52 protein-coding genes, 1 tRNA gene and 4 pseudogenes (2 of these 57 only partly in view) are annotated in these 57671 nt (G+C 62.7%); 39 read left to right on the forward strand and 18 right to left on the reverse strand.

What is annotated here, in order from left to right; translation table 11 throughout:
• On the forward strand, window positions 1-298 hold the end of the coding sequence (locus tag G8O24_RS19805) for a TIGR01777 family oxidoreductase (RefSeq protein WP_188102186.1). It extends 1139 nt beyond the left edge of the window; the window shows 298 of its 1437 coding nt (coding positions 1140-1437); its start codon lies beyond the left edge, outside the window; its stop codon occupies window positions 296-298.
• A 415-nt stretch (window positions 299-713) separates the two neighbouring features.
• On the opposite strand, the gene G8O24_RS19810 is transcribed toward G8O24_RS19805, so the two are convergent.
• Window positions 714-1571 carry a LysR family transcriptional regulator gene (locus tag G8O24_RS19810; RefSeq protein ID WP_188102188.1) on the reverse strand — a complete coding sequence of 286 codons (858 nt, stop codon included), beginning with the start codon at window positions 1569-1571 and terminating at the stop codon, window positions 714-716.
• Window positions 1572-1680: 109 nt separating this feature from the next.
• Between G8O24_RS19810 and G8O24_RS19815 the strand changes: the two genes are divergently transcribed.
• The gene (locus G8O24_RS19815; RefSeq protein WP_188102190.1) at window positions 1681-2103 is read left to right on the forward strand and encodes a tautomerase family protein; all 423 of its coding nucleotides are present in this window, start codon (window positions 1681-1683) and stop codon (window positions 2101-2103) included.
• Between the two features lie 43 nt (window positions 2104-2146).
• On the opposite strand, the gene G8O24_RS19820 is transcribed toward G8O24_RS19815, so the two are convergent.
• Both G8O24_RS19820 and lipB read right to left on the reverse strand, forming a co-directional pair.
• Window positions 2147-2860 carry a DNA helicase gene (locus G8O24_RS19820; RefSeq protein ID WP_188102192.1) on the reverse strand — a complete coding sequence of 238 codons (714 nt, stop codon included), beginning with the start codon at window positions 2858-2860 and terminating at the stop codon, window positions 2147-2149.
• A gap of 198 nt (window positions 2861-3058) precedes the next feature.
• On the reverse strand, window positions 3059-3796 hold the full coding sequence (lipB, locus tag G8O24_RS19825; RefSeq protein ID WP_188102193.1) for a lipoyl(octanoyl) transferase LipB: 738 nt from the start codon (window positions 3794-3796) through the stop codon (window positions 3059-3061).
• Window positions 3797-3880: 84 nt separating this feature from the next.
• On the opposite strand from lipB, the gene G8O24_RS19830 reads away from it, so the two are divergent.
• The 4 genes and pseudogenes from G8O24_RS19830 to G8O24_RS46355 form a co-directional block, all read left to right on the forward strand.
• The gene (locus G8O24_RS19830; protein ID WP_011088012.1) at window positions 3881-4123 is read left to right on the forward strand and encodes a FliM/FliN family flagellar motor switch protein; all 243 of its coding nucleotides are present in this window, start codon (window positions 3881-3883) and stop codon (window positions 4121-4123) included.
• A gap of 181 nt (window positions 4124-4304) precedes the next feature.
• Window positions 4305-4389: transfer RNA gene (locus G8O24_RS19835), tRNA-Leu, on the forward strand.
• Between the two features lie 366 nt (window positions 4390-4755).
• Window positions 4756-5832: pseudogene (locus tag G8O24_RS19840) on the forward strand (esterase-like activity of phytase family protein); the annotation flags it as partial.
• A 108-nt stretch (window positions 5833-5940) separates the two neighbouring features.
• A pseudogene (locus G8O24_RS46355) lies at window positions 5941-6042 on the forward strand (PEPxxWA-CTERM sorting domain-containing protein); the annotation flags it as partial.
• Between the two features lie 114 nt (window positions 6043-6156).
• Here the strand turns inward: G8O24_RS46355 and G8O24_RS19845 are convergent.
• The 7 genes and pseudogenes from G8O24_RS19845 to G8O24_RS19875 all read right to left on the reverse strand — a co-directional run bounded on the left by G8O24_RS19845 (window position 6157) and on the right by G8O24_RS19875 (window position 11859).
• A complete protein-coding gene (locus tag G8O24_RS19845; RefSeq protein ID WP_188102197.1) occupies window positions 6157-7029 on the reverse strand; it encodes a DUF2182 domain-containing protein in 873 nt (290 codons plus the stop codon).
• Window positions 7029-7658, reverse strand: a complete 630-nt coding sequence (locus G8O24_RS19850; RefSeq protein ID WP_188102199.1) for a DUF1326 domain-containing protein — start codon at window positions 7656-7658, stop codon at window positions 7029-7031. Before G8O24_RS19850 ends, G8O24_RS19845 begins: the two co-directional genes overlap by 1 nt.
• Before the next feature lie 367 nt (window positions 7659-8025).
• A pseudogene (locus tag G8O24_RS46360) lies at window positions 8026-8130 on the reverse strand (PEPxxWA-CTERM sorting domain-containing protein); the annotation flags it as partial.
• Between the two features lie 609 nt (window positions 8131-8739).
• Window positions 8740-9381: a HupE/UreJ family protein gene (locus G8O24_RS19860; RefSeq protein WP_188102203.1), complete on the reverse strand. Its 642-nt coding sequence runs from the start codon at window positions 9379-9381 to the stop codon at window positions 8740-8742.
• Entirely contained in the window at window positions 9381-10004 is a 624-nt protein-coding gene (locus tag G8O24_RS19865; protein ID WP_188102205.1) for a HupE/UreJ family protein, read from the reverse strand. Before G8O24_RS19865 ends, G8O24_RS19860 begins: the two co-directional genes overlap by 1 nt.
• A 3-nt stretch (window positions 10005-10007) precedes the next feature.
• Complete coding sequence (locus tag G8O24_RS19870) at window positions 10008-10994, reverse strand: HupE/UreJ family protein (RefSeq protein WP_188102207.1); 987 nt, start codon at window positions 10992-10994, stop codon at window positions 10008-10010.
• Between the two features lies 1 nt (window position 10995).
• Window positions 10996-11859, reverse strand: coding sequence for a peptidyl-prolyl cis-trans isomerase (locus G8O24_RS19875; RefSeq protein WP_244645910.1), 864 nt, complete (start codon window positions 11857-11859; stop codon window positions 10996-10998).
• A gap of 273 nt (window positions 11860-12132) precedes the next feature.
• On the opposite strand from G8O24_RS19875, the gene G8O24_RS19880 reads away from it, so the two are divergent.
• The 3 genes from G8O24_RS19880 (at window position 12133) to G8O24_RS19890 (ending at window position 15314) form a co-directional block, all read left to right on the forward strand.
• Window positions 12133-14097 (forward strand): hypothetical protein, encoded by a 1965-nt coding sequence (locus G8O24_RS19880; protein ID WP_188102210.1) that lies wholly within the window; start codon window positions 12133-12135, stop codon window positions 14095-14097.
• Between the two features lie 77 nt (window positions 14098-14174).
• Window positions 14175-14561: a hypothetical protein gene (locus G8O24_RS19885; RefSeq protein ID WP_188102212.1), complete on the forward strand. Its 387-nt coding sequence runs from the start codon at window positions 14175-14177 to the stop codon at window positions 14559-14561.
• Between the two features lie 102 nt (window positions 14562-14663).
• Window positions 14664-15314: a 2OG-Fe(II) oxygenase family protein gene (locus tag G8O24_RS19890; protein ID WP_188102213.1), complete on the forward strand. Its 651-nt coding sequence runs from the start codon at window positions 14664-14666 to the stop codon at window positions 15312-15314.
• A 12-nt stretch (window positions 15315-15326) separates the two neighbouring features.
• Here G8O24_RS19890 and G8O24_RS19895 read toward each other — a convergent pair whose 3' ends face one another.
• Window positions 15327-17996: a spermine/spermidine synthase domain-containing protein gene (locus G8O24_RS19895; protein ID WP_244645911.1), complete on the reverse strand. Its 2670-nt coding sequence runs from the start codon at window positions 17994-17996 to the stop codon at window positions 15327-15329.
• Between the two features lie 221 nt (window positions 17997-18217).
• On the opposite strand from G8O24_RS19895, the gene exbB reads away from it, so the two are divergent.
• The 7 genes from exbB (at window position 18218) to G8O24_RS19930 (ending at window position 24973) form a co-directional block, all read left to right on the forward strand.
• On the forward strand, window positions 18218-19180 hold the full coding sequence (gene exbB, locus G8O24_RS19900; protein ID WP_188102215.1) for a tonB-system energizer ExbB: 963 nt from the start codon (window positions 18218-18220) through the stop codon (window positions 19178-19180).
• A 5-nt stretch (window positions 19181-19185) separates the two neighbouring features.
• Window positions 19186-19611, forward strand: a complete 426-nt coding sequence (locus G8O24_RS19905; RefSeq protein ID WP_188102216.1) for a biopolymer transporter ExbD — start codon at window positions 19186-19188, stop codon at window positions 19609-19611.
• On the forward strand, window positions 19608-20393 hold the full coding sequence (locus tag G8O24_RS19910; protein WP_188102218.1) for an energy transducer TonB: 786 nt from the start codon (window positions 19608-19610) through the stop codon (window positions 20391-20393). Before G8O24_RS19905 ends, G8O24_RS19910 begins: the two co-directional genes overlap by 4 nt.
• 74 nt (window positions 20394-20467) lie before the next feature.
• Window positions 20468-22777, forward strand: a complete 2310-nt coding sequence (locus tag G8O24_RS19915; RefSeq protein ID WP_188102220.1) for a TonB-dependent receptor — start codon at window positions 20468-20470, stop codon at window positions 22775-22777.
• 143 nt (window positions 22778-22920) lie between these two features.
• Window positions 22921-23337, forward strand: a complete 417-nt coding sequence (locus G8O24_RS19920) for a type II secretion system protein (RefSeq protein ID WP_188102222.1) — start codon at window positions 22921-22923, stop codon at window positions 23335-23337.
• On the forward strand, window positions 23334-24056 hold the full coding sequence (locus G8O24_RS19925; protein ID WP_188102224.1) for a PulJ/GspJ family protein: 723 nt from the start codon (window positions 23334-23336) through the stop codon (window positions 24054-24056). Before G8O24_RS19920 ends, G8O24_RS19925 begins: the two co-directional genes overlap by 4 nt.
• A gap of 209 nt (window positions 24057-24265) precedes the next feature.
• Complete coding sequence (locus tag G8O24_RS19930; protein ID WP_244645912.1) at window positions 24266-24973, forward strand: type II secretion system minor pseudopilin; 708 nt, start codon at window positions 24266-24268, stop codon at window positions 24971-24973.
• 80 nt (window positions 24974-25053) lie between these two features.
• On the opposite strand, the gene G8O24_RS19935 is transcribed toward G8O24_RS19930, so the two are convergent.
• From G8O24_RS19935 to gspD, 5 genes are all read right to left on the reverse strand, one after another.
• On the reverse strand, window positions 25054-25602 hold the full coding sequence (locus tag G8O24_RS19935; protein WP_188102228.1) for a hypothetical protein: 549 nt from the start codon (window positions 25600-25602) through the stop codon (window positions 25054-25056).
• 286 nt (window positions 25603-25888) lie between these two features.
• A complete protein-coding gene (locus G8O24_RS19940) occupies window positions 25889-26536 on the reverse strand; it encodes a transglutaminase-like cysteine peptidase (RefSeq protein WP_311972302.1) in 648 nt (215 codons plus the stop codon).
• A gap of 234 nt (window positions 26537-26770) precedes the next feature.
• Window positions 26771-27517: a Hint domain-containing protein gene (locus G8O24_RS19945; RefSeq protein WP_188102230.1), complete on the reverse strand. Its 747-nt coding sequence runs from the start codon at window positions 27515-27517 to the stop codon at window positions 26771-26773.
• Window positions 27518-27725: 208 nt separating this feature from the next.
• Window positions 27726-28223: a tetratricopeptide repeat protein gene (locus tag G8O24_RS19950; protein WP_188102232.1), complete on the reverse strand. Its 498-nt coding sequence runs from the start codon at window positions 28221-28223 to the stop codon at window positions 27726-27728.
• A 28-nt stretch (window positions 28224-28251) separates the two neighbouring features.
• The gene (gspD, locus tag G8O24_RS19955) at window positions 28252-30570 is read right to left on the reverse strand and encodes a type II secretion system secretin GspD (protein ID WP_188102234.1); all 2319 of its coding nucleotides are present in this window, start codon (window positions 30568-30570) and stop codon (window positions 28252-28254) included.
• Between the two features lie 115 nt (window positions 30571-30685).
• On the opposite strand from gspD, the pseudogene G8O24_RS45615 reads away from it, so the two are divergent.
• From G8O24_RS45615 to G8O24_RS20025, 15 genes and pseudogenes are all read left to right on the forward strand, one after another.
• Window positions 30686-30766: pseudogene (locus G8O24_RS45615) on the forward strand (H-X9-DG-CTERM domain-containing protein); the annotation flags it as partial.
• Window positions 30767-30905: 139 nt separating this feature from the next.
• Window positions 30906-32582: a GspE/PulE family protein gene (locus tag G8O24_RS19960; RefSeq protein WP_188102235.1), complete on the forward strand. Its 1677-nt coding sequence runs from the start codon at window positions 30906-30908 to the stop codon at window positions 32580-32582.
• Between the two features lie 4 nt (window positions 32583-32586).
• Window positions 32587-33798: a type II secretion system F family protein gene (locus tag G8O24_RS19965; protein ID WP_188102237.1), complete on the forward strand. Its 1212-nt coding sequence runs from the start codon at window positions 32587-32589 to the stop codon at window positions 33796-33798.
• 13 nt (window positions 33799-33811) lie between these two features.
• On the forward strand, window positions 33812-34276 hold the full coding sequence (gene gspG, locus G8O24_RS19970; RefSeq protein WP_188102238.1) for a type II secretion system major pseudopilin GspG: 465 nt from the start codon (window positions 33812-33814) through the stop codon (window positions 34274-34276).
• Window positions 34197-34739 (forward strand): prepilin-type N-terminal cleavage/methylation domain-containing protein, encoded by a 543-nt coding sequence (locus G8O24_RS19975; RefSeq protein ID WP_188102240.1) that lies wholly within the window; start codon window positions 34197-34199, stop codon window positions 34737-34739. The genes gspG and G8O24_RS19975 overlap by 80 nt, the downstream gene beginning before the upstream one ends.
• On the forward strand, window positions 34717-35106 hold the full coding sequence (locus G8O24_RS19980; protein ID WP_188102242.1) for a PulJ/GspJ family protein: 390 nt from the start codon (window positions 34717-34719) through the stop codon (window positions 35104-35106). Before G8O24_RS19975 ends, G8O24_RS19980 begins: the two co-directional genes overlap by 23 nt.
• Window positions 35103-35798: a general secretion pathway protein GspJ gene (locus G8O24_RS19985; RefSeq protein WP_188102243.1), complete on the forward strand. Its 696-nt coding sequence runs from the start codon at window positions 35103-35105 to the stop codon at window positions 35796-35798. The genes G8O24_RS19980 and G8O24_RS19985 overlap by 4 nt, the downstream gene beginning before the upstream one ends.
• Window positions 35799-35802: 4 nt before the next feature.
• Window positions 35803-36732 carry a type II secretion system minor pseudopilin gene (locus G8O24_RS19990; RefSeq protein ID WP_188102245.1) on the forward strand — a complete coding sequence of 310 codons (930 nt, stop codon included), beginning with the start codon at window positions 35803-35805 and terminating at the stop codon, window positions 36730-36732.
• A complete protein-coding gene (locus G8O24_RS19995) occupies window positions 36729-37805 on the forward strand; it encodes a PilN domain-containing protein (RefSeq protein ID WP_188102247.1) in 1077 nt (358 codons plus the stop codon). Before G8O24_RS19990 ends, G8O24_RS19995 begins: the two co-directional genes overlap by 4 nt.
• Window positions 37802-38359 (forward strand): type II secretion system protein GspM, encoded by a 558-nt coding sequence (gspM, locus tag G8O24_RS20000; protein ID WP_188102248.1) that lies wholly within the window; start codon window positions 37802-37804, stop codon window positions 38357-38359. The genes G8O24_RS19995 and gspM overlap by 4 nt, the downstream gene beginning before the upstream one ends.
• A gap of 92 nt (window positions 38360-38451) precedes the next feature.
• Window positions 38452-39213 carry a hypothetical protein gene (locus G8O24_RS20005; protein WP_188102250.1) on the forward strand — a complete coding sequence of 254 codons (762 nt, stop codon included), beginning with the start codon at window positions 38452-38454 and terminating at the stop codon, window positions 39211-39213.
• Between the two features lie 393 nt (window positions 39214-39606).
• Window positions 39607-39777, forward strand: coding sequence for a hypothetical protein (locus G8O24_RS20010; RefSeq protein ID WP_188102251.1), 171 nt, complete (start codon window positions 39607-39609; stop codon window positions 39775-39777).
• A 210-nt stretch (window positions 39778-39987) separates the two neighbouring features.
• Entirely contained in the window at window positions 39988-41178 is a 1191-nt protein-coding gene (locus G8O24_RS20015; RefSeq protein ID WP_306666309.1) for a polysaccharide biosynthesis/export family protein, read from the forward strand.
• Between the two features lie 271 nt (window positions 41179-41449).
• A complete protein-coding gene (locus tag G8O24_RS20020; protein ID WP_191093268.1) occupies window positions 41450-41728 on the forward strand; it encodes a hypothetical protein in 279 nt (92 codons plus the stop codon).
• Window positions 41728-42582, forward strand: a complete 855-nt coding sequence (locus tag G8O24_RS20025) for a lytic transglycosylase domain-containing protein (protein ID WP_188102253.1) — start codon at window positions 41728-41730, stop codon at window positions 42580-42582. The genes G8O24_RS20020 and G8O24_RS20025 overlap by 1 nt, the downstream gene beginning before the upstream one ends.
• 87 nt (window positions 42583-42669) lie before the next feature.
• On the opposite strand, the gene G8O24_RS45175 is transcribed toward G8O24_RS20025, so the two are convergent.
• Window positions 42670-42993, reverse strand: a complete 324-nt coding sequence (locus tag G8O24_RS45175) for a FecR/PupR family sigma factor regulator (protein WP_188102282.1) — start codon at window positions 42991-42993, stop codon at window positions 42670-42672.
• Window positions 42884-43579, reverse strand: a complete 696-nt coding sequence (locus G8O24_RS20035; protein ID WP_188102254.1) for an RNA polymerase sigma factor — start codon at window positions 43577-43579, stop codon at window positions 42884-42886. Before G8O24_RS20035 ends, G8O24_RS45175 begins: the two co-directional genes overlap by 110 nt.
• Before the next feature lie 289 nt (window positions 43580-43868).
• On the opposite strand from G8O24_RS20035, the gene G8O24_RS20040 reads away from it, so the two are divergent.
• The 8 genes from G8O24_RS20040 to G8O24_RS20075 form a co-directional block, all read left to right on the forward strand.
• Complete coding sequence (locus G8O24_RS20040; protein ID WP_188102256.1) at window positions 43869-45647, forward strand: ShlB/FhaC/HecB family hemolysin secretion/activation protein; 1779 nt, start codon at window positions 43869-43871, stop codon at window positions 45645-45647.
• The gene (locus tag G8O24_RS20045; RefSeq protein ID WP_188102258.1) at window positions 45648-47591 is read left to right on the forward strand and encodes a DUF2341 domain-containing protein; all 1944 of its coding nucleotides are present in this window, start codon (window positions 45648-45650) and stop codon (window positions 47589-47591) included.
• A 4-nt stretch (window positions 47592-47595) separates the two neighbouring features.
• Entirely contained in the window at window positions 47596-48000 is a 405-nt protein-coding gene (locus G8O24_RS20050) for an ExbD/TolR family protein (protein ID WP_188102259.1), read from the forward strand.
• Window positions 48001-48017: 17 nt separating this feature from the next.
• A complete protein-coding gene (locus G8O24_RS20055; protein WP_188102261.1) occupies window positions 48018-48740 on the forward strand; it encodes a TonB C-terminal domain-containing protein in 723 nt (240 codons plus the stop codon).
• 72 nt (window positions 48741-48812) lie between these two features.
• A complete protein-coding gene (locus tag G8O24_RS20060) occupies window positions 48813-50660 on the forward strand; it encodes a putative porin (RefSeq protein ID WP_188102262.1) in 1848 nt (615 codons plus the stop codon).
• Between the two features lie 2 nt (window positions 50661-50662).
• The gene (locus G8O24_RS20065; RefSeq protein WP_188102264.1) at window positions 50663-51253 is read left to right on the forward strand and encodes a hypothetical protein; all 591 of its coding nucleotides are present in this window, start codon (window positions 50663-50665) and stop codon (window positions 51251-51253) included.
• Window positions 51250-52281, forward strand: coding sequence for a peptidylprolyl isomerase (locus G8O24_RS20070; protein WP_188102265.1), 1032 nt, complete (start codon window positions 51250-51252; stop codon window positions 52279-52281). The genes G8O24_RS20065 and G8O24_RS20070 overlap by 4 nt, the downstream gene beginning before the upstream one ends.
• Window positions 52282-52531: 250 nt before the next feature.
• Window positions 52532-57671 carry part of the coding region annotated (locus G8O24_RS20075; RefSeq protein WP_188102268.1) for a filamentous hemagglutinin N-terminal domain-containing protein on the forward strand (this coding region is incomplete at its 3' end). The annotated region continues 2202 nt past the right edge of the window, so 5140 of the 7342 annotated nt are shown.

A 57671-nucleotide genomic window follows, 5' to 3' on the forward strand; every position in this document is an offset into this window, starting at 1 on the left:
GCGCGACGATCTGATCCGGCTGATCGCCTATGTGATGGCGACGCCCGATCTCACCGGGCCGGTCAATGCCACCGCGCCAATCCCCGTCACCAATGCGAAATTTACCGAAGAGCTCGGCCGCCGGCTGCACCGGCCCGCGGTGTTCCGCATCCCCGGCGGCCTGCTGCGCCGGATCGGCGGCGGCTTTGCCGATGAGCTCCTGCTCGGCGGCCAGCGCGTGCTGCCGAACAAGGCGCTGAGCCGCGGCTTTGTGTTCCGGCATGAGACGCTGCGCAGCGCGTTCGAGGCGATCCTATGAGGTGATGTCCTGTCCTGTGCTGCATATCCTCGCGTTGTGAATGGCTGGTTCCGCGGATGCTTGACGACAACCGCGACATTGGGAGCGTTGCCGCTCCTTTCCGCAATACTGTCCCTTCCGCATCGAGGGTTTCTGGAAGGGATGGGCCCGATCGTCGCCCTGGTTTTGCTTTTCTTGCCAATCACTTTGATCTTTACGTGCTTGCTCAGCGGAATGCCGGCCGGGCTGGTGATATGGCTCGGTGAGGCATTTCGAATTCGATCTGTGTTCTTCTATGCGCCAGCGGGTGCTGCGATCGGAGTCCTGATCGGGGGCGGCATCTTCGGGAAGGTCCTTGCGTTGGATGCGCTGTTTGCCTTGGCCGGATGCCTGGCCGGGGTTGCGTATTGGTTTGCGGCGGGAAGGGACGCGGGCGCTAGGTAGCTCTCGCCGTGGTCCGGAACGTCGCGGCGACAGCGCGCAGCGCCGCGAGTTTGGCGGGATCGCTGACCTTCGAATGCAGCATCACCTTCGAGCTGCCGAGCTTCGGCAGCTTGTGCGCAGGTCCGATGTCGATCAGCCCTGCAGGCGCGATCCGCCGCGCCAGCGGTGCAATAGCGAGGCCGGCCAGCGCGGCTGCGACCACCGCGGTCACGCCGCCACCGACGAAGCGCTCGCGCCAGGCGACGCCCGCCTTGTCGAGCGCGCGCACGGCGATGGCGCGGACACCGCAGGGCGGAGCGAGCGTCGCGAACGGCAACGGCTCGCCCTTCGGCAGCATGAAACGTCGTGACGCGAACCAGCCAAACTCATCCTCGGTCAGCTTCTCGCCGCCGCGGCGGCTGCCTTCCTGGCGCACGATCACCGCGTCCAGTTCGCCGGAATCGTAGGCATCCTGCATCTCGCGCGAGAAGCCGATGGTGACGGCGAGCGTGAGGTTCGACGACATCGCGTGTAGACGTTCGAGCAGCGGTACCAGTTCCGGGCCCGCTGCGTGATCAGAGATGCCGAGTGAGAGCGCCTGTGCGGCCGGTGCTTCGCCCGACAGGGCGCGGTCGTGTGCCTCCATCAGTGCGCGGGCGCGTTCGAGGAAACTCGCACCGTCTGCGGTGAGCCGGACTGCGCGCGGCGAGCGCTCGACGAGGCGTCTGCCCAGCAGTGTCTCCAGCCGCTGCAGCTTCAGGCTAACGGCGGCCTGCGTCGTGCCGAGCGCCTCGGCGGTGCGCGTGAAACTCTGGAGGTCTGCGACCAGCAGGAACGCCTTGATCGTGGCGATGTCGAGTGTGGCTGTCATTACTGAATCTTATCACTGGTATTATACGAGATAAGATACCAAAATGATGCTGGGAGGTCTAGCTTCTCGACAACGCCGTTGAAACCAGCGTCAATTGAGGAGAACGACAATGCCCCTGATCACCGTGTCCTACACCACCTCCCGCCAGTCGCCGTCGCTCAAGGCCGACATCGCGAGCGCCGTCTCCGAACTCACTGCTCAGATCCTGCACAAGGATCCCAAGGTCACCGCCATCATCGTAAAGTCGGTCGATGCGTCCGACTGGTTCGCCGGCGGGAAGTCGCTCGCCGAGCAGAAGCTCGCCAGCTACTGGATCGACATCCATGTCAGCGAGGGCACCAACACCAAGGACGAGAAGGCGGCCTATCTCGCCGCGATGTTCAAGCGCATGGCCGAGATCCTAGGCCCGCTGCATCCCGAGACGTATTTGCATGTCGACGAGGTCAAGAGCGATGCCTACGGCTTTGGCGGCCTGACCCAGGAACGGCGCTACATCGCCGGCAAGCTCGAAGTATCGCTGAAGGCCGCGTGATATTTGCGGCCGCGGGTGAGCGGTCTCACCCGCGGCCTGATCGTCAGCTCGCCGCCCGGAACTGGACTTCGGCGTTGTTGATGAAGCACGTCTTGTCGAACAGCTTCAGGTCCAGCGGGTTCGGCAGCCTGACATCGCTGATGTCAGGGCAGGGCTTGACCATCGGGTCATAGGACCGGTCGATCTGCGAGATGAAGACGACGACCAGCCCCTTGTCGCGCGCGAACGATTTCAGCGCGCGCACCTGAACGGTGAGATCAGGGTTTTCCCGCCGCTGGTCGAGCAGTTGCAGATAGTCGATCACAACGACCGTGCCCTGCGGCGCCGATGCCATCTGCTTGACGACATAATCGGCACTGATGGCATCGGAGCAATCGATCTCGAACAGTTTGTCGAACTGAGCGGGCTCCACGCCGATCGCACGCATGCGGTCCAGCACGTCTTTCTCGGTGTAATCGAGCGAAAAGAACGCAGCGCGATGGCCGCACTTCATGGCCTCCACGGCGAGTTCGAGGCTCATCAACGTCTTGCCCTGGCCGGGACGCGCCCCGACCAGCACGAGGTCGCCCGGTTGGAGTTGCGGAAACAGCCGATTGGCTGGCGTTGATGCTGCGGCCTTCGCCGCGAGCAAGCTCCAGGCGGAAAAGCCTTCCGTCGTGGCGACACGATCAAGCGCGTCGTGCAGCGGGATGCCTTCCTCGTGGGACAGGCGCTTTGCTTTTCGCTTGAGATGATAGATCGGCGCAGACAGCTTCATCGTCAGAACCTCCTGATGCGAGCAGAAAGCGCAATCCCTCCTTATGCCCGATGCTCGAACAGTTGGTTCGATGGCTTAGTCGCCCGGCATGAGATCTGCTTTCCCGGCGGAGGGGGGAGGCGTGGGCGGCGCCTGAGGTTAGCGTAACCGATTCCATGTTGCTGGAGAACGCGCGCGGCGCGCCGCCAACAGAAAGCGTCAGGCGGTGGTTTCGGGCAGCAGGGCGCGCGTCGGCCCGAACAGCTCCTCGAAGGCCTGCCGGAGCGCGATGTCGACATCCTCCATCGTCACGAGCTGGCCGAGATCGGCCAGCGAGGTGACGCCGTAGCGATTGTCGGTGACGCCACACGGCACGATGCCGGCGAAATGCGACAGCTCCGGCTCGACATTGATGGCGATGCCGTGGAACGAGACCCAGCGTTTCAGCCGCACGCCGATCGCCGCGATCTTGTCCTCGTGCTCCACCCCCTTGTCCGGGCGCTTCACCCAGACGCCGACCCGGTCCTCGCGCCGCTCGCCGCGGATGTTGAAGGCGGCCAGCGTCTTCAGGATCAGCTCCTCGAGGCTCGCGACATAAGCCCGCACGTCGGGGCGTCGGCGCTTGAGGTCGAGCATGATGTAGGCCACCCGCTGGCCGGGCCCATGATAAGTCAGCTGCCCGCCGCGCCCCGTCGCGAAGGTCGGGAATCGGGCATCGAGCAGGTCGGTCGCCTTGCCTGATGTCCCGGAGGTGTAGAGCGGGGGGTGCTCGAGCAGCCAGACCAGCTCCGGCGCCTCGCCTGCCGCGATCGCCGCAACGCGTGCCTCCATGGCGGCCACGGCCTCCGGATAGGGCACCGGCTCGTCCGAGATTCGCCACTCGACGGGCTTGCCGCCTTTGGCGGAAAACGATGTTAAATCGAGCTCTTGGCGAGGGTTTTGAAGTGGCTTAACCATTGGCTAACCATAACGTGGTGATGATCACAGGCGCAAATGCCAAAGTCCTTTGGCGTTGAGTCCCAGGTTGCGGCGGTCCTGACAGTGCCCACACTCGATAAAGTCACCGTGGATCTCATGGTCGTCCTCGGGACGACCACCATGCCGATCCATCAAGTATTACGTCTTTCCCGCGGCGCCATCATCGAGCTGGACGCAACCGAGGCTGACGAGGTCAAGGTTTTGGCCAACAATTTGCCGGTGGCCTCCGGCGTCGTGCTGGTCGACCGGAACCGGATTGCGGTCGAGGTCAAGCAGATGCTGCCGCGGACGCCGGGCACACGGTAGCGGCCTGGCCGTGCGGTAGGGCCCGACCCCAACCGATAGGGCCGATTCGGGCGGGGACGAGCGATTTTCCTGCCAAGCTTGTGGAATTCAGGCCCTTTGCAGGCTTGTATCCCCCTGATGGATTTGTTAGATCGGCGGCCGCTGATCCGGCCAGCCAACGACCTCAGGCCGGCATCTTCTTGCGCTCGTGGCGGAACTGGTAGACGCGCTGCCTTGAGGTGGCAGTGGGTAACACCGTGGGGGTTCGAGTCCCTCCGAGCGCACCACAAACCCCTTTCTGGAATTGGATCGCACCTGCTGTCGTGGGCTTTCGCTCGCCACGACCAAGCTTGCCAGATCCAATGTGTCCCAATGTGTCCAAAGGCAAGCGATGCGACACATTCGACATCCAGCTGTAACAAAGCACCGGCATATCACTCTTTCCAAATGGTAAATTTAGGGGTGGGGCTATGCGTCGCGTTGTTTCTTCAGGTGTTTTGCTTGTGTCGATGTTTGCGGTCCCTGCGGCCAAAGCCGAGGTCGCGCTATTGGCCATCGGCTCACTGACCGGGAGCAGTGCCGGCCCAAATGCCGATCTTTCCGGTCTCACCGGGACGCTGGAAAACGGACTCCCTGGGAACATTCTGGGTGGAATGGGCTCTGGCATCGCCTATGCGGGCGGCAACACATTCTACGCCTTGCCGGACCGCGGCCCGAACGCAACGCCTTACAATTCCAAGGTTGACGACACCGTTTCCTATATCAGCCGCTATCAGACGGTGAACATGAATCTGACGGCGACGCCGGGCGGGGCTTTGCCGTTCTCGCTGACGCCGACCCTCACCAAAACGACGCTGCTTTCCAGCTCAACGCCGCTCACCTACGGGACAGGTGCCGGTCTTGGCAACAAGGCGGATGGCACGCCGCTTGGTTCGGGCGCTCCTGCGCAGAACACGAGCAATACTTATTACTTCACCGGCCGTTCGGACAATTACGGCCCGGGCAACTCGGGAAATCCGACCAATGCCCGGCTCGATCCGGAGTCGATCCGCGTGGCACCGGATGGAAAGAGCGTCTACGTCTCGGACGAATACGGTCCCTATGTTCGCCAGTTCGACAACAGCACCGGCAAGTTAATTCAGACGTTTACGCTGCCGAGCAACCTCAACGTGGCAAATCTCTCTCCCGTCGGAGCGACCGAGATCAGCGGCAACACGTCCGGACGCACGGCGAACAAGGGGATGGAAGGCCTCGCGCTCACGCCGGATGGAAAGACCCTTGTCGGCATCATGCAGGCGCCTTTGATCCAGGATGCCGCCAATGCTTCGAAGACCCTTCGTATTGTAACGATCGACGTGGCCACCAAGGCGACGCATGAGTACGCCTACAATCTGACCACCGGAAGCGGGGTCAGCGAGATCGTCGCTCTCAACGATCATCAGTTCTTGGTCGACGAACGGGACGGCAAAGGCCTCGGAGACGGCAGCGCGGCCAAGGTGAAGCAGCTCTTCGTTATCGACATCAAGGGTGCCACCGAGGTCTCGAAACTCAGCGGCGCGGCCTTGGCCGGTGCTGCTGTCAGCAAATCCGGTCCGTTCCTCGACATCGTGACCGCGCTCGGCGCTCACGGCATTTCCAACACGCAGGTCCCTTCCAAGATTGAAGGTCTCGCATTTGGCAAGGACGTCACTGTGGACGGCAAAGTGGAGCACACGCTTTGGGTTGCCAACGACAATGATTTCGTTCCGGGAACCTCCGGGCCGAACAACTTCTATGTCTTCGGTTTCACCGATGCAGATCTCGCCAAATACGGCGCGACATTGGTTCCGGAACAGATCGCAGCGGTGCCCGAACCGTCCACCTGGGCGATGATGATTCTGGGCTTCTGTGGGCTCGGCTTCCTTGCCTCACGGCGCCGCGCCAAAGCGGCTTTGGTCTAAAGATTCATTGGAAGATGCGAAGAGACCGCCTTTGGGCGGTCTCTGCTTTTCTGCAGCGTGACCTGTCGTGCCTGCCCATCTCGACGTTGAGGGGGAGGGTCTGGTGCTTGTTCGTCACGACCGCGAGACCACCAGCAGCCAAGCGCCCGCGGCCACACAGGCAATGCCGGCGGCGCGCGCGATCCATCGTCCCACCGGCGTAACCTTTTCCAAAAGGACGAGCAGCGCCAAAAGCGCAATCCAAAGCACGTTCATCACCCCGCCCACGAACAAAAGCGCCATCAAGACCCAGCAGCAGCCCACACAATAACTTCCGTGGCGAAGCCCCAGCAGCAGGCAGCCTCCGATGTCGTTGCGAAAGCCGCCGTGGCGCATCAGGAATAGAAACGGCGATTGGCATTGGGCGAGACAGACGTGCTTCAGTGGGGTCCATTGGTAGATTCCGGCCGAGATCAGCACGATTGCGCCGAGAGAGTTGCTGGCGATCGCCATCCGGGAATCCAGCAAGCTTGCCCGCTCGACGATCCATTGGAGAAAGGTGGCTGCCAGCGAAAAGCCACTCCAGGCCAGGAGATAACCGGCCGCAAACCAGCCGGTCGCAGCGAACGGCTTGCCTTGCGCCGTCCCCTGTCGACCCACGCGGGCGTACATGAGGATCATGGGCGCTGCCGAGGGGGCCATCATTCCCACCATCATCACCGCCCACATCAGGAACACATAAGCGAACTCGATCACTCGCCATGGCTCGTTGGCCGGCAACATGATTCCGATCCCGGCCGGGATCATGCGGAATCCGGTCATGTCCATGCCGCCCATGTCCATGTCGTTGGCGAGCCAGAGCACATAGCCCCATGCCAACGCGGCAATGATGACGATCGCGCCGCCGGCGATCCAGCGATCTCGCCGCAGCACGGATTCCAGAGTGCTGTCGATCGTTTGCTGACGACGTTGCCGGCCTTGTCGCAAGGCCGTATCGGGAGCCTGCATCAAGCTTGGTTCGACCAGCGGATCGGCGCATAGAGGCCGTTCTTGCCGGAATTGTCCCAGCGCATGCCGTGATCGCTGAACGTATTGCCGGCGGCGCCGACCGCCATGACCATGTTGTCGGGGCTGACCGGATGGCCGATGTTCACCCACATCTCGCCGCTCGGATGCATGGTCGGCAATGGATCAACGGACATGTGCAGAATATCAGGGATTTCCGCGGACCGCGTCTTGCCGTTGATCCCGAAGGTGATCGGGACCTTGCGAACTCCCAGATTCTTGCTGATCAGCGGCGTGAACGCTGCCATCGGACCGCCGGCGGCGCCGGTGAAAATCGCAGCTAGAGCGTCGGTCTGCTCACCGGTGGCACGCTGATCGATATAGGCAGCGATTGACCAATCTCCGTCAGCCATGACCCCGGGGGCGTGGAGGATGACCAGGACATTGAGTCCGTCGAGCGCGGTGTCGCCATAGTGGCCGCTTTCGACGTGGAAGATCAGCGGCACGTTGCAGAAGCCCTCGGTCGGTCGTGCGGTCAACGGGGGAGCCGCCGACACGAGGCAGGGACACACGATGCTGCAGCTGCAATTCTCGAAATAGTCACCGGAAAGGTGCCATGGGACATCCGCCATTGCTCTCTCCCGCCAGGCCGAACCCGATAGATTGCTTTCGAATGAACTACGTGCAGTTGAAAATTACGCCGCGCAGGGGAAGTCCCGCAAGCCGGCTCGACGATCAAATTACGCCGAGGAAGGCCGGTGACGTTGATGCCCAGAACTCTGGAAAGAGTTCCCGAGCGCGCCATGAATCACGTTTTGTCTTGAAATGATTGGCTTTCCCTCTGGGGAGTCCGGGATACCGTCCGGCGCAGCCTTCGCATGCCGTTCGCGCGCGGCACGGCCAACCGCCTTCGCTTCAAAACAAAAAACATCCCCGCGGGCAGCGGGGATGTTGCAGTCCTATGGCCGCGCGCTTGCGCAGCCATGCTTCTTATTGGCCTCAAGCCGCGGCGACGAGGCCGCGACGACGATAGGCGAAGAAGCCGAGCGCGCCGAAGCCGAGGATCATCATCGCCCAGGTCGAGGGCTCCGGAACGGCGGTGACGACGCCGGCGCCGTTGATGTCAGCACCGTGGGAGTCGGTGCTCAGGAGGTCGACCGCCCACTGGCCGGTCGCCAGGTGGCCGCTCGATCCGATGTCAATGGCGGGGGTGCCGAGCTTGTTGAAGAAGCTGATCACGTCGCCCGACGACAGCGTCAGATTGAACATGCCGCCCTGGGCCGCCGAGAAGTACTGGATCGAGCTAGCGCTCAGGCTCGTCAGGCTGCCATTTAGAGAATAATGGAAGTCGACGATCGCGCTCGAGGGGTTGCTGGTCGGATTGTCGATCTCGAACGAGAACGACCAGCTCTTGTTGGCGCCGCTGAAAGCGGTGTTCGACGCAAAGGAATCCCATGTGCCGGAACCGGTGTAGAGAACGCCCGCGCTCGCGTTGCTGATGGCGCCCACGAGCATCGCGGCCGCAACCAAGATCGAAGAGAAGAACTTATTTCGCATTTACTGCCCCTGTAGTGTCAAAGGTTAACCTTTGCTCAACAGCTATTGCATTGCTTCATGATAATGACGTGACGTCTGCAAGTCGCCGTTATGTTAATTTATGATATAAATGATCGAGCTCTGGAAAGTGCCGGCGCCGGATACGATCTCCGTGCCTTAGGTTGCGCCTGGTCCGGCCAGCGTAAAGCCGACCATCATGAGGCCGATTGCGGCGATCCAGCCGCCGAGCGCGCGAAGTGCGATGCCGCGCCATGCCGACGCCGCGCCGGCTTCGGAACGACGAAACGCGACCACGATCGCCATGGTCAGGGTCATCGTCGCGTATCCCGCGCAAGCCAGTCCGGCGCCGAACAGCACAAGGTTGGTCGCAGGCTCGACCGCGGCCGCATTCGCAATGCCGCGCGTGACCGCCAGGGCGAAAGCAACAATGCCGAGCAGCGGGGCGGGAAGGCGCAGGCCCGCGGCCAGGACCAGGCCAAGCAAGGCGATCAGCGTTGCATTGGCGACGTCGCCCGAAAAGTTCGTGCCGTCCGCTATGGCGAGAGCGAAGCCGGCGACGAGACCAATCGGAAAGAGCACGACGAGCCAGCGGCTGCGCGGAGCTCCGAGCGAGCCGGCCAGCAGACCGAGCGCAATCCAAAGCACGACGTCATTGAGGTCTGTCAGGGGATGGAATGCGCCCGCGTAGAAGTCGCCGAAGCGCGTCCCGATCAGATGGGCATGCGCCGAGCCGGCCGGAACGATCAGAGCCGCGAGACTTGCGATCAGGATCCTGATCAGATGTGTCACGGACCTCATCACGCCATTCCTCCAAGGCTACGTGCCAGAAAATAGCAGCCGAGCAGGGCGATGGCCGCGCCCATGCCGCGGATCAGGCGATCTCCGATCGGCCAGCGCAGCAGCAGTCCAATGGAGATGCCGCACAGATGCAGCAGGCCCGTCGCGACGACGAACCCGATTCCATAGGCGAACGGATTGGCCGCGTGGGGTAGCTCGGCGCCATGCGCGTAGCCGTGGAAGATCGCGAACACCGCGACGATGACCGCCGCGATGGCAAACGGCGTTTTGAGGCGGATCGCCACGGCGATCCCGAGAACGAGAGCCGAAAGCGCGATGACCGGCTCCTGGAACGGTAGCGGCAGTTTGAGGATGCCAAGCACGCCGCCCATCGCCATGACGATGGGAAATGTGATCGGAAGCACCCAAATCGCGGGCATGCCGAGCTGTGCGCCCCAGATGCCGACGGCCACCATTGCGATCATGTGGTCGAGGCCGGTCAATGGATGCAGGAAGCCGCTGGCAAAGCCCCCGGCGATTCCGGCCTGCTCATGCGCGAACGCCGGTTGGCTGATCGACACGAGGGCGGCGAGCACCAATCCGGCGCGCGGTGCGGTACGAAGCAGGAAGTCGAATGGTCGCATGGGTCAGCTCAGGGTTGACGTCATGAAGATGCGTGCGGCACGGCCGATGAACCAGAACATGGCGACCGAGCCGATCGCATAGGCGGGGATCGCGTCCCCCCAGCGCGGCAGCTCCGCCTGCAGGCGGCGATGGGCCCAGATCAGCGCAAGCACCAGCAGCACAAAGGCGAGTTGGCCGATCTCGACGCCGACATTGAAGAACAGGAGCGCCGCCGGCAGCAGCCGCACTTCGATGCCGAGGCCGGCCAGCGCACCCGCAAAGCCGATTCCATGGACGAGTCCGAACACGAAGGCGACGGTCCAGGGGCGGCGTGCGGTGAATGTGGATTCGCCACGCTGCAATCGCACGATCTCGACGGCAACGAATACGATGCTGAGTGCGATGGTTGCATTCAGCGGCCTCTCCGGGATGCCGAACAATCCGAAGGCGGCAGCAGCCAGCGACAGGCTGTGGCCGATCGTGAACGCGGTGATGGTCTTGACGAGCTTCCAGCCGCCTTGGACGATCCAGATCAGGCCGAGCACGAAGAGCAGGTGATCGGCTCCAAGCAGAATGTGATCGATGCCGTAATTCACATAGGTGCGGGCAAGCTCGATCCACGTCTCGGTGGTCGGCGCACCGGCACCCAGGACGGTGACGGTGGGATTTCCGGACGACAGGGTGTAGCTGTGATATGCGCCGTCGAGCGAAAACACCTTGACCAGCAAAGCCGACAGGCCGTCGCCCATATTCGCAACGCTGATCGGTCCGACCAGGCCGCGGCTGCCGCAGGAAAGTTCCGGCATTTGCAGAAAGCAATGTTGCGGCATCCGCAGCTGCACCTTCGCAGCACCGATATTCGGCTCACTGGTCCATTTGCCGATGAAGGTCCCGGCGCGCATCTCGCGGAACTCGATCACGCCCATGGTCGCTTCGTGGGCCTGCGACCTGGTCAGGCCGGGCGCCAGGGTCAGCAAGACGAGGACAAGGCGGAACAACAGGTTTCGCATGTTACTGCTCGATCTTCACCGTGTAGCCGGCCTTGAGCTTGGTCACGGCGTCCCAGGCGCGCTTCCTGGTTTCGTCGGTCTTCCAATTCAGCCTGAGCTCGTCGCGAAGCGACTCGAAGCTTGCCGGCTGGGCCGCCTTGCGCGCATCCAGGCGGGCAATGCGCCAGCCGTCGCTGGCCTGGACGATGCGCCATTCGCCGATCGGCAGGCCGAGCAGGGTGGTGCTGAAATTCTCGCCGAACGAAGCGGCAAGGGTGTTGACGGGGCGATTGGGAAACGCGCGGGTTCGGTCCCGGAGATCGGGGTCTTCACGTTCGGCCCTCATGTCGTCGAACTGACGGTGCACCGTGGCTTCGTCGGTCGCAGGCGTCAGCAGGAAGCTGACCTGTTCCGGCTGGTCGTAGCGGCTGCGGTTCTTTTCAAAATAGGCTCGCAGCTGCTCCTCGGATGGTTTTTCCAGCTGGACCTGGTCGAACACCAGCACCTGCAATTTGAAGGCGATGCGATCGCGAATCGTTTCGTCGCCCTTGTCGACGCCAAGTGCCTTGCCCTCGCGATAAAGAATTTCGCTCGCGACCCAGCTGTCGATCATGTTCTTGAGCTGTTCGTCGGTCGGGGCCTGGTCGCCATCTTCCGAGAAGTTTTTGATGAAGGACTCACGCATGGCTTTGGTCACGACGATCGTCTTGTCGTCCTGAACCGGCGGATGCACGACGTGATCGATCGCGAAGATCAGGCCACCCAAGAGGCAGAAGTGAACCAGGGGTTCGCGCCACAACGCAGAAAGAAAAGTGCCGATCGTGCCGTCGCTGCCGCGGCTTGCGCCTTGCGGAGGTGACTGATCGTGAGCTTGCGATGCAGGCATGTATCTTCCCGATGTTCCGACTTGCTCCCGGCGGGAGATGCCGGGCGGCCGGCGTTATGCAACGCGGAAAATCGTCTGTCACGTGACAATCTGACTACAAGTCGTTCTCGCCCCTCTTCGAATGTTATCTTTGGCGATAAGTGTTATATTGCACAAAAGCTTCATGTTAATGTCGCCGACGCCTGATCTGGATGAATTAACGCTTCGGCGTTCCTCGCGCTTTCGCTTGGCACAGTGTTCTCAAACAAAAGCTACTCTAGGGGCCTCATCCTCATGTTTCCAAAATCCAAGATCATCATGCTGACGGCGGCTTCGGCGTCGTTGGCGATGGCAGGTGCGTCGGTCGCGGGCGCCGGCACCGTCAACAATGGCAATCCGTATGTCGCCGGCGACATGCACAATCACAACACCTGCACCGACGGTAGCGTGGCGGCTGGCTATGCTCTTGACCGCGTTCTCGCGACGGGCACCGCGGCGGCCGGTGGTCAGAACTTCAACATCGACTGGTTCACCCTCGGCAACCACGGTGGTTCAGGCACGGGGGACTGCCGATTCTCGACCGCGGGTGCCGGCATTCCCGGTGATAACCCCAAAGTCTGGAACGACACGCTCGGGCAAACCATTGACGGCATCACGATCACCAGTCTGAAGGGTACGCCGAACGGCACCGGCGCCGGCCGGCAGATGTGGCGCTGGCAGAGCATCCAGGAAATCGAGTGGCCCTTGGTGACCCGCCGGTCGCAGCAGTACAACAAGGTCGTGATCGAAGGCCTCGAGTGGATCGTTCCGGGCCACGAGCACACCGACGTCGCCGTCATCACCGGCCAGACCCCGCTCAACGCCGCCGCGCCCGGCGTCGCCGATAACATGGCGCAGTTCGAATATCTGTTCGACCGCGCGGACAACGACCTCATCGGTCCGGTCGATGGGAGCAACAACCAGATCTGGCCCGGCAAGATCTCCAATGCTGGTCTGGTCGGCAATGCCGCTCACCAGAAGTCGGTGACCGGAACCGCATGGTTGCAGTCCAAGTTCCCGCTGACCTCCTATGTCGTTCCGACGCATACGGAGCGCGCAGGTCCGTTCAACACCAGCGACAACAAAGGCTACAACATCGAGCACTTCCGCGACCTGAACAACGCGGGTCCGACGGTCGCGTTCGGCATCGAATCTCCCGGCCATATGGCCCAGGGCACCGATGCCGGCGGTTCCGGATCGTACACCACCAGCGCCGTCGGTGGCGGCACCTATGGCATGCAGGGCATCTACACCGCCAAGGTCGGCGGTCTCTGGGACGGCATGCTCGGTGAGGGGCGCAACTTCTTCATTTATGTGAGCTCGGACTGGCACACCCGCGGCTCGTTCGGTGCGCGTGACGCGGCCTCGACCAGCGACTTCTGGCCGGGTGAGTACACCAAGCTCTACGTCCCCAACACGTCGAACTTCACCTCGCAGAACGTGATCGACGGCATGCGTTCGGGCAATTCCTACTCGACCAATGCCGACATCATCGGCCCCGACCTGGTGTTCCGCGCGCATGGTGCCGACGGCGTCTGGAAGACCATGGGCGAGACGATCGTGGCGAACCCGGGTGAGACCATCACCCTGGAAATGGCCATGACCGTGCCGACCACCAACCATAGCCCGTACAGCTTCAACAATCCGCTGCTGACGCCGATCAACAAGCTGCAGCCACTCAACAAGCCGTCGGTTGACCACGTCGACTTGATCACCGGCGATATCACGGGCGTGATCGCGCCGGGCGCGCCGGGCTATGCCGTGCCGAACGCGGGCGGTGTTGCGGGTGCCAACATCGTCTACAATCCCTCGGCGAAGATCGCAAAGCAGATCGCCGCTTCGTCGATGACGACGACGACGAACCCGGACGGTTCGACCCGTCTGTCCTTCACGACGACGTTCACGGCGGGTTCGACCCCGTTCTACATCCGTAGCCGCGGTACCAACATCCCGCCGGCGACGCCGAACGTCACCGACAACGATGGCAATCCGCTGCTCGACAGCAACAATGCCAAGGTCCAGTGCCTCGATGCGGCCTGCCCGAGCCATCTGGTGAAGGTGAACGGCAAGCCCGTCGTGACCTATGACGTTCAGGCCTGGTCCAACACCTGGTTCTACGCCAACCCGATCTTCGTCCGCCCGGCGAGCTATCCGCAGCTCCTCGTCGAGACGAATGCCGCTCTGGCGAAGACCCTCGCAGCACGCGCCTCGCGTCGCTGACGGCACCAGAGCGTCACTCCACGCGAACCAGCGAGGCGGCCTCAGGGCCGCCTCGTTCTTGCTTCGAGAGAAGCATCTTGCACGACGGAGACAGGATCGTGAGCATTTTGGTAGCAGGGCGGGCTTTCGCGTTCGGGGCGATTGTCGTCCTGGCGCTTGCTGGCGGAACGCGTGCCGAGGAAGCGGCGGAAGAGCCGACCTCGGAGGATTGCGCGAAGGTGCTCGCACAGGCGCGGGAGATGACAAATGCCCTGTCCCCCAAGAGCCTTTCGCGTCATTTTGCAAACAGCCTTCTGTCGGACGCGCAAACCGAGGCGAACAATGGCGAGTTCGACGGATGCGTCGAATATGCCGAAAAGGCCATCGACGAGGTCGTCCACCGCAAGCATTGGCTTGCCCCCGGAGAAGTCTTCCGCGCCAGCACGGCCGAGGGCTACGTCGAATTGCGTGGAGACGACCAGTAGGATCGATTCTGTGGCGCTTCGTCATTGTAGCTTCATGATACTGCAAGAGTGTCGCCGCCGGCGCCTGCCGCTCCGGTGCAGCGCGAGAGTTGAGTGGACACGATGGACCAAGCGCTAGAACCTGCGGCCGAAGATCAGATCGAGCTGCTGTTTCCGATCCCGTTGATGCGGTCGCCCAACCTGCTGAGCCAGGAGCTGAGGGAAGCAGCCATTGGGGCGATCCGTGCGGACAAGGTCGAGACCAATTTGCGGTCCGAACAGCTTTTTCACACGACGATTGCCAACCCGCTCGACAGCAATCTCTTCCGGGAGATTGCGATGCTCGCCACGCCGAAATTGGTCGATTTCGGCTATATGCTGTTCGGCGAGCGCTTGAACTGGACGGTCAAGGAGATGTGGACCAACATGCTCGAGCCGGGCGGAAGCCAGGCCATGCATAGCCACGCGAACAGCTTCATATCGGGCGTATTCTATCTGACGCCCTCGCACCCCGGCTCGCGAACCGTCTTCATCCGTCCGCCCGGCGGCTTCGAATACAGCTTCCGGCATCATACCAGAAGCGCGGCAATGGGACCTTTCAACGCCGGCAAATACATGTTGCCCGAGGCGGATCCTGGCGACCTCGTGCTATTTCCAAGTTACCTGTATCACGAGGTGCCGCGAAACCAGGGCGATCAGCGCATTACCATCGCCTTCAATGCGATACCCGACCGGCTGGATTGTTGGGGCTACGAGATCAAGTTCTCGACCTGACCATCAGCAGCATCAGGGCGCCGGGGCGATCTGCCTGAGCATCTGCGCGGCTTCTTCGCGAGCGGGAGCGGCGGACACGATCGCTTCCAGCAAGCGGCGGGCTGCCGGCCGATCGGAAGCAGCCAGCGCCCGGGCCATGCTGAGGAGGGGTTGATAGGCTGGATCGAATTCCGGGCTCAATCTCAACGTCTCGATCAATCCGGGGGCGGCGGCTTCGATCAGGGCGCGGCCACGAGGCTCGCCGCGCAACGCAGCACCGGCCTCGATGAACCGGTTGCGTGCCTCCCAGTAGGATGCGAGCCGTCGCTGAAAGTCGCCCGAGCTTCTCGTGTCCAGCAACTCTTCGGGCTCCGTTCGGATCGATCGAATCGTTTCGAGGAGGAGCGACCAAGGGGGCGCGCTCAGGGCGCGTACGTTCCGCTCAGCGTCGAACGTCACGAAGGGAAAGTCGTCGGTGTTCATTGGCCCGGTGCCGGAAAAGCGCGACAGCGCACGCGGTCCGGCGAGATACTGGCCCAGCAGATCCAGTGGGCTCTGGAAGCCGAGCGGCCGTATGGCTGCAGCCACATCCGGCGTATCGAGGCGCGTCCTGAGTGCAGCGAGGTCGAGCGGTGCTGCATCACGCGGGCCGATCAGGGCCAGCATGGGCGTGCGGACGCTGTAATGGTTGAGCCACGCCGAGCCCTCCGGATAGACCGACAGGAAGCTCCTGATGATGGCACGAAGCGAGGGGGCATCGAGTTGATAGAGCGGCAGCCACTGGCAAAATATGCCTTGTGGGGCGAGCCGTTTCCTGATCGCTTCGAAATGCTCGCGCGTGTAGAGAGCGCCACTGCCATCGAGTGCCGGGTGAAAAAGATCGGCGATGATGACGTCATGGAGGGCGGTATCGGCGACGACATAACGTCGGGCATCCGCGACTGATATTCGCGCGCGTTGGAGGTCCTGCGGATCGACGAACCGGGGCATGAGATCGACCACTTCCTGCGACAGCTCGACGCCGTGAACCGATACAGACGGCAATTTCGTTCCGCCGATCAGCGTGGCACCCGTGCCCAGCCCCAGGAACAAGGCCTCTCTTGGGGCCGGATGCAGCAGCAGCGGCAACATCGCCTGGCGGTAATCCGAACGCATCGAACTGGTGCCACCCATGCGGAAGCGACCGTTGACTTCGAGGTATTTCGCGCCGGAGGCATCGTCCACGACGCTTGCGGTGGCCATCGGTCCTTCGCGCACGGCGAGAAGAGAGCCGCCAGCGGGGACCCGGATCATCGACGGCGCGGGTTTGGCAAGGAGCACACCTGCTGCCAGTGCGGGGGCTGCCCCCCACACGATTGCCGCGCGGCGCAGCGGCAGCAGCACGAGATAGGCAAGAGCGACGACGACAATCGCCAGCCAGGTCCCCAGTGAGGGTATCAGGATCTGTGCGGCAAGCAGCGGGGCAACGCACGCCCCCGCCGCGTTAATGCCGACGGCGTAGCCCAGCGTTCCGCGGTGATCGTGCGCGCGCTGAAGTAGCAGGCCGAAGGTCGCTCCCATCAAGGCGGAGGGAACGAGGAACAAAGCGAGCGCCACGGCGATCTCGCTTGCAAGTCCCTGGTCGGCCGCTGCTTCGGCAATGCCTGCGATCGCCGGGGCGAGCGCGGCGGTCGCAAGGATCGACAATGCCGTACCGGCGAGGAGCCAGCCCAAACTCGTATCCGAGGTCTTGCTTCCCGCGCGCTGCCAGGCGAGGCCACCGAGCGCAACGCCGAGCAGGTAGGCAGCGAGCAGTCCAGCGAATGTATAGATCGTGTCTTGCAGCACCTGTGCGGCGAGGCGCACCACCAACATTTCGAAGGCGATGCCGAGCAGGCCGGTCGCGAACAATGTCACGGTCAATCGGATCGGCACGGCGCCGCCGCGTGCGCGCTCTCCGTCAACGGTCGGGCCGGGGTCCAGTCGATATGCAGCGAAGGCGCAGGCTGCATTCACTGCCGCCAGTAAGATCTGCGTGCCGGCCAAGCCGACCGCCGGCAGGATCACGAAGGCCGAGACAAGTGCTCCCGCTACGGCCCCGGCCGTATTGGCACCATATACGCCCGCACTGATCCGCTGGTTGCTCCAGGCATTGCTGACGATCCGTTCGATTGCCGTGAGTGTGCCGCCCATCGCAATAGTCGCGGGGGCAAGGATCAGCATCGGCAAGGCAAAGCTCGCGCCCCAGAGCACCGGAAGCGCCGGCTCCGTTCCGATCAACGGCGCCAACAAGCGGCCCGCGCCGGGCAACAGCCAAATGCAAAGAATGCCCCAGATGCCGATGACCGCCTCGAGCACGGCATAGATGCGCCAGGGAGATCTCGCCCGGCGGATCGGCCCATCAAGCAGGAATGCGCCAAGCGCAAGGCCGGCAAAGAAACCGGACACGGCGCCCAGCACGGCCATCATTTCCGTTCCAAGGACCAGAGCGAGCTGACGTGTCCAGACGATTTCGTAGCCGAGGCCGGCAAAGCCCGATGCCGTCACGATCGGAATGAGGATTAGGCGCTGTCGACGGGAGATCGGGCGCGGCGCGATCACGGCGCCCGCCAGCGAGATCGTGGCGTGATCGAGGTCCGCCGCAGTCGTGGAAGCCCGGTCCGCATTCATGTGAAGTCCTCGTGCAACCGGTCGACAGACCACGCTTTTGAATGAAGCCACCATCCATCGGTGCATCCCGATGAATTGGGATCGAGGTCTCGGCCAACGTTCCCGCGAAAGCAACGTCATATTTGACGAACTGTGACGCTGGTTTGACACGGCATAACAACAGAGGGGGCGGCGATATCATAACTGTTGTGACGTGTGAGATGTTGTCACAATTCGTTCTTCGTGTCGCTCTATGCAGTAAGAGCATTTTCGATAGTCGTCATACTCGAAAGCGCATGGATATCGAGGAAAAAGTGCTGATCGCCGACACCGGATACGTCAAGTCTCGTCATTCAGGTCGCTATCATCTCGCGGCAATGATGCTGCTGCTCACCACCGTAATGACTGTGGCAAGTGGGGCCGGGGCACATTCCGCCGGGAGCGATGGGGGCGATCGGCTTGCGGTCAGCGACTCGATGTCCCCTGACACCCCCGCGTCGCCAAAAGTTGCCGACGAATGGCCCACCAAAACGAATTCGTCATCCCCATCGCCGACGAGTGAGCTCTCGATCTCCGCCCTGTTGGGGCGAGCCGATTTTGTCGTCCAGCTCGTGATGGGGCTGCTCGTCCTGGCCTCTGTCGCCTGCTGGACCATTTTCCTGACCAAGCTCTTCGAGCTGTCGCGCGCGAGGCGGCGTTTGGCGGCCGCACTCGAGGCTCTGATGCGGCTTCGTTTGCTTGGAGACTGCCGTGCGCCCCAGATCGCCCAAGGCGCGGTCGGCAGGTCACGCGTTATTGCCCGCCTGATCGACGCCGCCAACAGTGAGCGAGAGCTGTCCGAGGGGCTGATCATGGACGGGAGCATCGTCGATCGCTACGCGCTCCGAGCAGCCGAAATTATACGCGACGATGCACGGCGGATTGCAGCCGGCGCAGCTCTTCTCGCGACGATCGGCGCCACGGCGCCCTTCATCGGCCTGTTCGGAACCGTATGGGGCATCATGAACAGCTTCGTCGGCATCGCGCGAGCCCAGACAACCAATCTTGCGGTCGTTGCGCCTGGTATCGCCGAGGCCCTGCTGGCGACGGCCATGGGGTTGGTCGCGGCCATCCCCGCAGTCATTTTCTACAACCTCGTCGCGCGATCGACCAAGGCCTATGGCGAGGAGGCGAGCGAGGGATCGGGCGCGGTCGTACGCTTGCTCTCGCGCGAGCTGTCGCAGCCCGCGCAGTGCTTTCCCGCCCGCGCAGCCGAGTAAGCGCCATGGCCATCCAGATGGGGCAGAGCGGGCCGGGCGATCTGCCGGAGATCAGCGAGATCAATGTCACGCCATTCATCGACGTGATGCTGGTTCTGCTCATCATCTTCATGGTCGCTGCCCCGCTCTCGACGATTGATCTCCCCGTCGATCTGCCGACATTGTCGGGGGCCGCGCAGCACAAGCCGGACAAGCCGACTTACGTATCGATCAACGCCGGGGCTGGGATTGCCGTCGGGGAACAGATCGTCCCGCGTGATCAGCTTCTCCAGAAGCTCAATGTTGCCGACGCCAACAAGGAGCGGCCGATTTTCGTGCGGGCCGATCGCACGGTCCACTACGGCGATCTCATGCAGGTGCTCGAAGTGCTGCGCAGCGGCGGCTACACGAAGGTGAAGCTGGTCGCGCTCGAGGGCGAGGCCAAGCCATGAGTTCGCTGATGCCGCAAGATCCTGCGCTTGGCCGACGCGACGCCGCATGGGCCCAATGGCTCGTTGCTTGCGGTGTAGCGCTTGCGCTGCACGCTGGTGTTGCCGCGATGCTGCTGCGACATGGCGACAGTCCTGCCGGCGAGGAGAGCCGCGGCGCCATGGCGCTGGAGGTCGGTATCGAGAGCGCCGCGCCGAGCTTCGACGGCGCCGCCGCCGCTGAGGCGTCCGGCGCTTCGGCCGCGACTGCTTCCGAAGAGGCTGTTCCGGCAAACGAAGAGGCGCCTCCGCCTCCCGTGACTACGACAAGGCAAGTCGCGGATGCCGACCAGCAGGCTGATATGCTGCCAGTCCCGGTTGAACAGCCGCACGAAAAGCAGGAGATCGTCACGCCTGCGAGCGCCGCTGCTTTGCAGAGTGTCGCGGCCCCGAGCCGCGAGGCGGAGCGCGAGAGCACCCAGTCGATCGCGACGTCGATCGGCAGCAGTGCGAGTGCGCAGCGCGCGCAATTGGCCTGGCGCCGCGGGCTGGTGGCGCATATCGAGCGTCAGAAGCGCGCGATGGCCAACGCAACACGTGCTGCCGATGTCGTCGTCAGATTCACGATCGACCACCGGGGACGTCTGCTGGCGCTCGATATTGCCAAGGGCTCGGGCGATGCCCGCTACGATCAGGCTGCGCTGGACATCGTTCGGCGAGCGGATCCGATGCCGCCACCGCCGCCTGATTTGCCCGAGCAAAATCTCAATTTTCGAATTCCGATCAGCTTCCGCGCCGGCGGCTGACGGGATCCAGCATCAAGAGTGACGACGGTGGCCCGATCGCCATCATCGAGTAGCATCGTGCGTTGGAGAGCCGAATGACATGGGGTTACGTGAGACTTGCGGCGGGGGCGGTCTTCGCGTCCTGCACGGTTTGGACCGCCGGTGCCCTGGCCGCTTCGGACGCGGACGACCTACCGACAATTACTGTCGTCTCCAAGAAGAAAAAGCCGGCGCAGGCACATCAGGTCCGTCGGCCAGTGCAGGCAGCACCGGCGGCTGCCGCCCAACCGTCCACGGGCGTCGCTTCATCGAGCGCAGCCGTCGCTGATGGCAGCGGCGCCGCCGAAGTGGGATCAGGTGGAAAGCCACCATCCGGAATGGCCAGCGAGATGCATGTCAGCGGAGAGAAGCTCAATCAGCGCCCGGCGACCCGCCCCGGCGAAGTGCTCGAAGCCGTGCCCGGCCTTATCGTCACGCAGCACAGCGGCGAGGGCAAAGCCAACCAGTATTTTCTGAGGGGCTATAATCTCGACCACGGCACTGACATGGCGATCTACGTCGATGACGTGCCCGTCAACATGCGGACCCATGGGCATGGACAGGGCTATTCCGATCTCAACTGGCTGATGCCGGAAACGATCAACTCGCTCGATATCCGCAAGGGACCGTACTTCGCCGACGAGGGCGACTTCGCCTCGGTCGGCAATCTGCATATCGGCTTGGTCGACCGCACCGAGCGCAGCACGGCATCCGTCACGGTCGGCAGTTTCGGCTATCGTCGCCTGTTCGGCATGGGATCGAGCAAAGTCGGCGACGGCACGCTCCTGGTGGCGGGCGAGGGCGGCACCTATAACGGCCCCTGGGACAATCCGGACGACGTGCGCAAGCTGAACACCTTGGTGCGCTACACCCAGGGCACTGCGACCGACGGCTTCTCCGTGACCGGCATGGCTTACGCCAACAAATGGAATTCAACCGACCAGGTTCCTGCACGCGCCTTTGACACTGGCGTCCTCTCGCGCTGGGGTGCGATCGACCCAACCGACGGCGGAAACACCAATCGTTTCGCGCTTTCGAGCCGTATCGCCGGGACCGACGAGCTCGGGGCTTGGAAGGCCAATGCCTATTTGGTCAAGAGCTCGCTCGATCTCTACAACGATTTCACCTACTATCTGAGCGATCCGGTTCTCGGCGACCAGTTCCATCAACATGACGGGCGCTTGGTGTTGGGCGGAGCCGCCTCTCGCAGCTTTCTCGGCAGCATCGGCGGCCTTCCGACCGAAACCGTGGTCGGGGTTCAAGCGCGCTACGACGATATCGATGTGACTCTGACCAACACCTACCGCCGAAGCTTCGTCTCGAACGTCCGCAGCGACAAGGTCGGTGAATCGAGTGTCAGCATCTATGCCGAAAATACGGTGCATTGGGCTAGCTGGCTGCGAACGACGCTGGGATGGCGCGGCGACTATTACGACGCCTCGGTCAATTCGTTGTTCAATGCCAATAATTCCGGGCGCGCCAATGAGGCGATCGGTAGCCCGAAATTTCGCGCAGTGTTCGGACCGTTTCATCAGACCGAGTTCTTCGTCGGCCTTGGCATGGGGATGCATAGCAACGATGCCCGTGGCGCAACGACCACGGAATCGCCGACGGATCCGTCGACCCGCCTCGATCCATCGCCATTCCTGGTGCGCACCAAGGGCGCGGAGGTCGGCGTGCGCACCAAGATCGTGCCGGGCCTCACGTCGACCGTCAGCCTGTTCATGCTCGACCAGGCCTCGGAGATTCTCTTCAGTGGTGATGCCGGCGATACGGCGGCGAGCCGGGCCAGCCGGCGCTATGGCGTCGAGTTCACCAACGATTATCGCCCGTTCAGCTGGCTGGCCTTCGATGCCGACCTGGCCGTCACGCATGCTCGTTTCGTCGGCTACGACGGCGACCAGGCCGCCCTCTATGCATCGCTTGCCGGATATCCGGAAGCGCAACTGGGCAATGCGCCGGGCAATTTCATCCCCAATGCGCCGGCGGTCGTTGCATCGGTCGGTGTGGATCTTGGCGAAAAGACCGGATGGTTCGGTGGGCTGCGCTGGCGCTATCTTGGTTCGGTGCCGCTGACGGAGGACGATGCATGGCGCTCGTTGCCGGTTAGCATTGTCAACGGGCGTATTGGCTATCGCACAGCGGAAGGCTGGCGCATTCAGCTCGACGCGCTGAATTTGTTCAACGCCAAGACCAATCAGATCTCCTACGGTTACGGGTCGCTCCTGAAGACTGACGCGCTTTACGCTCTCTGCCAATCCGGAAGCCCGCCGCCGGCGGCGGTATGCCAAAACGGGGTCATGGATGCCGTCGTGCATCCCGTGGAGCCGCTCGCGGTCCGGCTCACGATCGCTGGCAGCTTCTGAGACCATACCGTTTCGCACGGATGTCATGATTTCGGTCAATATAGTACTAAATGGTAGCCCCCAGCGGATTTGGAGCTCGGCGGTCGGCGGACCATCCGCGCGAACCTGCAATCGGCACCGGCAGCGCCTTTCGGAGATATGCAGTGCTGCGGATCTACCAGCGCACGACGTTACGGCGCGGCGCCGGCTTCATTCTCATCGAGCAATTGGTCGCCATCACCATCATTGCCGTTACACTCGCAGCTATCGGAGCTCTCGTCAGCGCCACGACACGGGGTGCAGGTCGGATCGAGCGACAGGTTGCACTGCTTCAGGCGTCAAATAGCCTGTTGTCGACTGTGATGCCGCCGCGTGACGGCTCGGTCGCTCCGAGCCTCAGCGGCGTGTCCTGGGGGCATCGGTGGCGCATGATTCTGGGCGCGGCGCAGGCAGACCCTGCTTTGGTATTGCGCCAGAATGGCCGCTGGGTACCTATGCGGGTCGAGCTTTTGGTTCAGGCCCCTTCGGGTCCCCTGTTACGCCTTCAGACGATGCGGCTGCAACGGATCCGCAGTCAATGAAGGCGGGCAATGCAGCTGCACGTGGCGGGAATGCCGGATTTGCGCTCATCGAGGCAATCGCCGCAATCGTCTTGCTGGGGGTGATCCTGTCATCACTGGCGATCATTACCTCGCAATGGTTGCCCGCCTGGAGAAAGACCTACGATCGGACCCAGCATAGCGAAGCTCTTGCAATTGCCCTCGATCGCGTTGCCGATGACATTGCTGCCGCTCAATTCATTCGCGTTGGTGGGGATTTGCGATCCGTGATGTTCGAGGGTTCTGAGCGCTCAGTCGTTCTCGTTCGAAGTGCGATCGGCCCAAACTCGGAACGCGGCCTCGAAACGGTGCGTATCGGCGAGGCGACCGATCGACGGGGCGCGATGGTCGCGAGGTCCCGCGTAGCATTCGTTCCCGGCGTCATGGAGGTGGATCCGGACGCAGGCCGTGTCGCGTTGCTGCGCCATCCGTATTGGCTGAGTTTCAGCTTTGCCGGCGAGGATCTCATCTGGCGGCCGGCGTGGCAGAACGAAGAGAGTTTGCCGGCTATGGTACAGGTCGTGGTGCGGGACGCGAGCGGTCGTCAAGGCTTGGCCCGCGTCGTCTCTGTCCGTGCGCAAAGGCCGGCCCCTGAGAATTGCGCTGAAAATGGATGCCGACCCGATCAGACGTCGGACTCCAGTCAAGCGGATGGCGAGCCGCTGACGCGTGAGCAAATCACCGCGGGGCTGTCACGATGATGTGCCGGGGTCCCGGATCGCATTGTCGTGACAGGTCCAACCGGGGTTTTGCAACGGTGCCGGCATTGGTGCTCCTGAGCATCCTGGCAGCGCTCGCAGGTGTCGCAGCTGCCTATGTGTCATCCTCGGCCGCATCGGTCGGATTCGATAACGAGCGCATTCACGCGCGCGCGCTGATCCTTGCGGGGGTCGAGCTTGCAGCTTACGATTTGCTGTCGAGCGCGAGGGGGGAGCGGGCGCCGAGAAGCTCGATTTCGTTCAGGCTGGACAATGCCTCCGTGACGATCACTTCTGCGGCGGAGGCGACGCGGATCGACCTCAACTTCGCGCCGCCCGCGGTGTTTGCAAATCTGTTCCAAGAGCTCGGCTCGAATTCTGAAGACGCCACCGCCTATGCCGACCGATTGGTGGGATGGCGATCCTCGCTCAAGGAGCGCGTGCCGGATCGCGAAATGGCGATCTACCGTGATGCCGGCTTGTCCTACGGACCCAAGGGAAGTTCATTTTCGAGCGAAGATGAACTCTGGTCGATTCCCGGGCTTCCGGCCGCGCTGATCGAAAAAGCGCTTCAGTTCGTAACGGTGTACAGCGGTCGGCGCCAAGTGGATGTTTTCGGCGCGGCACCCGAGGTCATCGCCGCGTTGCCGGGCGTGGAGCCGGTGCAGGCGGCCGCATTCGTGGCCCGCCGAGAAAGTCTGCCGCATGTTCCGTCTGCCGTCATCGATCTCCTGGGATCTGCAAGCGGCATGATCTCGATCTACTCGGACGACAATTTTCGGCTCAATTGTCAGGTGTTACTGGACAATGGCTGGCGGACCTCCGCCGAGGTCGTGATCCAGCTCGAGGATGGCGACGAACCCTACAGGGTGCTGAGCTGGCGCGAGATCGAACCGAACGCCGCGCCCGCCGAGAGATGATAAGATCACAGTTTCTGACTAGGCAAAGCCGGGGACTTGCAAGATCGTCCCCGGACTTTAATTCTACAGGCCGATTGCAGTCAGGCGGCGATCCGGGAGCCCTGCCTGGCAATGCGCCTGCCGCCGAAAACGGCCAGTCCCGCAAATCCGACGATCATCATCGCCCAAGTTGAAATCTCGGGTACGGCCGTGATGGTCCCACTCAGGATCGGATCACCGGGAGCGAACAGGGGAGCAGAGGTCGGATCCGAATAGTAGTTACCGAGGAACTGGCTGTTCGCAATATAATAGGTGTAACCGCCGCCGTTCGCGACGGAGTAGATGTTGATCGAATACCCTCCCGCGCCGAACAGGATTCCGTCGTTCGATACGAACGGGCCGGCCGGGCTGAACAGGTTGTCGCTGGTGAAATAGGCGTTGGGCTGATTGAGCAGACCTGTGATCGTCGCGTTCAGGAGGCCGGACAATTGGCCTGTGATCGAGGTGACTTGGTTGCCGCTCGTGGTAATTTCACCCGCGATATCATAATTCTGACTATGAATGGTGAAGTCGTAGATTGATGCATCCGCTGGTGCGGTCGAAGCAAATGCCAGAGCGATGCCGGCTGCAATTATGTAGAAAGATTTCATGGGATTGGCCTTCCGAGTGCAATCCGTTATCCGGTCACGAGAATCCGGTGGTTCACCACATGGTAGCATATCGACGTTATATGTTAAATGATATCTTTCTGAAGATTGTATAAGCGGCTCGCCGTTGCAACGAGGCGGGGCGTTGCCTGGCAGCGGGGACTCTGATCTCACGGACGTCGCTCTCGATCGTCGGGCTTGTGCGATTTGCGACAGGATGTCGTAACGGCGCGCAACAGGATGGCCCGGCGCAGGGGCCAGCGCGAGCCGCTTAGGGTTGGACGTCGTGCTAGCGGACGGTGATGGGACGATTGGGGCTGAACGTCACCCACACATTCGGGTCGTACGTGCTTTGACGGATCAGGTAATGGTAGTTCGTCTCGTCAGCGAACAGAATTTCCGGGGTCTGGTTGTCGAGAATGAACTCGCCATGGTCGGTCCGGACAGTCAGGACGGCGTGGTGGCCCTTCGCGGCCGTCTTTTCCTCGACAGTCGTGACCAGCAGGGCGCTCAGCGGCCAGCCCGCCTCAGCCAACATTCGCCGCTTCAACAGGACGATATCTTCGCAATCACCGCGGTCGAGCGGGTAGGTCCAGCGCTCGGGCTTTCCGTAGAGCTCTTCGTCGCTGGTCCATTTGACCCGAATATTGACCAAGCCGTTGATCGCGTAGAGCTGCTGGAGCAATTCCGGGGTCAGCGTGACGTCCCGGGGAGGGGCGCCGTCGGAGCGGCACTCCCCGGGATTTTCGGTGCAGAATTGCTGCCACCCGTTTGGGGCCTTGGCGACAGCGCCGAGGGCGGCAAAGACGGCGGGACGGGCCAGGAATGCGTGGGCCGGCCAGGAAATCAGTAACAGGAGCCCGCACGCGAAATAACGCAAGACGCGGCCGATCCCGGCATTCCGGTAAGGTTTGCGATCTCTGACGTCGGCGGCCACGGCACTCGCTCCCCAGCTTTATTGCAGCTGGGGAGTGTTGGCACCGAAAATTCGAGATTCCGCTAAGCCATCGGCTCAATTTGATGGAATTGCGTTTACGTCTGGAGCCCGGCGTCATGGTGGCGCGGGGCGCCTAAAGCGCGATGAGATGAGGATGAATCGTCACCGTGCTTCAGGTTACTGTTTGAGCATGGTCTTTTCGGCAAAGCGCTTCGCACTTTGCCGGATCTTGCTCTAGGAGGGTTGGCGCATCAGCCGCTCGCGAATAACATCGAGCTTCTGAGGTCCAAACAGCGGGGCCACAACCCGGCGGGATCGCGACCACAGCACTCCGCCGAGGCTCTTGCAGACGACCGGAGCGCAGTAGGGTTCAGTCTGGATCCGGCGGCCCTCGATATCCGTGGCGACGGCAGGATGGCGGAGCAGCGTTTCGACGGGGGCGCCGGCGGCGAGAACGACATCATGACTCGCCAGCTTGACGTGGAAATATTCCAGCCTATCGGTCTGCTCCGCAGTCTCCAGCAGGATGGTGGTGCCGTTCACGAGTTCGCCAGCCGGAACGAGGAGGCCGTCGATGAAGATCGCATGTCCCTGCGAGACCAGGAGGTCTTCGTAAGGCACGTTCGGAGCCAGCGCCGATTGCTTGATGCGCACCGGCCGCATCTGCTTGCTCCAGGCTTCGCCGGCGCGCTTCTGGCCCAACCAGCTGCCGACCCAGGCGACGGGGCGGAAAGCTCCGCTCGCCGTCAGGAGCTGATCGCCGACCGCGATGGTCTCGACGCTGAGCTCGCCGCGAGCCGAGCTGAGCTTCGTTCCCCGCAGGAAGCACGGCGGACGGGGGGCGGCTTTCGCCGCGGTTGCCGTCAGAACTGTTGCGCCGATTGCGATAAGCGCCTTCGCCTGTCCGGCCAGCATCTGCCGCCGGGTGGTCGTCGATTTCCGTTCAGTGGGCGTGACTTGTCGTCCGGACTCGTCAATCATCTTCATGTCCTCGCTAGAAACGAGCGGCCAATATCAATCTCAACCTGGTACCATTGTGTCGGTCGAGCGTGGCGTTATCATGAAGTTACTATATCTATAACATTAAGAGTTGGCAATTTTAGTTGGGCGCGTGCCGCCAGGTGCACTACGTCCGCAGTTTCCGCTCAAAATGCTGCTAAAGCCGCGGAGATCCCGACCCCGCACCGGTTCAGAACGGAGAATCGGACGGCCAGCGTAACGCATGCCACTGACCCGCCTCGATCTGACCGCGGCTCATCTTCGAGGCGACCGCATTCCGCAGTCTGGCGTAGTTCTCGCGCAGCGGTTTCGGTGCGCGCGCGGCCGCAAGGTTGAGCCATTTATAGGCGGCGACGTCATCGGCCGGGACGCCCTGACCCTTGTCGTAGGCAAGCCCGAGGAGATATTGCGCCGTTGTGTTGCCCTGTTCGGCCGAGAGCCGGTACCAGTAGGCCGCGGCATCATAGGACTGTGGAAGGCCCTGGCCGGTCGCATACATGAAGCCCACCAAGCCTTGCGCCCGCGCATTGCCGCGCTCGGCCGCCGGCAGCAGGAGCTGTGCGGCCCGATTGTAGTCGCCACGGTTGAACGCCGCGTTGCCCGCCCCAAGCGGCTCCGCTTTTGCTGCGGGCGCCGCATCCGAGAGCAGCGTTATGGCGAGAAGGGCGCAGCTGACGAGCTTGTTCATGCGATCAACACGCGCCTTTCTTCCCTGATCAGCGGATGCTGGGGGCCGGGCCCCGGGGCGATCCGGACGCCTCGATCGTGCCGCGAAGCTTTGTCCGCAGCTCCTCGGCCACGAAATGCGCGTCGACACCGTCCCGAATGATCTGCGGGCGAATGAAGATGATCAATTCAGTGCGTTTGACGGTCTTTTCGGTTTGCGACAAGACGTCGCCAAGTCCCGGAATCTGGTCAAGGCCCGGAATGCCGGATCGTGTCCGGTTCTGGGTGTCGCTGATCAGGCCGGCCAGCAGGACGGTTTGTCCGCTTGCAACCGCGATCGAGCTTCGAACTTTGCGCGTCGATACGGTCGGCGTCAGCGAGTTCGTCGACGTCGAGGAGGATGTCCCCGACGTCGAGTTGTTGACGGGATTGCTGATCTCCTGCTCGACGTCCAGGCGGACATTGCCGTTGGCATTCACGCGCGGGACCACGCGCAGAATGATGCCGGTGCTGCGGTAATCGGTCGTGTTGGCAATCGTGTTGCTGCCGGTCAGCACCGTGGCACTGCCGGTCTGGATCGGAATCTCGTCACCGACCTGCAGTGTCGCGACCTGGTTGTCGATCACGACGAGCGAAGGATTCGAGAGGACCTTGACGTCGGTGATGGCATGCAGCGCATTGAGGATTCCCCTCGGGGTGGTGGCCGAGCCGACGAGGAAGTTGAAGCCGGGAATGGCGCGGTTGAGCAAGACGTTGCCGGCGGCGTTCACGGCGGCCGTCGCGCCGGCATAGCCGAACGAGCCGACGTCCGGCTTCAGCCCGACGTCCTTGCTCATGATGTAGGATTGGACACCGTATTGCAGATCGTCTGTCAGCGTGACCTCGGCGATCGTCGCGTCGATCGCCACTTGCAGCTGCGGCTGGTCGACCTGGCGGACGGTTTGTTCGATGATCGCGTATTGTTCCTGGCTGGCATAGATCAGCAGCGAGTTGTTGACGGAGTCAGCCGTGATCCGCACGCCGTCGAGAACGCCGGCCGGCCCGCCGCCAGATCCTGACTTGCCCCCGCTCGAACTCGCGCCGGCATTGTCGAACAGTCCGCCGCCCTGGCCACCATAATTTCCCGCGCTGGCTGACTGCGCCGTGCCGCCGGCCAAGGAGCTGCCCGCGGATTGAGAGCCGGCGCCCCCGGAGCCGAGCGAAGACTGGCCGGTTGGCGAGGCGGACAGGCGGCTGAGGGCCGAGCCGCCGCTCGAACTGGCCGAAGAACCGGAGCCTGGGGCGATCTGGCCCGCTGAACTGTCGAGCCCGGACGCCGTCGAACCGCCGCCGCTGCCGCCGCTAAAGATATCGTTCAACACGCGAGCGATCTGTCGTGCCTCGCCGAACTTGACGCGATAGACGTGGACTGCCGAGCGCCCCGTATTGGTGGTGTCGAGGCGGCGGATCCATGTCTCGACGCGCCGAAGCACCTCTGGTTTGCGTGTGACGGCGAGAACGGCGTTCATCCGTGCGATCGCCTGAAATTTGATGACGTTTTGCGATACCCCGCCGTCGCCGCTATCGACGATCTTCTCCAATTCGGCAATGATCGGGCCGGGATTGCTGTTCTGCACCGGGAATATCCCGACCGACTGCCCTTTCATCCAGTCCGCGTCGAAACTGAGCACGAGGTCGACCGCGTTGCGGCGCTCGCTCCCAGTGCCCTGGACGACGACCAAATTGCGTCCGGTGTCGGCCCGCACCATTCCGGGTTTGGTGCCGAAGCCGTCCACCAGCTTGATGACCGTTTGCGCCGACACATATTGAAGCGGAACGACGGAAATCCCGTAGCCTGCTGCCATGCGGTCCGGGTCATCCGCTGCTCCGGCGCCGACGGCGTCGGCCTGTGGTACTAGTCGATAACCCGTATCATCACGTATCAGCGCGATACCGCCCACGCGCAGCGCGTTCTCCAGCGCAAAGACGACGTCAGTCTTCGGGATTGGCCGTCCCGACGACAGGCTGATCGTGCCCTGCACGCGCGGATCGATCACGTAGCCAACGCCCAGGATGTCGCCGAGGACGACCTTTGCAATGGAGGTGACAGGCGAATTCTCGAAGTTGAGCTCGAAGGTCTCGGCGCTCGATTGCCCTGTCGATCGCTCCGATTGCGAAGTTCGGCGCTCTGCGTCGTTTTCGAGCGACTCTGCAGGATAGATGGTCGACTTGGCTTTCGGACCTGTCTGCAGCGTGGTCTGCTGAATTTGACTTGGTGTGCGCGGCAGCAGGTCGATCGACCGAACCTTCTCGAAAGCGTCAGGATCCTTGTGGTCGCCTTCGAGGACCGTTGCAACGGTGTTGCATGACGCCAGCAAGGCGCATTGCATCAACAAGCCGATCCACCGTACTGCTCGGCCCACTGTCCGCCTCACTCATTTACCGCCTGTCATCCACCCTCGCGAGAGGGCGGAGAGGCCAATTGGCCGCCCTGTTTAGCGGCCCTGTATGACAGCAATGTGTGATGGCTCCGTCCGATATCTCACCCAATCATCGGACGGCGATGCCCGGCCATGCAATGTGTGATGGTCGCGCAGCTATTACCTTGCGAGCTGCCTTTATAATCGCGCATATCATCCCCCGGCTTGATATGTCACATTCATGATATGGAAGTTGCGATAGACGATCGGTCCGCGGCTTCCAGAGCCACTTTTGGTACACGTCAATGGTAGCTCCGACTGCGTCCGATTTCGTCGCTCACTTCCGCGCCAAGCTGGCGCTGAAGGCCGAGCCTGTCCCGTCGGGCGGCGCCGGCAACGAGAACGGTTTGCGCAAATTGTGGGAGGCCAGTGATCTCTCGGCTACGGAATTTGCCGACGAGCTAGCCCGTTTCTTCAGGCTGCCGCGACTTGCGTTCAAGGATATGATCGCGGCCGAACCCAAAGTTCAGCAGTTCTCGCGACGCTTTCTGCGCGAGATGGCGATCTTTCCTTGCCAGATCAATGGCGGCCCCGCCGTTGCCGTTGCCGATCCGAGCGACCGCGCCACGGTTCAGGCCGCGACGATCGTGCTCGGTGCGCCACCAGCGATCTACGTCGCCTCGTTCGAAGACGTCGCTGCCGCGCTCGATCAGCGGCTTGGCGAGGAGCAGGTGGCAGACGCCGCCGTCATCGCCGAGAGCTCCGGCGGGCGCCAGGACGACGATATCGACAATCTCCGTGACCTCGCGAGCGGTGCTCCGGTGGTTCGGGCTGTCAATGATGTCTTCGAGACCGCGGTGGAACTGCGGGCAAGCGACATCCACATCGAGCCGACCCGCTCGGGGTGGGCGGTGCGAATGCGGATCGATGGTCTCCTGCGCAACATTCCGACGCCCGGCGGCGTTCCGCCGCAGGCCGTGATCTCGCGGATCAAGATCCTGGCGGGCCTCAACATTGCGGAGCGGCGGCTGCCTCAGGACGGCGCCGCGCGCGTACGGGCCGCGCGTTCGGAAATCGACATGCGCATTGCGATCATGCCGACCCAGCACGGAGAGTCCGCCGTCATTCGCCTGCTTCCGAAGGATCGCGGTCTCCTGTCGATCGAGAAGCTCGGTTTCCTCAGCAAGGACGAAGGTCGGCTCCGCCGAATGCTGGCTCTCCCGCACGGCATGATCATCGTGACCGGTCCGACCGGCAGCGGCAAGACGACGACCCTGGCGACGGTGTTGTCGCTTCTCAACGAACCGACGCGCAAGATATTGACCATCGAAGATCCCGTCGAATACGAGATTGCCGGGATCAGCCAATCCCAGGCCAAGCCATCGATTGGCTTGACCTTCGCCACGGCACTTCGTGCGTTCGTTCGGCAAGACCCTGATGTGATCATGGTCGGCGAGGTGCGTGACGCCGAGACGGCGCATGTGGCAATCCATGCCGCGCTGACTGGCCATCTCGTTCTCACGACCCTCCATACCGAGACTGCGGCGGCAGCGGTGCCGCGGCTGCTGGATCTCGGCGTCGAGGCGTTCCTGCTTCGCTCCACGCTGCGGGCCGTCATCGCGCAGCGACTGGTCCGTCAACTATGCGACCGCTGCAAGACGAGCCGGCCTCTGACGGCGGATGATCTCGAGGCTGACCCCAGATATGCGGCCGTGGGCTTGGCGCTCGGCGACACGGTTTTTTCTCCCGGAGGATGCGAACGCTGCGGCGGCACCGGCTATCGCGGACGCTGCGGCGTGTTCGAGGTGCTCGAGATCAACGACGAGGTGCGGCGTCTGATCGATTCCGATTCCGACTGGTCGTCGATCGATGAAGCGGCGGTTCGCAACGGCATGACGACCATGATCCAGGATGGTCTTGCGAAGTGTCTCTCCGGCATGACCTCGGCGGCCGAGATCCTGCGCGTGACAAGCGTCAGGTGACACCATGCCCAATTTCCGCTATCGCGCGTTGACTCAGAACGGAGAGATCGTCTCGGGATCTATATCCGCGACCGATATCGCGGAAGTCACCCAGCGTATCGAATATCTCGGGCTGGTCGCGATCGATACGGAAGTCGATAGCGGTTCGACCGGCTGGTCGTTCTCGCTCCCGTCATTGTCGAGTCCCCGCCCCGAAGACGTGACGGTGTTCACGCGCGATCTGGCGCTGCTGCTCAGGGCCGGCGCCCGTCTCAACGATGCGCTCGAATTGCTTTCCAACGACATGGATGTCGGGCGATTGCGTCCGGTGATACTCAAGATCAAGACGGCAATCCTGTCGGGGGAAAGCTTTGCGGAAGCGCTCGAGCGGACCCCGGCGCTGTTTTCCTCGATGTATGTGGCCCTTGTCCGGGTCGGGGAGATGTCGGGCACGCTGGACCATATTCTCGAGACGCTCGGCAGCGAGCGGACCCGCGCCGAGGCATTGCGGCGAAAAGTGACCGACGCACTCCAATACCCGGCCTTCGTGCTGGTCGCCGCCGGGGGCGTGTTGATCTTTTTCGTGACGTTCGTTTTGCCGCAGTTTTCGGCGGTTCTGCGCGACTTCAACGCCAAGACCGATCCTGTCATCGAGATATTCCTGGCACTGTCGGATTTGCTTCGTGGTCACGGGGCGGAGATCAGTTTGCTCGCGTCTGCACTCGCCATTGGTGGGTACATGGCATGGCGGCGACCGGCGTTCCGCGCTGAGGTGATCACGCAGCTCGGCCGCCTGCCGATCGTCTCGGCGGTCATCGAGTTCCACCGCACGACGCTGTTCTGCCGCAACCTCGGCATTCTGCTCGGCAGCGGCGTGACCTTGACGTCAACATTGCGGATATTGACCGATATCATGTCCGTCACAGGACGCACCGACGTCTGGACGACGATGGCCGACCGCGTCCGGCACGGGGGCAAGCTCTCCGAAGCCCTGAACGCCTCCGCCGTACTCCCTGCCGTCGCGGTTCGCATGCTCCGTCTTGGCGAGGAGACGGGACAGTTGCCGACCTTGGCAGCACGCGTCGCGGAATTCTACGAGGCCAAGTTGCAGCGGCAGCTCGATCGAATAGTGGGGATCATCGGGCCTGCCGCGATCGTCACGATCAGCATCGTCGTCGGCGGCTTGATCGTCTCGGTCATGACCGCGCTGCTCTCGGTAACGCAAGTCGTGGGTTGAAGGGAGACACATCATGGTTTTGAGAACGATCGAGCGGAAGCGCAGGCTTCCTCATGGTGTAAGCAGAGGACAGGATGGCTTTACGCTCGTTGAGATGCTGGTCGTCATCACGATCATCGGGATGATCATGGCGCTGGTCGGGCCCCGTGTGCTCAACTACCTCGGTGAGTCCCGCGTGAAGGCGGCGAAGATCCAGCTGCAGAGCTTCTCCAGCGCGCTCGATCTGTTTTATCTCGACGCAGGTCGATTTCCCACCGCCTCTGAGGGGCTTGCCGCGCTGGTTCGTCCCGTGAGCGGTGTGGCTGCCTGGAACGGTCCCTATCTGAAGGGAGGCCAGGTCCCGAACGACCCATGGGGGAATTCCTATGCCTACAAACAACCAGGTGAGAAGGCGCCCTATGAAATTCGTTCGTTGGGTTCGGACGGACAAGAGGGGGGCACGGGTACGGCAGCCGATCTGGTCTCCGGGCAGAATTAAGGACGCCGAGGCAGGGTTTACCCTGCTGGAGATGACCTGTGTGCTGGCGATCATCGCGCTGCTGGCAGCGGTATCGTTGCCGCGCCTTCCGACTGCAACATCGCGTCCGCGGCTCGAGGCGTACGCGATCGAGGTCGCAACGCTGCTCAAGGCGGATCGCAATGCGGCGTATGGTCGGCACGGCCCCGTTGAGACCATCATCGACGCGCCCGCCCGAACCGTTATGTCCGGTGCGAGCGGGCGGGTGGTCAGGGTGCCCGATGACGTCGTGTTCGATGCACTCTTGCCGCAGCGCTGCAATGGACGGCAGGCGCTTGGTAACATCATGTTTCTACCCAGCGGCATGTCGTGTGGCGGCGTGATCAGGCTGACACGATTTGGCAGCGGGTTCGACGTGCGCGTGAACTGGTTGACGGGGGGCGTGGAGATTGTTGTTCGGGATGGCGCGCAAGCAGAACAGTGAGAGCGGGTTCACGATGATCGAGGCCGTGATCGCGCTGGCGGTGGTAGCCATCGTGCTAGCTGCGATCGGGTCCCTGGTCGCCAGCAATGCGCGCGGCGTTCAGTTCGTCGACGATCATGTTGCGCTGATGCAGACGGCGCGCTTGATCGCGTCCGGCATTCCGCGCAATGGCGAGCGTTTTCCCAAAGACACGACCGGCGAAGTGGACGGTTATCGCTGGCAGATGCGGATCTCGCCGTTCCTGATCGGCAATGGAGCTGCGGGCGCGCAGTTCAGCCCGGAACGTATCGAGCTGCGGGTCCGGTCACCTGCCGGAACGACCGTCTTGCTCGAAACGGTGCGCCTGCAAAACCGGAGTGAGCCGTGAAGAGATGTATCGAGCCACGACGGTGGGGCGAGGCCGGGTTCACCGTGTTTGAGGCGCTGCTCGCAATCGCGCTGATGGCTCTGATCCTGGGAGCGCTGGCGAGCGTGACGGCGCAATGGCTGCCGGCCTGGAATCGCGGCCTGGCCCGCAGTCAAGGCAGCGAGCAACTCGCAATCGCGCTCGATCGCTTGATCTCCGACCTCGCCGCGGCGGAGTTCGTGACGCCAAACCAATCAGACCCCTTACCGTTGTTCCTCGGGGACGAGCAGTCGGTGATCTTCGTGCGCTCGGCGCTCGGTCCGAACAATCGAGCGGGGATGGAGATCGTCAAGATCGCCGTGACGACGGATAGCCGCGGCCGAGCCCTCGTTAGGACCCGGGGGCCTTTTGTGCCGTTTCCGGCCGGAGAGCAAGGCCTTGGCTCGATCCGATTGGCAGATCCGGTTGTACTGCTTCGCGAGCCCTTCCGCGTCGACTTCGCTTATGCCGATCCTCGCGGGGGCTGGCAACGGAATTGGCTTGGATCGGTCGTGTTGCCGACGTCGGTTCGGATCAACGTGCGACAAGCCGAGCGCGGAATCGTGCTTTCGACCGCAACGCGTGTTCACGCCGAATTGGCCGCACCGCGACCGGAGGCCGTCAGGGACACGCTGCCCGGAGAAGCCCAGGCGCAATCCGCCAGAGGAGGGTAACCAGATGGCCGGCACCTCGGCGGCACGTTTGCACTCGCAGCGCGATCGGCGCGGCTTCATCATGGTCGCTGCGCTGTGGCTGCTTGCAGGGCTTGCGGCGCTCGCTGCCGTTGCCTCGCTCTACATTGCGCAGTCTGCCGCTGCAGTGACGTCCGTTGCTGGGGCGGTCGAGCTCGAGATGCTCTCAACGGCCGGTGTGGAACTCGCGGCCTACGAATTGTCCAGCAACAAGCTGGCCAGACGTCCAACACATGGTGGCTTCAGCTTCAGGTTGGCGAACTCGAATATTGCCGTCGAGTACATGTCCGAAGCCGCTCGCATCAATCTCAATATGGCTCCGCGATCTATGATCGCTGGCCTGTTTGCCGCCCTCGGTGCGTCGTCTGAGGACGCCGTCGTGTTCGCCAACCGGGTGGCGAGCTGGCGCAGCCCCTCCGCGGAAAGCCCGAGCTCCGAGGACGGCGCTTATCGCTCCGCAGGATTGACCTACGTGCCGCGGCATGGACCATTCAATAATGTCGACGAGCTCCTGCTTGTCGCGGGATTGCCGATCGAACTGGTCGAGCGCGCCTTGCCGTTCTTCACGGTATACAGCGGTATGGCGGACATCAACGTGATCGACGCCGCGCCAGAGGTCGTCGCGGCGCTGCCGGGCATGTCAGCGTTGCGGCTCACTTCCTTCCTAGATCAGCGGGCATCGCTGCCGCCGGATGATCCGGTCGCGGTGCTGGCCGCTCTTGGCGGAAGCCAGCCGGGCGCCACTGTGGCGGGAAGCACGGCCTACCGGGTGCGCATGCGGATCACGCTTCCAGACGGACGGCAGAGCCGCCCCGAGGGCGTTTTCCAGCTGCTCGGAACCGGTGATTCAGCGGCGTATCGGGTTTTTACTTGGCGGGATGATATCGATCCGATCTCGGGGATTGCGCGGCGATGAGCATGATCAGTCGGTTCACCGCGGCACTTTCGTTCTGGATGGACATTGTCGCCGAGGCCCTGAGCGCGCCGTTCGCAAATCTGAGTTCGAGCAAGCGACGCATCACCGTGATCGAGGATGTGGATGGCATTTTCACCATGCGGGTTGCCTCTACCTCGCGAGACGGGGAGGGGGCTCTTGCCGCGCGACTCGTCGCCTTTGTCGACGGAGCACTGGAGGGGACGCTGACGCCCGACTGGGCGGCCGCAGTGCGGGGCAGTTCGGTCGAACTGGAGCTGCAACCTGATCGCTTCGTGTTCCGGCCGCTCGAATTACCGGGCAAGGCGGCCGAGTTTCTGGACGGCATCATTCGCTCGCAGATTGATCGCCTGACGCCGTGGAACGCTACGGATGCACTCTTTCACTGGACTGAACCGAAGAACGTCGATGGCGAGCGCATCGGGACAACAGTCGTCGCCACAGGGCGGGCAGCAACGGCGTCTTTCGTGCGGGCGTTTTCGGAGCTGGGAGCGGCGGCCGTCAATGTCTCGACCATGACGCCCGAGCAAGGCCGAGCCACCGTGTTTCGGTACCGGAGCAGGGAGCGGACGACGTCGAGCCGGCTGCGTCCGGCGTTGGCCGGAGGCCTTATTGCAACAGCGTTCTTGGCGATGCTGTCAATCGGCGTCGGCGGCTACGTCGCGGAGCATTATGAGACCATGCAACAGCAGATCCAGCGGCGGATCGGGGAGAGGCGGGCCATTCTACGGGGGAGTCAGGCGGGGCTGGGCAGCTCTCCCCTGGACTTGCTTATCCGACGCAAGCAGACCACGCCGTCGAGCGTGATGGTGATCGAGGCCTTGTCCGCGACACTGCCTCAGCACACCTACGCCACCGAAATCAGGATCGAAGGCGACAAACTGCAAATCGTCGGGCTGACGCGAGATGCGCCTTCGCTTATCCAGATATTGGAGCAATCGCCTTATTTTTCAGGAGCCGGCTTCTTCGCACCGACAACTCACGCCGCCAGCGAGACTGGCGAACGCTTCCATATCGAAGTGAAACTGAAGCCGTATTTTGGGTTGGGCACATGATCAGCTTGCAACGTTTCCAGGCGTTTCTTACGCGCGCGCCGCTGATCGCGGTCGCAGCCTATTTCGGGCTCATTGTCGTTTTCCTGGCGATGACGATCGGCCAAATCGTCGAAATCACGAGGCAGCGCGACGAATTGGCTGCGGCTTCGGAAATACTGGAACGCATGGAAGTCCGCGATCCCGTCAGAACATCGACCGTCCGCCCCGCTGCGACGGCGCCTGCCGGGTCGCCATTTCTTGAAGGAGCCAGCGCGTCGGTAGCCAGTGCATCTCTGTTGCAGCGGCTGGCGGTTGCCACGAAGCGTGTGAACGGCAATACCAATTCCTCCCAGGTCGATCTCCAGGGACCGCTGTCGAAAGCTGGATTCATCTCGGCGACCTCGAGTTTGGAAATCGAGCCGAACCAGCTTCAGGCGCTCCTCTACGATCTTGAAGCAGGAATGCCGTTCTTGTTCATCGACCAATTGGTAGTGCAGGCCCCGTCCACGTCGAGCCCCGGAGGAAAGCTGCGTGTTCTGCTAGGTGTGTCCGGGCAAAGGCAGCCTCCGAAATGATGTGCTCGGCTTGTTCACGTGAGCTGGTTTCCGCTTCGCTCCCAAGCGCTCTGGTGATATCTCGATCCTTCAAGAGAGGGTGGCGGTTGGTCATGTCGGTGCGCATGCAGATGTTGGTTGTCGTGGTCCTGGTTTCTGGCGACATCCAGGCTCAGGCTGCGAACGCACCGATCGCGGCGCCAACACAAAACGAAACTGCGCGAGACGATCTCTTCGAGACCAGGCAGGTCAATCCTCCCGTCGCCAAGCCGAATTCGGTCCCGCCCATAGCGGCCACGGGCGGTGAACTTGTGCCCGGTGCCAATCCATTGTGGGCGATACCGATCGCACGGCTTACTGCGACCAGGGAGCAGCCCCTCTTCGCACCAACGCGGCGTCCTGCTCCGGTCGTGCAGGTTGCAGCGCCCCCGCCACCGCCGCCGGCTCCGCTGAAGCCGCCTGAACCAGAAACGCCGCAGCTCACCCTGCTCGGCACCGTCGCCGGATCGGGCGGACGGATCGGATTGTTCATCGATTCCGTGAGTAAGGCCGTTGTGCGCTTGAAATACGGTGAGAACCACAACGGCTGGACCCTGCGCGATGTCCGCCCGCGTCAGGTCGAGTTGGCCAAGAACCTCGACAGTGCCGTACTGGATCTGGCTACGCCCGAGGCGACTGCAGCGCCGGCCCGCGTTCCCCGGACAACGACCTTCGCCGCGGCGCCGCCAAGCAGCGCACCGACGACGACAGGGGGATTGCCGACGCCAACACCGATCGGCGCCCCCGGCATGCCGCCGCTGACTTACAAGCCGCCGCCGGCGTTGGTCAATCCGTTTCCGCAGCCCGTCCTGCGACGGCAGGACGAGCGCCCTTAGACCACAGGTGACGGGATATCGTCCTCAACCCCAGGCTGAAATCACACGGGCGGTGTATCAATCCGTGGAGAGTTCCGTGTGTCTGGACGAATGGGGACTGCCCCGTGCCGCTTGCATGATGAAAAACGACGCACCTGGTTGTAATAAGCGAATTAAATCGGACACGACGTATAGACTTTGATCGACAGATGAAAATCGCAGCGATTGTTTCAGTGCGGTCACAGCAACGATAAGAAATAAACTTAAAAGCACCGACACTCGCCAATTGTGGCCAAGCTGTGGGGCTGACGGCATCACGATCTGAGGGCGAGCCTTCTGGGGGCTTGAATGCGTACGAGTGATTTGCTCGGTCCGATATGTGTGAAATCCGACCGGTCGCGGACGAGCGCGACGGTGTATGATCTTAGCGAACGCCAGGACCTGAATGGTCATATTCGCAGGATTAAAACCCTCAAGCACGAGAATGCGCTTCTGTCCCGCATGATCGCCGAAACGCGGCTCGAGATCGTACGCTTGCAGAAGGAACTCGAGAGCCAGTCGTCGCTGCCGGACGATCTTGCCTAGGTTCGAACGTGATGCCCTTCGTGAGCGAAGCGCTGTCGTGGCGCGACCGGCCTCGACCAGCGGTCGTTTGATTTCGCAACGATCCTGCCACTGACGTCTAGTGGTCAGGCAGGCCATCGATCTCGAATCCGGTCAGGGAAACATGGATTGCCGTGTCAAAACGTCGCAAGCCGGCGAGGCGTGCGCTAATTCTGGTGCGAACGAACGGTCATGCGATTGATGAGCCTGCTTGCCGTCGCGTGCTGCCTCGCCGGCACCACTGTACTTGGCGGCTGTGGTTTCATTCCGATGGCGGGCCCGGCCGGCCTCGACATCAAGAACGAGAACACCACGGCGCTGCCATTTGCAGTGGTGAAGCTGACGCCGAGCGTTCTTCAGGTGCTGGAAAAATACGAGCCGGATGGTTTGCCCGGCGCTCTGCGGGACGCCCGACCGCCGTCTAGTATCCGCTTCGGTATCGGCGACATCGTCAGTGTCACGATTTTCGAGGCCGCGGCAGGCGGCTTGTTCGTGCCGCTCGAGGCCGGCGTAAGGCCGGGAAATTTCGTCAATCTGCCAGATCAGGCCGTGGATAATGACGGAAATATCACAATTCCCTATGCGGGTGCGGTACGGGCAGCAGGGCGCACCAATGTGCAGATCCAGGACGACATTCTCCAGCGCATCAAGAAGCGGGCGATCGATCCCCAGGTCGTCGTCACTTCGAGCCAGCAACGTTCGTCTCTCGTCAGCGTGTTTGGAGAGGTGAAGTCGCCGGTCCGTTTTCCGATGCCGGCGTCCGGCGCGCAGGACCGGATCACGGACGCGATCACGAGGGCTGGCGGCATCAGCGGGGCCGGCTGGGAGACGTGGGTCGTGCTCGAGCGCGGCGGCAAACGCGTGACCTTGCCGTTCGCCAACCTAGTCTATTGGCCCTCCACCAATATCTTCGTCCAGCCGGGAGACCGTCTCTATCTCTACCGCGAGCCGATGAAGTTCTTGGCATTCGGCGCCACAGGTCAACAAGGCGAGTTCAATTTCGACGCCTGGAGGATCAATCTGACCCAGGCGGTGGCAAAGGCCGGTGGCCTTCTCGATCTTCAGGCAGATCCTGCCTCAGTCTTCGTCTATCGGCGCGAGCCTGTCGAAGTGGCCCGGCAGCTGGGGATTGACCCTTCGAAGTTCGACGGGACGGGCGGCGTGCCGATCGTCTTCAATGTCAGCTTCCAGGATCCGGCGGGTTATTTCCTCTCGACCAAGATGCAGATGCGCCCGTTCGACGTCATCTATGCGGCAAATGCACCGCAGGTCGACGTCACCAAGGTCCTGAACTTCATCAATACCGCCATCGTAACCGCCGACAACGGCGTCAACCTGACCAATGATGTATTTGTCGCCCGGATTAACAGCAAGGTGCGTTAGGCTCAATCTCGGATCAGCAGTAGCGAGATTGCGTGTTAGTCGATATGATAAGCCAGTTCGATGCACCGGATGCGGCGGCAACGTCGCGCGACCCGGACCGCAAGCTGGGGGCAGGATCATGCTTCGCGATATCGGCATATTCAGGCGGCATGCTTCGAGATTTGTTTCGTTGGCGCTTGTGAGCGGGATGATCGGCGTCGCAGGGCAGGGACATGCTCAGGGCCCGTCTCCCGGTTTGCCGGCTGCGACGTCCTCGCCGGCTGGAGGCACCATGATCGGCGGCCAGCCGCCAGTGTCGACCCTCGAGCGGTGCGTCGACGTGAGGATTGGCAACGAGAGTTCGTTCGGCTGCATCAATCAGCAGCTCCGGCGCGAGGTCGACCGCGCCAATCCTTCACTCAATCTGCCCCCTATCGATGCCCGTTCGCCCGACGTGCGGGTCGGCAACGTAAACGAGGCCGCGGTCCGGCAGCAATACGGATCGAACTATGGCCGCTCGGCCATCCCATACCGGCCGGCGGCGCCAAACTATTCGTTCACGCGCCGGTGATGCACGGCTCGCCAAAGAATGGCGCTCCGTGCGCCGGCAACGCACGATGGCGATACGCTGCTGCCGCGATCCTGCTGTCGGTTACATTTGGACGTGCCGCTGTCGCGCAAACCGACGTCGCCGAGGACTCCGGTAGCGCGGCCGTGATGCGTCCGGCCGAGCAGCCCGATCCGGGGGATCCCGCGCCATTAATTCTGGAGCCATTCGTCGCGCGATCACTGACCGCGGCCGACATGCCGCCCAGCACGCCGTTCGCGAGCTACAACATCCCTCGGTTGAGCGCCACTTTTGGTCGCGATTGGCAGGCAGGGCGCAATGAATATCGCGCGATCGTGGAGCGCGCATCGCTCGATTTTGGTCTGCCCGCAGCTCTGCTCGATGCCATCATGGCGGTCGAGAGCCGCTATAACCCTGCCGTGGTGGGGAGGGATGGAGAGGTCGGTTTGATGCAAGTCATGCTGCCGACGGCTCGCATGCTTGGCTTCACCGGCAGTGTCACCGAACTTGCCTCTCCCGAAGTCAACGTCCACTACGGCGCGAAATATCTGGCGGGAGCCTGGCGTCGGGCCGGAGGAGACATCTGCACGACTGCCATGAAGTATCGCGCAGGCCACGCCGAGACGCGCTTCTCATTCCTGTCTGTGGACTATTGTCAGCGCGTCCGTCATCACCTGGCGGCCAATGGTGTTGTAGTGACGGGCTCGGTTCCGCAACCGACCTTTGGTGCCCCACGTGGTGCGGCCACGCCGCGGAGCCGATCCATTGCGAGCGGAGCAACTGTGAACTTCGCCGCGCTGAATGCACGGCTGCGAGACATGACGAGCCGAGGCCCATCCCACGGCTCTGCCCAATGAGGAGGCGCTGACGGACGCGACGGCCAGCGGCAAATCGCCCGGCGGACGTTGCAGAGAGCGTCGAAGGCGCGCGGCGGCCCGAGACGATCACGGAGGCGTCTTACGTCGCGGTCGGTCTTGCCGCCGCAGCGATCCACCGTGACCAAGTTCGTCGAGTGCGGAGCCGATCGCCCGCCAGGATTTCACGGCTTCACGAAAAGCGCTTTCATGAGCGGAGCTCCTGGCACGCCATTTCAGGAGGCGCTCGGCGTCGGCAATTGTTGCGTCGCCCGAGTTCAGGCGTACGACCCATGCTATGGCATCACGAGCCAAGGAACCCGATCGTTTGGAATGATCGCTTCTTTTGGGCACGGTCACGATCCAGCGCTTCCCCGCAGACGCCGGTCGCAAGCGATTGGCCCCGAACGACATGTCTTCGAACATGAGACGGTCTGGGGAACAGAAAACCGAATTTGTCGCGCGAGGGGCGCTTCATCCGCTCCGCACAATGCTCGATGGCTTGCTTGAGGTCCATTTCGATGGTGCGCACGGTAACCCCAAGCAGCTCGGCAATCTCCCGATTTGGCATCGCCTCGACGCGCGAAAGGAGCAGGACTCGGCGGCGGCGATCCGGCAATTCGGCGATGGCGCGCTTGAGCAGCTCGATCTCCGAGCGGTCTTCCACGATGCGCGCGGCATTGGGCCGATCGTCGGGAATGTCGAGCAGACTGTCGATCTCGGCGGACGTCAGGCGGCGGCTCTCCGCACGTCGTCGGTCGTTGGCGACGTTGAGCGCGATACGAAATAGATAGGCCCTGGGATTGCGAACCTCCGCAATCTCGCCGATCGCTTCGAGCCGAAGGTATGTCTCGTGAAGCACTTCCGAGGCGAGTTCCGCCGAACCAAGCCGGCGTGCCAGCCGCCGGTCCAAAGTTGCGTATTCGGCGAGCAACAGCTCGCGCAGAATCCTGATGTTGCTGTCGGTCATAGTACGCGCCCCACTCAGCTCAGTCCCCAACGGGGCGCGACCGTAGTGATGTGGCGCAACGGCAATGTGACATTTGTATCATGATACTCATGTCGATCGCGTATCTATGTTATGTCTCGACGGACCTGGTGATAACGCGACAGATGGCGAAGATTTTTTTCGCGGAGCACTGGAGCGCGGCGTCCACGGGGTAAGGACGCCTGTCGGCCGACCGCTATCGGATCGAGTGATCCGAGAGTCGACGTCGTGACGCAATCGTCCGATCGCCGAGAACGAGATCGAGGATTGTGTGGATACGTGGATCGTCAGGGCGTGGGCCATGCGCCATCCGCGACGCGCAAGCCGGCGGCGGGGCCTGTTTGATCTGTTCAAGCCGGCCGCATCACGACCGGGACTTTACGCCGCGACATGTTGCCTTGTCTTGATATCGAGCGGCGTCACGCCCGCCGCGGCCAAGCAAACCGATGCGGACAACGCCAGGCGCAAGCCCCAAGCGGCGGCACCCGACGCCACCAAGCCGTCGCAGGGCGGTTCGGGGGCCGCCAAGCCCGCGGCGGAGAAGCCGGCCGCTCCGGCGCGGTTTGATATTGACGAATTTCGTGTGGAGGGTGCCGACAGTCTCCCACAGATCGAGGTCGAAGCTGCGGTCTATCCATATCTCGGCCCCCAGCGAACGGCGGATGACGTCGAGAAGGCCCGCGCTGCGGTGGAAAAGGCCTATCACGACAAAGGTCTGCAAACTGTCAGCGTCGCCGTGCCGCAACAGGATGCGCAGCGCGGATTCATCGTTTTGCGTGTCGGTGAGAGTCGCGTCGGACGATTGCGCGTGAAAGGTTCGCGTTATTTCGATACGGCAGTCATCAAGAAAGAGGCACCTTCGCTCGGCGAAGGGTCACTTCCCAATTTCAAGGAAGTCACCAAGGATATCGTATCGCTCAACAGATGGCCCGATCGCCGCGTCACGCCGGCCTTGCGGGCCGGCGTAGCCCCCGGCACCGTCGATGTCGATCTCAACGTCGAGGATACGTTCCCGCTCCATGGCAGCCTGGAGCTCAACAACCGGCAGAGCCCGAGCACCACGCCATTGCGAGCCAGCATATCGGCGCACTACGACAACCTTTGGCAGCTCGGTCATTCCGCGACGGTGACCTTCCAGGAGGCCCCGCTGAATCCAAAGGACGCCATGGTCCTGTCCGGCTCCTACCTGGCGCGAACGGATCTGGATTGGCTGAGCGTTCTCGTTTACGGCCTCAAATCCGACAGTTCGGTCGCAACGGTCGGAGGATCCAATGTCGTCGGACCCGGCCAGGTCATCGGCGGGCGCGCGGTCATCACGCTGCCGACCAAGGGAGAGCTCTTTCACACGTTGTCACTCGGCGTCGACTGGAAGGATTTCCAGCAGACGCTGTCGCTTGGGCGGGATTCGTTCAGTTCGCCGGTCAGTTATGTGCCTCTGGTCGCGAGCTACGGTGCGACCTGGCAAGGAGAGGGAAGGCTGACGCAGCTGAACGCCGCGATCACCGCCGGACTACGCGGCATCGGTAGCAATGCCGACGAGTTCGACGCCAAGCGCTTCAAGGCCACGGCCAATTTCATCCATCTGCACGCGGATTTGTCGCATACCCATGATCTGCCGCAGGGGTTCCAGCTCTATGGAAAAATACAGGGGCAGATCACGGATCAGCCACTGGTGTCGAGCGAGCAAATCAGCCTTGGCGGCCAGGATACGATCCGCGGCTATCTCGAATCCGAGGTGCTGGGCGACTATGGCGTTGCGGGCACGGCCGAACTGCGCACGCCGAATCTTGCGCCCTATCTAGAACAGAAGCTGGCAAATCCGGGTGGCACGCCGATCAAGTACAACGCCTTCGACGAGATGCGCTTCTTCACTTTTGCCGACGCCGGCATGGTTAGGCTTCGCGAGCCGCTGACCGATCAGCAGAACCAATTTGATCTCGCCAGCTATGGCGTCGGCGTGCGGGTCAAGACGCTGCGCTATCTCAACGGCGTTTTCTTCGTCGGTGTTCCGCTGACGAGCCAACAGGTCACCGTGGCCAATCATCCAAGAGTCAGTTTTCGGGTCTGGGGAGAATTCTAGATGTTGCTCCGTCGCTTCGGATCCCGCTCCGGTCGCTTCGGCGGACCCGCGATGTTCATGCTTCTGCTGCTGGCGGTGCTGTGGCCCGGCCAGGCCGCGGCATGGTGGAATGATCAGTGGAGCCTGCGAAAGAAGATCACCATCGACACCGCGCAATCCGGCGCCGTCGTCAGCGACCCCATCGGCACGACACCGATCCTGGTGCGGCTGCATATCGGGAACTTCAAGTTCAGCGCTGCCAAGGATGACGGCGGCGACCTCCGTTTCATCGCGGCAGACGACAAGACACCGCTCAAGCATCACGTTGAGAAATTCGACTCGCTCCTCGGCGAAGCGCTCGTATGGGTCAGCGTTCCCGATCTCAAGCCGGGTACCAAGAACGACATCTGGCTCTACTTCGGCAATGCCAAGGCTCCGGCTGCGGTGGACGCCAAGGGGACCTATGATCCGGACACGCTGCTCGTCTATCACTTCAACGATCGAGGGACGCCAGCGCAGGACGTAACGGCTTGGGCCAACAGCGCGCAGAACGTCGGCACGGCGGCGGATGGCTCGATCATCGGGCAGGGTGCCCGCCTCGATGGTCAGAGCGCTCTGATGCTGCCGGGGTCGCCGTCGCTGGTCGTGGCGGAAGCCGGAGAGCTGACATGGTCGGTCTGGCTGAAGATGACGGCGCCGCAGCCGCGCGCGGTGCTGTACTCCCGCGTCGAGGGGAGCAATGGGCTGACCATTGGTCTCGACAATGGCGTGCCGTTTGCGGAAGTCGCAAATAGTGGGACCACGCAGCGCAGCGGAGAAGGTGCCGCGATCGCGCCTGGCACGTGGCATCATCTGGCCCTCGTCGCCAAAGCTGGCCAGATCACGCTCTACCTGGACGGCAATCCATTCTCCACGCTGGCTGCGGCGCTTCCGACGATGACGGGCGTGGCACAGCTCGGACAAGCTAGCGCTGCCGCCGCGGCGGGCGCCGTGGACTCCTCGTCGGGCACGCCGGCTGCGGACGCGACTGGGGCCGGTGCCGCGACGTCAGGTGCAACCGGCTTTGCCGGCGATATCGATGAGTTTGAGATCGCCAAGGTGGCCCGGCCGGCGGGCTTCATCAAGGTCGCTGCGATTGGGCAAGGACCGGATCATGCCAAGTTGATCTCGTTCAGCATGGACGAGGAAACCTCCGGCTGGTTCAGCGGCGGTTATTTCGGCGTGATTCTCAGGTCGGTCACGCTGGACGGATGGGTCGTCATCGGCTTGCTGGCCATCATGGCGGTGATCAGTTGGTACGTGATGGTCGACCGCATCTCCTACCTGAACCGCGCCGGCAGGGGCAATCTGCTCTTCCTGAAACACTTCCGCGAGCAGGCGACGGATCTCGATGGTCTGCTGCAGCTCGATCGCGAGGAGGCCGGCGAGGGCGACAGCATCGGTCCGAAGTTCTCGGCCAAGGAACGCAAGACCGTCCATGCCGCACCACTCTATCGGCTGTTCGGCGCAGGGGCCGCCGAGATCCGACGACGCTTCGCCGGCGGTGGCCGACGGATGCTGTCCTCACACGCGATCGAGTCGGTCCGGGCGATGCTCGATAGCGCCTATGTGCAGGAGACGCAGCGTCTCAACAGACTGATGGTGATGCTGACGATCGCCATTTCGGGCGGGCCGTTCCTCGGCCTGCTCGGAACGGTGGTCGGCGTCATGATCACCTTCGCCGCGATTGCGGCGAGCGGCGACGTGAATGTCAACGCCATCGCGCCTGGTATCGCGGCTGCGCTGGTTGCAACGGTGGCCGGGCTCGGCGTCGCGATCCCGTCGCTGTTTGCCTACAACTACCTCACGATCCGCATCAAGGACATGACGAGCGAGATGCAGGTTTTCGTCGATGAGCTGATCACGCGGATTGCTGAATCCTACGATAGCCGGCCCGACGAGCCGATGAAGCAGGCTGCGGAGTAGTGCGATGCAGGTCCAGTCCGACAGCAAGCCATACGACGACATCAACATCACGCCGATGCTCGATCTCGCCTATGTGCTGCTCGTGATCTTCATCATCATGACCACGGCGACCGTTCAGGGCATGAAGGTGAATTTGCCGAAGGCGAGTGCGGCGCCCTCGCTGGCGCAGCAGACGACGAAGGCGATCACGGTCACCAGCGACGGCAAGATCTTCCTCGACACCATTCCAGTGAGCCTCGCCGAGCTCGAGCAGCGGCTGGTCCAGCAGCGTGCGTTGACGCCTGAGTTTCCGATCGTGGTGCGCGGAGACAGCCAGACACAATATCAGAACGTGGTCGATGTGCTGGATCTGCTCGGCCGGCTCAACTTCACGCAGGTCGGCATGGCGACCAAGCCCGTGGCGAGATGAGCTGTTGAGCCTGGCAAATGGCGCAGCGCCTCACAGCAGCGGAAGACGACGACAGGCCGGCCTGGTGGCGACGTGCGTTGCTGGCAGGCGGAGGCGTGTTCCTGCTTGCCCTGCTCGTGGTCGGCATCGTGATGGTACTGAAAGGCGACAACGAGCCACCACCGCGCAAGGTGAACGAGCTCCAGGTCACGATGGTGCTTCCGCCGCCGCCACCGCCGCCACCACCCCCGCCGCCGGAGCAGCAGCCCGAGCAGAAGGTGGTCGAGCAGACGCCGGTCAAGCAGGAGATGATCGAAGAAAAGCCGGTCGACATCCCAAAGGAGGCGCCGCCGGACGTGAGCAACGATCCCCTCGAGGCGCCGCCCTCGATCGAGAGCAACACGGCCGGCCCGGGCGACTTGAAGGGTGGCAAGGGTGGCCTGATCGGAGGCAACGGCGGCGGTGGCGGCGGCGGCAGCAGTCGTTTCGGCTGGTATGCGAGCCTGGTTCAGACCCAGGTCGAGGCCGCGTTACGCGCCAACGACAGGACGCGGCACTCGGTGATGCGGATTCAGCTCCAGCTCTGGTCGGACACGACAGGACGCGTCAAGCGCGTGCAGCTGGTGTCGTCGACCGGCAACAGCGAACTCGATGCGGTGATCCGCGACCAGATTCTCGGCGGCATGACACTGCGCGAGCCGCCCCCGAAGGACATGCCGATGCCGATTGTGATGCGGGTCACCGCACGCAGTCCGAGCTGACGAAAAGCGCGGGGCCGGACCACCGGCCCAGCGTCGTGAGAGTGGGACAGAGTTGGACGAGAGGTTGAAGTCATGTGGCGTAGTGAGATGACCGGACGCGGATTGGTAGCGACGACCATTCTGCTTGCGCTGGCGATCCCCGCCATGGCCCAGGATGAGGCCGGTCCGCAAGCAAAGCGCCCGACTGTCGCGCGCAACGCGCCGCCGTCGGCGAATGCGACCGTCAATCTGATCAATCTGCTGGTGAAGCAGGGCGTGCTGGGCGAGGAGCAGGCGCAAGCCCTGATCAAGCAGGCCGATGACGAAGCCTATGTGGCGCGTCAGGCGGTCCGGGATGCGGCGTCAAAAGCCGACGGGGCCGAGAAGAAGGCGAGCACGGCTGCGGACGCCGTGTCGCCGCCGGGCACCAAGCGCGTCACCTATGTTCCGGAGATCGTCAAGAAGCAGCTGCGCGACGAGATCCGCGCGGAGGTGATGGATAAGGCCGAGAAGGAGAACTGGGCGTCTCCAGGCAAGTACCCGGAATGGGCGCAGCGGCTGCGCTTCTACGGCGATGTCCGCACGCGCTACGAGGGTGATTTCTTCCCGAGGGGGAACGCCGGTCAATTTGCGGTAAACTACAATGCCATCAATACCGGAAGCCCGTATAACGTTCTGGCCAACGGGCCCAATGCCAACCCTTATTTCTGGCCCACATATGACACGGACCAGGACCGTAACCGGGCACGGCTGCGTGCGCGTCTCGGTCTCGATGCCAACCTGTTCGAGGGATTCGCGGCTGGATTCCGAATTGCGACCGGCGACACGAGTTCGCCTGTGTCCTTCAACCAGTCACTTGGTGGATCGGGTGGGAATTTCAGCAAATATGCGATCTGGCTGGACCGAGCCTACATCAAGTACAGTCCCTGGAATGACCTGACCTTCCAGGCGGGGCGTTTCGACAATCCGTTCTTCTCTCCGACCGACCTCGTCTGGTACCGCGACCTCGGTTTTGACGGTGCGGCCATTCAGGCCAGGTTTCAAGTGCAGCCTGGCATCACGCCCTTCGTGGCCGCCGGCGCGTTTCCGATTTTCAATACTGACCTGAATGCTGGCTCGTCGCTCAATTTTAATGACATCAACGTTCTTCCAGGCAAGGCGCCAAGCCACGACAAATGGTTGTTGGGCGCGCAGGCCGGAGGCAGTTTTCAACCGGCGCCCGACGTCGACCTGACGGTGGGGGCTGCGTATTTCCACTATCTGAACGTGCAGGGACGGGTGTCTGATTCATGCATCGCCGTCACGGCTGCCGACTTCTGCAGTACAGATCTGACGCGACCGTCGTTTGCGCAGAAGGGCAATACCTACATGGCGCTTAGGAATATCCGTCCAACGTTCGACGCAGCAGGCAATGCCAATCCGCAATTCCAGTACTTCGGCCTTGCCTCGGACTTCCGCGATCTGGTTCTGAGCGGCCGGCTCGACCTCGGCTATTTCCATCCCGTCCACGTGATCCTGGATGGTGAATATGTCCGTAATCTCGCCTGGAATCGCGACGACATCGCGGCCAAAGTCCTCGCAAACCCGCTGCCCGTGAATGCGACCGCTGGATGCGCGACCGCTCCTTGCCCACAGACCTATATCGGCGGCAACCAGGGCTGGATGGCGCGAATGACCGTCGGCCATCGCGAAATGAAGGAGCTCTGGGACTGGAACGCCTTCGTCGGCTACAAATGGCTGGAATCGGACGCCGTCGTCGATGCCTTCACCGACTCTGACTTCGGTCTCGGCGGAACCAACCTCAAGGGCTATTTCATCGGCGGCAATGTCGCGCTTGGACCGAACGTGTGGGCCACGCTGCGTTGGATGAGCGCGAGCCAAGTCGCGGGCGCGCCTTACGCCGTCGACGTCGTGCAGTTCGATCTCAACGCGAAGTTCTGACCATGCGCTTTCTTGCTGTCCTTGTCTTCGTTCTGATCCTCGGCCTGCCGAGGATCTCCCATGCACAATCCGAGCCTGATCGTCTGCGCGAGGCGTTGCGGACGGCGACCGCGCAGTCCCGCGCGCTCGAAGACCAGCGCGCGGCACTTCAGGCCAAGCTGACCGCGGCCGAGCAGGAGCGCGATCGTCTGAAGAAGCAGAACGACACCTTTCGGGCGCAGGTCAAGGAGGCGGAGCAGGCCTATCGGCAAGCGGTCAAGGACTTCAACGAACGGATCGCGGAGCGCGACGACGCCCTCGAGAAGTGGAAGTTAGCCTATGGCGAGGCGGCGTCGGTCGCCCGCACCAAGGACACCGAGCGCACCAAGTTCGAGGGCGAAGCGACGGCGCTGAAAGCGAGCGTGAAGGCATGCGAGGCCAAGAACGTCAATCTGGCCAAGACCGCCAATGAGATCGTGACCAAATACGAAGAGATGAATCCGCTCGAGAAGGTGCTGGATCATGATCCGCTTTTCGGGCTGAAGCGCGTCGAGCATCAGAATGCGGCGCAGGATTTTCGCGACAAGATCATCGAGCAGAAAGTCAAGCCATGAACAAGACCGCTTTCCATAGCGCGATCCTCGCCGTGACGATGGGCGCCGCGATTGCCACCGCTGCGCAAGCGCAGACGCGGCCCGCCGGTCAGCAGCCGGCCGGCCGCGCAGCGCCGGCTGCGGCTCCCGCTCCGGCGCCCACGCCGCCGCGTCCGGCAGCCGAGGACGGTCCCGCGATCAAGAACACGGAAGTGGTCGCGCGCGTCGGTGACGGCGACATTACCGCAGAAGAGATTCGTGCAGCGATTGGTCAGCTTGATGCCCGGCAGCAGGCTGCGGTTGCACGCGACCCTGCGCTTCTGAGCCAGACTGTCCGCGCGATCCTGGCCACGCGTCTGGTGCTCAAGGAGGCCATTGGCAAGAAGTGGGATCAGCAGCCGGCCGTGGCCGCCCAGCTCGTGCGTGTGCGGGACAATCTGATTGCCGAAACCTACCTCCAGTCGGTCACGACCCCGCCGGACAGCTTCCCGAGCGAAGCCGAGATCAAGAGTGTCTATGAGGCCAATGCGAGCGCGCTGCTCGTGCCGCGTCGCTTCAAACTGGCGCAGATCGTCGTCAACCTCGCCAAGGACGCCGACAAGGGGGCGGAGGACGCTGCACGCAGGAAGCTGGATGAGATTGTCCGGAAGGTGAAGGCGACCGGCCAGGATTTCGGCAGTCTGGCGCGCAGTGCGTCCGAGGATACGGCGAGCGCCGAGCGTGACGGTGAAATCGGCTGGATCAACGAGCCGGATCTTCGGCCGGAGATCCGCAGCCAGGTCATCGGATTGCAAAAATCCGGCGTGACCGAGCCGGTCCGTCTCGATGACGGCTGGCACGTGCTGAAGCTGCTCGATACCGAGGCGGCCCGCACCCGCGCGCTCGCCGAGGTCAGGGATGCCTTGGTGCAGCGTATCCGCGCCGAGCGGGCCGAGACCAATCGTCGCGCCTACATGGCCGAACTGCTCAAGCAGACGCCGCCTGTGGTGAACGAGCTCGCATTGTCCAAGCTGTTCGATAACAAGCCCGAGCCCGTGCCGTCGCGTTGATCTGCACCGGGGCGCCGTTGGCCGGCCGAAGGCTTAGGGGTTCCATTGTGCGTCGAACGCCATGATAAGGCTCATGTGACAATATACAATATAATGATACTTATTTGTTAATTTGACATATCCCCGTCAGTAAACAACCGGTAAATCGTCCTCCAAAGCCGGTATGCCCTTCGAGGCGCGGCCTGGATTCGAAAGCTGTCGCGGCGGGCGTGCTCGTCCGCGGAGGAAATTCCGGATGATTTGCGTTCGAATGAGTAGCTCCGCCATGCGACGGTATGTCGTGCGTTCGGCGTGGCTTGGCGGAGTGAGCTTGCTGGCGCTGCTTGCCAGCGGCAAGGGGCAGGCGCGGGATCTCAATTCCATCGGAGGCGCGGTTCCGGCGACAGCTGCCGCCATTCAGGCGGCAGTGGCGGCCGCGCAACAGAGCGCTGCGGCCGGTGCGCAGGCCCAGGCGTCCTTGGCGCGCGCCACGGCAGCGCTTGCTGCCGCGCGTCAAGCCCAGCAAAGCGCCGCGGCACTCGGCTGGCAGGCCAGATTGGCTACGGGCCAGGCCATTCCACAGGGCGTCAGTGCCGGCGGATTGATGCCGAGCGGAGGCGTCACGGACACGTCCTGCGGCCAATCCTGCACGACCTTCGCGCTCAACACGCCCGGCGCCTTCAACGGTGCCGATTCGAAGTTGCAGCAGACGGTCGACGGGAGCGGACGGGCCACTGTCACCGTGACACAGACCCAGCATCAGGCCATCTACAACTGGGACAGCTTCAACATCAGCAGCAGCACCACGCTCCAGTTCGACCAGAAGGCGTCGGATTGGGTGGCTCTCAATCGCGTCAACCCGGATACGTCGCCGAACCTGTTGCTTCAGAGCGCGGCGTCGAACAACGGACACGCCAATCCGTCTTATATCGGCGGACAGATCAAGGCGCCGGGCGCGGTCTACGTCATCAACCGGAACGGCATCATCTTCGGTGCAGGCTCACAGATCAATGTGGCGACGTTCATCGGCTCGGTGCTCGATGTCGGCAAGCTGACCAAGTTGGATGCCGACAAGAACACCGTGTTCAACGACCTGGACTCGCGCGACAAGTTTTTCCTCGATACCGGTATTGCAAATCCAAACCCGACCTCTTTTTCGCTCTACGACAAGGACGGCGGCGCAAACAGCACCCTCATTCCCGGCAATATCGTGGTCGAGCAGGGCGCATCGATCACCGCGACGACCGCGACCGACGTCGTTCCACTGGGGTCGCCGGGCAACCTCTATCTGTTCGGCGCCAACGTCTACAACTATGGAACATTGACGGCCCAGCAGGAGGTCGGCATGGCCGCGTCGCGGGCCGTGTCGCTCACGGTCGGGAAATACGACGCAGCGCTATTTCCGAGCAACGTGCTGCCGAACGGCGTCACGTTCCGGGGAACTGGGCTGCAACTGCAGAACTACGGCAGGACGTTCGCGGCGGATGGCACGGGCAATCTGACGGACGCAAAATACTATCGCGATGAAGCCAACCATATCATCACGGGTGAAGTGACCAATGGCGGCGTGATCGACGTTCGCCAGGGCATCGCCATGCTGGGCGGCGACCGCGTCGCGGTAACGAACTTGCAGGACTTCGCGGGCAACGAGGTCCGGGATGCGGCCGGGAAGGCGATAGCAGGCGTGATCTCGGCCGACACCAGCATAAGCCGCAACAGCATGGTGCTCATGCACGCTGCGACCAGCGTGACGATGGATGGCGTCATCAGCGTTCGCGGATATGACGACAATGGCAGTACGCTCCCGATGTCTACCGGCGGCGACACGTCCAGCAACGTCCAGAGCTACATGCCGGCCTACATCGAAATGACGGCGCAGCGCAGCGTCACGATGGGATCCAACAGCCTTGTGTCGGCCCCGTCTGCCTCGGTGTCCCTCAACGCCGTCGCGATCAGTGGCTCTGCTGCGAAACGCCAGCTTTTCAATGGCAATACGAGTGGTGTCGGCACGAACACTGCCACACCGACGCTCGATGGCGCGCAGCAGGTGCTAATGTCGGGCAGCGATGCCGCCGGTCCGGGCGCGGTCATCGACGTGGCCGGCCTCCAGGACGTCGTTCTTCCCGCGTCCTACAACTTCATACCGTTCCAGCCGCGCGCCCAATTCGCGGACATGCCGCTGCAGCGCAACGGTCCGCTGTATGGCCAGACTCTCTACATCGACATTCGTGCGTCCGGCACGCGCAGCGACGGTACCAGCTGGGTCGGCACGCCGCTTGGAGATGCCAGCGGTGAGGTCAATGCGGTCGGGCGCAGCATCCAGCAGCTCATGACCTCAGGAGGCGCGGTCAGCCTTACCACTGACGTCGGGAGTTCCGGCATCGTTTCGTCCGGCCAGGGTGTCACGACGAGCAGCGGTTCGGTCATCAACGTCGCCGGCGGCCAGATCACGTTCCAGCCCGGATGGGTTCCGACGACCAGGCTGATCGGAATGGATGGCCGCCTCTACAGCATGGAGAACGCCAATCCCAACATGGCCTATGCCGGAATCGCGGGCCAGTTCACGGTCGACCATTCGCGCTGGGGCGTGAAAGAAGTGTGGTCGATGCAGACCTATTCGCCGGGCTATACCGAAGGACATGATGCCGGCGGCGTCAGCATCGCCACAGTGACGCAGCAGCTCGGAGGCACGATGTATTTCGGCTCCGTTGCCGGCCAACGCCAGCTCGCCCAAGGGGTCCCTCCGAGCGATACGACCGATCTAACGAGCGGCCAAGCGGTTGCGCGGCAGGCCGCATTGCAGGCCAAGGGCGATCAATTGCCCTCGCAGGGCTATCTGTCGATCACGACGCCATCTTATGTGCAGATTGGCAGCTCGGCTTCGACCAATTTCAACGTGAACGATCCGGTCAACCAGCTCTCCGCAGACACGTTGTCGAGCTATGGGCTGAGTGCCCTCTCGATCAAGGCCTACGACCTCGTGCTGTCATCGGGGAGCACGGTGAGGCTGGCGGCCGGCGGGCAGTTTACGGCGAGCATCGCCGGGGCGATCGATATTGCCGGCTCGATTTCAGCCCAGGGCGGCGCGATCAATCTGTCGACCCGGACCTATTCATACAAGGGCGACTTTGGATCGAACGCTCCGGACCGCAAGGCTCCCGCCGATCCACTGTCCGGCAATATCCTCGCCGGCAACGTCTATGTCGAAGGCACGCTCGACGTCAGCGGCCGCTTCACCAACGACGTCAAGCGCTTCGGTCTGGATGCGCAGGGACCTGCATTTATCAATGGCGGCTCGATCTCGATCGCGACGAGCAGGGACAGCGTCAGCGTCGACGGTAGTAGCTTTCGCGACAACACGGGCAGCATCCTGCTTGCGGACAAGAGCGTGCTCGACGTATCGAGCGGCGGCTATATCGGCGCGAATGGGCAGGCTAAGCTCGCCTCGTCCGGTACGATGGCCGGCAGGGGCGGAAGCATCTCGCTCACTTTGTACGGCACCTACGACTTTTGGGAGGCCGATGCTGGGGGTACGGGGGCGAACCCGCGGCTTCCGACCGCCGACAGCAAGCAGGCGGTTCTTCAACTCGGCGGAGCCATGCTCGCCTACGGCTTCGAGAGCAACGGCAGCCTGAAGCTCGGTGCGGCCGACGTCGTTCGCATCGGCGGCGCGCTGCAGGCCGGCGAGAAATCGACCATCAAGGTCGGGCAGGGCGCCACGATTCCGGCCGAGCTGCTCAACAGCGGCGGCTTCGGCTCCTACACGTTCGAGTCGGTTTCGGACCGTTATTCCGGGGCTGCTGCAAGCATCACCGTATCGGCCGGCGTCGCCTTGAACCTGACGCAGACCAATCTCGCCAGTTCGCCGGATTATCTTGCGACGGGCACCGGCACCAAGCTCGGGTTTGAAGCCCGCCAGACGCCGTCGAAACTCGCAGTCCTGCCGGACGACCAGCGCAAGGCGGTCAATCTGACCCTCAAGGCCGACAATGTCGTCCTCGACGCCGGCTCCGCGATCAGGACGGATCCGAAGGCGACGATCACGATCGGCGGCAGCCGTACGGCCGCAGACAAAGATCCTTTCTTGCACGATCATCCCGCTCAGAGCGTCCAGCTGCGCGGCAGCATTGTCGACCATGGCGGCGTGCTGGCGATCAATGCGCTCAACACCTGGCTCGACGCCTGGACTCAGTCGCAGGCGCGTATCGATCTGTCCGGAACGTTCATCGCCAATTCGCGGTTTGGCGAGGTTGGAGGTCCGGCCCTCAGCGGCACCGTGGTGTCCGGCGGGACTTTCCAGGTCGAAGCCGCGTCGATCCAGTCCCTCAGCGTCGGCGGCACCATCATCTATGCCTACGGGATACCAGCCGGATCGGTCGTGGCCGAGAGCGGATTGCAGATCGACGTGTCCGGTTATGCCGGCCAGGTCCAGGTCGCCGGCGCGCGCGGACAGACGTCGTCGACGTGGCTCTGGAGCGATGCCGGCAGCGTCCAGATCGACGCGACGGGCCTTGCTTGGGGCGGCAGCTTCGCTGCGGCCGGCGGACGATTGTCGGACGGCACCGTCATGCGCGCGGCGGATGGCAAGACCGCGATCGCCAACAACGGCACCGTCGTTCTAGGCGGCGGCCCGATGGCACTGCAACAGGACGATGCTGCCATCAAGGTCGCGCTCGAAGCTTTCCATCAGTCGAGCAACAAGGCCGGGCCCGGCTCGCTCTACGTCTCCGCCGATCAACTAGCCCCTTTCGACAACATCTATCTGTACAGCGGTGGTGCGATCGGCGGAGCCGGGCGTATCTTCACCGATCTGCCGATGAACACGGCCGGTCTCGGCGCGACGGCGCTGAATCCTCTCACCATCTCGAATTCGTTGAGCTGGCACGTCGCCAACAGGCTGCACATCGCTGCGTCCTCGATCGCGACGCTCCAGGACGGCAGCAGCGTGACGCTCGATGCACCCTATGTCTCGCTCACGGGCGGCACCGACGCGGTCAAATCAGGCACGAGTTTGTTCGCCGTCACGGCTGAAGCGATCGACATCGAGGGCGCCGCGCTGTCCGGGTTCGGCCAGGTTCGTCTGCAGAGCTCCGGCGACATTCGCCTCAGCACCCCGAAGGTTGCCAACAGCTTCGACGCCAGCGGGAACGTCCAGGGACCGTCGAGCTTCACGGGGACGCTTGCTGCCTACGGCGATATTCTGCTGTCGGCCCAGCGGGTCTATCCCGTTTCGGCAGTGGACTTCACAATCGCGAGCACGGCCGGCAACGTCGCGTTCCGAGCGCCGGAGGGAAGCACCTCGGATTTGCCGCTGTCGGCGGGTGGCTCTCTCACGGTCAAAGCATCCAACATTGATCAAGGCGGAAACATCTTCGCCCCGCTTGGCAAGATCAAGCTTGTCGGCGGCACCG

The sequence above is a fragment of the Bradyrhizobium campsiandrae genome, assembly GCF_014529705.1.
Classification (GTDB): Bacteria; Pseudomonadota; Alphaproteobacteria; order Rhizobiales; family Xanthobacteraceae; genus Bradyrhizobium; species Bradyrhizobium campsiandrae.

Coding starts and splice junctions, on each gene's coding strand:
- G8O24_RS19810 (WP_188102188.1), bottom strand. CDS start 1,571: ATGACAGCCACACTCGACATCGCCACGATCAAGGCGTTCCTGCTGGTC.
- G8O24_RS19815 (WP_188102190.1), top strand. CDS start 1,681: ATGCCCCTGATCACCGTGTCCTACACCACCTCCCGCCAGTCGCCGTCG.
- G8O24_RS19820 (WP_188102192.1), bottom strand. CDS start 2,860: ATGAAGCTGTCTGCGCCGATCTATCATCTCAAGCGAAAAGCAAAGCGC.
- lipB (WP_188102193.1), bottom strand. CDS start 3,796: ATGGTTAAGCCACTTCAAAACCCTCGCCAAGAGCTCGATTTAACATCG.
- G8O24_RS19845 (WP_188102197.1), bottom strand. CDS start 7,029: ATGCAGGCTCCCGATACGGCCTTGCGACAAGGCCGGCAACGTCGTCAG.
- G8O24_RS19850 (WP_188102199.1), bottom strand. CDS start 7,658: ATGGCGGATGTCCCATGGCACCTTTCCGGTGACTATTTCGAGAATTGC.
- G8O24_RS19860 (WP_188102203.1), bottom strand. CDS start 9,381: ATGAGGTCCGTGACACATCTGATCAGGATCCTGATCGCAAGTCTCGCG.
- G8O24_RS19865 (WP_188102205.1), bottom strand. CDS start 10,004: ATGCGACCATTCGACTTCCTGCTTCGTACCGCACCGCGCGCCGGATTG.
- G8O24_RS19870 (WP_188102207.1), bottom strand. CDS start 10,994: ATGCGAAACCTGTTGTTCCGCCTTGTCCTCGTCTTGCTGACCCTGGCG.
- G8O24_RS19875 (WP_244645910.1), bottom strand. CDS start 11,859: ATGCCTGCATCGCAAGCTCACGATCAGTCACCTCCGCAAGGCGCAAGC.
- G8O24_RS19880 (WP_188102210.1), top strand. CDS start 12,133: ATGTTTCCAAAATCCAAGATCATCATGCTGACGGCGGCTTCGGCGTCG.
- G8O24_RS19890 (WP_188102213.1), top strand. CDS start 14,664: ATGGACCAAGCGCTAGAACCTGCGGCCGAAGATCAGATCGAGCTGCTG.
- G8O24_RS19895 (WP_244645911.1), bottom strand. CDS start 17,996: ATGGTGGCTTCATTCAAAAGCGTGGTCTGTCGACCGGTTGCACGAGGA.
- exbB (WP_188102215.1), top strand. CDS start 18,218: ATGGATATCGAGGAAAAAGTGCTGATCGCCGACACCGGATACGTCAAG.
- G8O24_RS19905 (WP_188102216.1), top strand. CDS start 19,186: ATGGCCATCCAGATGGGGCAGAGCGGGCCGGGCGATCTGCCGGAGATC.
- G8O24_RS19910 (WP_188102218.1), top strand. CDS start 19,608: ATGAGTTCGCTGATGCCGCAAGATCCTGCGCTTGGCCGACGCGACGCC.
- G8O24_RS19915 (WP_188102220.1), top strand. CDS start 20,468: ATGACATGGGGTTACGTGAGACTTGCGGCGGGGGCGGTCTTCGCGTCC.
- G8O24_RS19925 (WP_188102224.1), top strand. CDS start 23,334: ATGAAGGCGGGCAATGCAGCTGCACGTGGCGGGAATGCCGGATTTGCG.
- G8O24_RS19935 (WP_188102228.1), bottom strand. CDS start 25,602: ATGAAATCTTTCTACATAATTGCAGCCGGCATCGCTCTGGCATTTGCT.
- G8O24_RS19945 (WP_188102230.1), bottom strand. CDS start 27,517: ATGATTGACGAGTCCGGACGACAAGTCACGCCCACTGAACGGAAATCG.
- G8O24_RS19950 (WP_188102232.1), bottom strand. CDS start 28,223: ATGAACAAGCTCGTCAGCTGCGCCCTTCTCGCCATAACGCTGCTCTCG.
- gspD (WP_188102234.1), bottom strand. CDS start 30,570: ATGCAATGCGCCTTGCTGGCGTCATGCAACACCGTTGCAACGGTCCTC.
- G8O24_RS19960 (WP_188102235.1), top strand. CDS start 30,906: ATGGTAGCTCCGACTGCGTCCGATTTCGTCGCTCACTTCCGCGCCAAG.
- G8O24_RS19965 (WP_188102237.1), top strand. CDS start 32,587: ATGCCCAATTTCCGCTATCGCGCGTTGACTCAGAACGGAGAGATCGTC.
- gspG (WP_188102238.1), top strand. CDS start 33,812: ATGGTTTTGAGAACGATCGAGCGGAAGCGCAGGCTTCCTCATGGTGTA.
- G8O24_RS19975 (WP_188102240.1), top strand. CDS start 34,197: ATGAAATTCGTTCGTTGGGTTCGGACGGACAAGAGGGGGGCACGGGTA.
- G8O24_RS19980 (WP_188102242.1), top strand. CDS start 34,717: ATGGCGCGCAAGCAGAACAGTGAGAGCGGGTTCACGATGATCGAGGCC.
- G8O24_RS19990 (WP_188102245.1), top strand. CDS start 35,803: ATGGCCGGCACCTCGGCGGCACGTTTGCACTCGCAGCGCGATCGGCGC.
- G8O24_RS19995 (WP_188102247.1), top strand. CDS start 36,729: ATGAGCATGATCAGTCGGTTCACCGCGGCACTTTCGTTCTGGATGGAC.
- gspM (WP_188102248.1), top strand. CDS start 37,802: ATGATCAGCTTGCAACGTTTCCAGGCGTTTCTTACGCGCGCGCCGCTG.
- G8O24_RS20005 (WP_188102250.1), top strand. CDS start 38,452: ATGTCGGTGCGCATGCAGATGTTGGTTGTCGTGGTCCTGGTTTCTGGC.
- G8O24_RS20015 (WP_306666309.1), top strand. CDS start 39,988: ATGCGATTGATGAGCCTGCTTGCCGTCGCGTGCTGCCTCGCCGGCACC.
- G8O24_RS20020 (WP_191093268.1), top strand. CDS start 41,450: ATGATCGGCGGCCAGCCGCCAGTGTCGACCCTCGAGCGGTGCGTCGAC.
- G8O24_RS20025 (WP_188102253.1), top strand. CDS start 41,728: ATGCACGGCTCGCCAAAGAATGGCGCTCCGTGCGCCGGCAACGCACGA.
- G8O24_RS45175 (WP_188102282.1), bottom strand. CDS start 42,993: ATGTCGTTCGGGGCCAATCGCTTGCGACCGGCGTCTGCGGGGAAGCGC.
- G8O24_RS20040 (WP_188102256.1), top strand. CDS start 43,869: ATGCGCCATCCGCGACGCGCAAGCCGGCGGCGGGGCCTGTTTGATCTG.
- G8O24_RS20045 (WP_188102258.1), top strand. CDS start 45,648: ATGTTGCTCCGTCGCTTCGGATCCCGCTCCGGTCGCTTCGGCGGACCC.
- G8O24_RS20050 (WP_188102259.1), top strand. CDS start 47,596: ATGCAGGTCCAGTCCGACAGCAAGCCATACGACGACATCAACATCACG.
- G8O24_RS20055 (WP_188102261.1), top strand. CDS start 48,018: ATGGCGCAGCGCCTCACAGCAGCGGAAGACGACGACAGGCCGGCCTGG.
- G8O24_RS20060 (WP_188102262.1), top strand. CDS start 48,813: ATGTGGCGTAGTGAGATGACCGGACGCGGATTGGTAGCGACGACCATT.
- G8O24_RS20065 (WP_188102264.1), top strand. CDS start 50,663: ATGCGCTTTCTTGCTGTCCTTGTCTTCGTTCTGATCCTCGGCCTGCCG.
- G8O24_RS20070 (WP_188102265.1), top strand. CDS start 51,250: ATGAACAAGACCGCTTTCCATAGCGCGATCCTCGCCGTGACGATGGGC.